49 protein-coding genes (2 of these 49 running past the window's edge) are annotated in these 57671 nt (G+C 72.2%); 18 read left to right on the top strand and 31 right to left on the bottom strand.

The window, feature by feature from the left end:
- On the top strand, positions 1-407 hold the 3' portion of the coding sequence (locus tag ACIBK9_RS42965) for an FAD:protein FMN transferase (RefSeq protein WP_397164693.1). 367 nt of this gene lie to the left of the window's left edge; only the last 407 of its 774 coding nucleotides appear in the window; the start codon falls outside the window, past its left edge; it ends in the stop codon at positions 405-407.
- A gap of 7 nt (positions 408-414) precedes the next feature.
- Here ACIBK9_RS42965 and ACIBK9_RS42960 read toward each other — a convergent pair whose 3' ends face one another.
- Complete coding sequence (locus ACIBK9_RS42960; protein ID WP_352319467.1) at positions 415-690, bottom strand: hypothetical protein; 276 nt, start codon at positions 688-690, stop codon at positions 415-417.
- A 115-nt stretch (positions 691-805) separates the two neighbouring features.
- Here ACIBK9_RS42960 and ACIBK9_RS42955 point away from each other — a divergent pair, with 115 nt between their 5' ends.
- Both ACIBK9_RS42955 and ACIBK9_RS42950 read left to right on the top strand, forming a co-directional pair.
- A complete protein-coding gene (locus ACIBK9_RS42955; protein WP_352319465.1) occupies positions 806-1186 on the top strand; it encodes a phage holin family protein in 381 nt (126 codons plus the stop codon).
- A gap of 10 nt (positions 1187-1196) precedes the next feature.
- Entirely contained in the window at positions 1197-2528 is a 1332-nt protein-coding gene (locus ACIBK9_RS42950) for an aromatic amino acid ammonia-lyase (RefSeq protein WP_397164692.1), read from the top strand.
- Here ACIBK9_RS42950 and ACIBK9_RS42945 read toward each other — a convergent pair.
- Positions 2470-3453 (bottom strand): LacI family DNA-binding transcriptional regulator, encoded by a 984-nt coding sequence (locus ACIBK9_RS42945; protein ID WP_397164690.1) that lies wholly within the window; start codon positions 3451-3453, stop codon positions 2470-2472. The two genes, ACIBK9_RS42950 and ACIBK9_RS42945, sit on opposite strands and share 59 nt — an antisense overlap.
- Positions 3454-3694: 241 nt before the next feature.
- Here ACIBK9_RS42945 and ACIBK9_RS42940 point away from each other — a divergent pair, with 241 nt between their 5' ends.
- Together ACIBK9_RS42940 and ACIBK9_RS42935 are read left to right on the top strand one after the other, a co-directional pair.
- Positions 3695-4555, top strand: coding sequence for an amidohydrolase family protein (locus ACIBK9_RS42940; RefSeq protein ID WP_397164689.1), 861 nt, complete (start codon positions 3695-3697; stop codon positions 4553-4555).
- A gap of 337 nt (positions 4556-4892) precedes the next feature.
- Positions 4893-5429 (top strand): cysteine dioxygenase, encoded by a 537-nt coding sequence (locus tag ACIBK9_RS42935; protein WP_397164687.1) that lies wholly within the window; start codon positions 4893-4895, stop codon positions 5427-5429.
- On the opposite strand, the gene ACIBK9_RS42930 is transcribed toward ACIBK9_RS42935, so the two are convergent.
- Both ACIBK9_RS42930 and ACIBK9_RS42925 read right to left on the bottom strand, forming a co-directional pair.
- Positions 5401-6066, bottom strand: a complete 666-nt coding sequence (locus ACIBK9_RS42930) for a hypothetical protein (RefSeq protein ID WP_397164686.1) — start codon at positions 6064-6066, stop codon at positions 5401-5403. The two genes, ACIBK9_RS42935 and ACIBK9_RS42930, sit on opposite strands and share 29 nt — an antisense overlap.
- 14 nt (positions 6067-6080) lie before the next feature.
- A complete protein-coding gene (locus tag ACIBK9_RS42925) occupies positions 6081-7253 on the bottom strand; it encodes a CynX/NimT family MFS transporter (RefSeq protein WP_397164684.1) in 1173 nt (390 codons plus the stop codon).
- A gap of 69 nt (positions 7254-7322) precedes the next feature.
- On the opposite strand from ACIBK9_RS42925, the gene ACIBK9_RS42920 reads away from it, so the two are divergent.
- Complete coding sequence (locus ACIBK9_RS42920) at positions 7323-8306, top strand: LacI family DNA-binding transcriptional regulator (protein ID WP_397164681.1); 984 nt, start codon at positions 7323-7325, stop codon at positions 8304-8306.
- Here ACIBK9_RS42920 and ACIBK9_RS42915 read toward each other — a convergent pair.
- Positions 8269-9573 carry an MFS transporter gene (locus ACIBK9_RS42915; RefSeq protein ID WP_397164679.1) on the bottom strand — a complete coding sequence of 435 codons (1305 nt, stop codon included), beginning with the start codon at positions 9571-9573 and terminating at the stop codon, positions 8269-8271. The two genes, ACIBK9_RS42920 and ACIBK9_RS42915, sit on opposite strands and share 38 nt — an antisense overlap.
- Before the next feature lie 59 nt (positions 9574-9632).
- Between ACIBK9_RS42915 and ACIBK9_RS42910 the strand changes: the two genes are divergently transcribed.
- A complete protein-coding gene (locus ACIBK9_RS42910; protein ID WP_397164677.1) occupies positions 9633-10619 on the top strand; it encodes an ArsR/SmtB family transcription factor in 987 nt (328 codons plus the stop codon).
- 13 nt (positions 10620-10632) lie between these two features.
- Here ACIBK9_RS42910 and ACIBK9_RS42905 read toward each other — a convergent pair whose 3' ends face one another.
- The 7 genes from ACIBK9_RS42905 to ACIBK9_RS42875 all read right to left on the bottom strand — a co-directional run bounded on the left by ACIBK9_RS42905 (position 10633) and on the right by ACIBK9_RS42875 (position 19218).
- Positions 10633-11493 (bottom strand): carbohydrate ABC transporter permease, encoded by an 861-nt coding sequence (locus ACIBK9_RS42905; RefSeq protein ID WP_364330250.1) that lies wholly within the window; start codon positions 11491-11493, stop codon positions 10633-10635.
- Complete coding sequence (locus ACIBK9_RS42900; RefSeq protein ID WP_357972963.1) at positions 11490-12371, bottom strand: sugar ABC transporter permease; 882 nt, start codon at positions 12369-12371, stop codon at positions 11490-11492. The genes ACIBK9_RS42905 and ACIBK9_RS42900 overlap by 4 nt, the downstream gene beginning before the upstream one ends.
- 54 nt (positions 12372-12425) lie before the next feature.
- On the bottom strand, positions 12426-13718 hold the full coding sequence (locus ACIBK9_RS42895; RefSeq protein WP_397164674.1) for an ABC transporter substrate-binding protein: 1293 nt from the start codon (positions 13716-13718) through the stop codon (positions 12426-12428).
- Positions 13719-13841: 123 nt separating this feature from the next.
- Positions 13842-14615 (bottom strand): AMP-binding protein, encoded by a 774-nt coding sequence (locus ACIBK9_RS42890; protein ID WP_397164673.1) that lies wholly within the window; start codon positions 14613-14615, stop codon positions 13842-13844.
- A gap of 358 nt (positions 14616-14973) precedes the next feature.
- Positions 14974-17328 (bottom strand): ATP-binding protein, encoded by a 2355-nt coding sequence (locus ACIBK9_RS42885; RefSeq protein ID WP_397164671.1) that lies wholly within the window; start codon positions 17326-17328, stop codon positions 14974-14976.
- A 69-nt stretch (positions 17329-17397) separates the two neighbouring features.
- On the bottom strand, positions 17398-18822 hold the full coding sequence (locus tag ACIBK9_RS42880) for a penicillin-binding transpeptidase domain-containing protein (protein WP_397164669.1): 1425 nt from the start codon (positions 18820-18822) through the stop codon (positions 17398-17400).
- 36 nt (positions 18823-18858) lie between these two features.
- Complete coding sequence (locus tag ACIBK9_RS42875; RefSeq protein ID WP_397164667.1) at positions 18859-19218, bottom strand: MerR family transcriptional regulator; 360 nt, start codon at positions 19216-19218, stop codon at positions 18859-18861.
- Positions 19219-19298: 80 nt separating this feature from the next.
- Between ACIBK9_RS42875 and ACIBK9_RS42870 the strand changes: the two genes are divergently transcribed.
- Positions 19299-20021, top strand: coding sequence for an aldo/keto reductase (locus ACIBK9_RS42870; protein ID WP_397164665.1), 723 nt, complete (start codon positions 19299-19301; stop codon positions 20019-20021).
- 4 nt (positions 20022-20025) lie between these two features.
- Here the strand turns inward: ACIBK9_RS42870 and ACIBK9_RS42865 are convergent, their stop codons facing one another.
- Entirely contained in the window at positions 20026-20664 is a 639-nt protein-coding gene (locus ACIBK9_RS42865; RefSeq protein WP_387670949.1) for a TetR family transcriptional regulator, read from the bottom strand.
- An 88-nt stretch (positions 20665-20752) separates the two neighbouring features.
- Here ACIBK9_RS42865 and ACIBK9_RS42860 point away from each other — a divergent pair, with 88 nt between their 5' ends.
- Positions 20753-22066, top strand: coding sequence for a GH1 family beta-glucosidase (locus ACIBK9_RS42860; protein WP_397164663.1), 1314 nt, complete (start codon positions 20753-20755; stop codon positions 22064-22066).
- Here the strand turns inward: ACIBK9_RS42860 and ACIBK9_RS42855 are convergent.
- Complete coding sequence (locus ACIBK9_RS42855) at positions 22048-22944, bottom strand: coiled-coil domain-containing protein (protein WP_397164661.1); 897 nt, start codon at positions 22942-22944, stop codon at positions 22048-22050. The two genes, ACIBK9_RS42860 and ACIBK9_RS42855, sit on opposite strands and share 19 nt — an antisense overlap.
- 203 nt (positions 22945-23147) lie before the next feature.
- Between ACIBK9_RS42855 and ACIBK9_RS42850 the strand changes: the two genes are divergently transcribed.
- Positions 23148-26171, top strand: coding sequence for a M14 family zinc carboxypeptidase (locus ACIBK9_RS42850; RefSeq protein ID WP_397164659.1), 3024 nt, complete (start codon positions 23148-23150; stop codon positions 26169-26171).
- Positions 26172-26297: 126 nt separating this feature from the next.
- Positions 26298-27731 carry an aldehyde dehydrogenase gene (locus tag ACIBK9_RS42845; protein WP_358288440.1) on the top strand — a complete coding sequence of 478 codons (1434 nt, stop codon included), beginning with the start codon at positions 26298-26300 and terminating at the stop codon, positions 27729-27731.
- Between the two features lie 224 nt (positions 27732-27955).
- Here the strand turns inward: ACIBK9_RS42845 and ACIBK9_RS42840 are convergent, their stop codons facing one another.
- Genes ACIBK9_RS42840 through ACIBK9_RS42820 form a run of 5 tightly spaced genes read right to left on the bottom strand, consistent with a single transcriptional unit; the run spans position 27956 to position 34878 of the window.
- The gene (locus tag ACIBK9_RS42840) at positions 27956-28708 is read right to left on the bottom strand and encodes an alpha/beta hydrolase (protein ID WP_397164657.1); all 753 of its coding nucleotides are present in this window, start codon (positions 28706-28708) and stop codon (positions 27956-27958) included.
- A 10-nt stretch (positions 28709-28718) separates the two neighbouring features.
- Entirely contained in the window at positions 28719-31142 is a 2424-nt protein-coding gene (locus tag ACIBK9_RS42835; protein ID WP_397164656.1) for a LuxR C-terminal-related transcriptional regulator, read from the bottom strand.
- 37 nt (positions 31143-31179) lie between these two features.
- Positions 31180-31608 carry an AMP-binding protein gene (locus ACIBK9_RS42830; protein WP_357996525.1) on the bottom strand — a complete coding sequence of 143 codons (429 nt, stop codon included), beginning with the start codon at positions 31606-31608 and terminating at the stop codon, positions 31180-31182.
- 56 nt (positions 31609-31664) lie between these two features.
- The gene (locus ACIBK9_RS42825) at positions 31665-34079 is read right to left on the bottom strand and encodes a LuxR C-terminal-related transcriptional regulator (RefSeq protein WP_397164654.1); all 2415 of its coding nucleotides are present in this window, start codon (positions 34077-34079) and stop codon (positions 31665-31667) included.
- 52 nt (positions 34080-34131) lie between these two features.
- Entirely contained in the window at positions 34132-34878 is a 747-nt protein-coding gene (locus tag ACIBK9_RS42820) for an AMP-binding protein (RefSeq protein WP_397164652.1), read from the bottom strand.
- A 430-nt stretch (positions 34879-35308) separates the two neighbouring features.
- Here ACIBK9_RS42820 and typA point away from each other — a divergent pair, with 430 nt between their 5' ends.
- A complete protein-coding gene (gene typA, locus ACIBK9_RS42815) occupies positions 35309-37159 on the top strand; it encodes a translational GTPase TypA (RefSeq protein ID WP_387670969.1) in 1851 nt (616 codons plus the stop codon).
- A 332-nt stretch (positions 37160-37491) separates the two neighbouring features.
- Positions 37492-39897, top strand: a complete 2406-nt coding sequence (locus ACIBK9_RS42810; RefSeq protein ID WP_397164650.1) for a hypothetical protein — start codon at positions 37492-37494, stop codon at positions 39895-39897.
- Between the two features lie 3 nt (positions 39898-39900).
- Here the strand turns inward: ACIBK9_RS42810 and ACIBK9_RS42805 are convergent, their stop codons facing one another.
- The 3 genes from ACIBK9_RS42805 to ACIBK9_RS42795 form a co-directional block, all read right to left on the bottom strand.
- Complete coding sequence (locus tag ACIBK9_RS42805; RefSeq protein ID WP_397164648.1) at positions 39901-40551, bottom strand: DUF2461 domain-containing protein; 651 nt, start codon at positions 40549-40551, stop codon at positions 39901-39903.
- Positions 40552-40572: 21 nt separating this feature from the next.
- On the bottom strand, positions 40573-41265 hold the full coding sequence (locus ACIBK9_RS42800) for a polysaccharide deacetylase family protein (RefSeq protein WP_397164646.1): 693 nt from the start codon (positions 41263-41265) through the stop codon (positions 40573-40575).
- Positions 41266-41377: 112 nt separating this feature from the next.
- Positions 41378-41683: a hypothetical protein gene (locus ACIBK9_RS42795; RefSeq protein WP_397164644.1), complete on the bottom strand. Its 306-nt coding sequence runs from the start codon at positions 41681-41683 to the stop codon at positions 41378-41380.
- Between the two features lie 172 nt (positions 41684-41855).
- Here ACIBK9_RS42795 and ACIBK9_RS42790 point away from each other — a divergent pair, with 172 nt between their 5' ends.
- Positions 41856-42791 carry an anti-sigma factor RsbA family regulatory protein gene (locus ACIBK9_RS42790; RefSeq protein WP_397164643.1) on the top strand — a complete coding sequence of 312 codons (936 nt, stop codon included), beginning with the start codon at positions 41856-41858 and terminating at the stop codon, positions 42789-42791.
- Here the strand turns inward: ACIBK9_RS42790 and ACIBK9_RS42785 are convergent.
- Positions 42788-43375 (bottom strand): sigma-70 family RNA polymerase sigma factor, encoded by a 588-nt coding sequence (locus tag ACIBK9_RS42785; protein ID WP_352324845.1) that lies wholly within the window; start codon positions 43373-43375, stop codon positions 42788-42790. The two genes, ACIBK9_RS42790 and ACIBK9_RS42785, sit on opposite strands and share 4 nt — an antisense overlap.
- 248 nt (positions 43376-43623) lie before the next feature.
- Here ACIBK9_RS42785 and ACIBK9_RS42780 point away from each other — a divergent pair, with 248 nt between their 5' ends.
- The gene (locus tag ACIBK9_RS42780) at positions 43624-44697 is read left to right on the top strand and encodes a PLP-dependent cysteine synthase family protein (RefSeq protein WP_358288471.1); all 1074 of its coding nucleotides are present in this window, start codon (positions 43624-43626) and stop codon (positions 44695-44697) included.
- Between the two features lie 10 nt (positions 44698-44707).
- Here ACIBK9_RS42780 and ACIBK9_RS42775 read toward each other — a convergent pair whose 3' ends face one another.
- Positions 44708-45676, bottom strand: coding sequence for an ABC transporter substrate-binding protein (locus ACIBK9_RS42775; protein ID WP_397164641.1), 969 nt, complete (start codon positions 45674-45676; stop codon positions 44708-44710).
- A gap of 97 nt (positions 45677-45773) precedes the next feature.
- On the opposite strand from ACIBK9_RS42775, the gene ACIBK9_RS42770 reads away from it, so the two are divergent.
- The 3 genes from ACIBK9_RS42770 to ACIBK9_RS42760 are packed head-to-tail and all read left to right on the top strand — an operon-like array spanning position 45774 to position 48633.
- On the top strand, positions 45774-46802 hold the full coding sequence (locus ACIBK9_RS42770; protein WP_358288477.1) for an iron ABC transporter permease: 1029 nt from the start codon (positions 45774-45776) through the stop codon (positions 46800-46802).
- Positions 46799-47842, top strand: a complete 1044-nt coding sequence (locus ACIBK9_RS42765; RefSeq protein WP_397164640.1) for a FecCD family ABC transporter permease — start codon at positions 46799-46801, stop codon at positions 47840-47842. Before ACIBK9_RS42770 ends, ACIBK9_RS42765 begins: the two co-directional genes overlap by 4 nt.
- Entirely contained in the window at positions 47839-48633 is a 795-nt protein-coding gene (locus ACIBK9_RS42760; protein WP_358288482.1) for an ABC transporter ATP-binding protein, read from the top strand. Before ACIBK9_RS42765 ends, ACIBK9_RS42760 begins: the two co-directional genes overlap by 4 nt.
- On the opposite strand, the gene ACIBK9_RS42755 is transcribed toward ACIBK9_RS42760, so the two are convergent.
- From ACIBK9_RS42755 to ACIBK9_RS42725, 7 genes are all read right to left on the bottom strand, one after another.
- Positions 48563-49813 carry an MFS transporter gene (locus ACIBK9_RS42755; RefSeq protein WP_397164638.1) on the bottom strand — a complete coding sequence of 417 codons (1251 nt, stop codon included), beginning with the start codon at positions 49811-49813 and terminating at the stop codon, positions 48563-48565. The genes ACIBK9_RS42760 and ACIBK9_RS42755 overlap by 71 nt on opposite strands.
- Positions 49814-49817: 4 nt before the next feature.
- The gene (locus tag ACIBK9_RS42750) at positions 49818-51494 is read right to left on the bottom strand and encodes a tetratricopeptide repeat protein (protein WP_397164636.1); all 1677 of its coding nucleotides are present in this window, start codon (positions 51492-51494) and stop codon (positions 49818-49820) included.
- Positions 51495-51747: 253 nt separating this feature from the next.
- Complete coding sequence (ftsY, locus tag ACIBK9_RS42745; RefSeq protein ID WP_358288490.1) at positions 51748-52923, bottom strand: signal recognition particle-docking protein FtsY; 1176 nt, start codon at positions 52921-52923, stop codon at positions 51748-51750.
- Between the two features lie 67 nt (positions 52924-52990).
- Positions 52991-56692, bottom strand: a complete 3702-nt coding sequence (smc, locus tag ACIBK9_RS42740; protein ID WP_397164634.1) for a chromosome segregation protein SMC — start codon at positions 56690-56692, stop codon at positions 52991-52993.
- Between the two features lie 161 nt (positions 56693-56853).
- Positions 56854-57048 carry a hypothetical protein gene (locus ACIBK9_RS42735; RefSeq protein ID WP_026214481.1) on the bottom strand — a complete coding sequence of 65 codons (195 nt, stop codon included), beginning with the start codon at positions 57046-57048 and terminating at the stop codon, positions 56854-56856.
- Between the two features lie 190 nt (positions 57049-57238).
- Positions 57239-57547: an acylphosphatase gene (locus tag ACIBK9_RS42730; RefSeq protein WP_397164633.1), complete on the bottom strand. Its 309-nt coding sequence runs from the start codon at positions 57545-57547 to the stop codon at positions 57239-57241.
- Positions 57544-57671, bottom strand: partial view of a LysR family transcriptional regulator gene (locus ACIBK9_RS42725; RefSeq protein ID WP_364330347.1) — the end only. 775 nt of this gene lie beyond the right edge of the window; only the last 128 of its 903 coding nucleotides appear in the window; its start codon lies off the right edge, out of view — the gene reads right to left on this strand; it ends in the stop codon at positions 57544-57546. Before ACIBK9_RS42725 ends, ACIBK9_RS42730 begins: the two co-directional genes overlap by 4 nt.

The raw sequence follows: 57671 nt of genomic DNA, 5'->3' as shown, positions 1-57671 counted from the left end.
GCGACCACCGCATCAACGCGGGCGGCGACATCAGGGTGCGCGGCTCGGCCGCCCCGGGCAAGCCGTGGCGCGTCGGCATCCGCGACCCGCGCACCGACGTCGTCAGGAAGGCGCTGTTCGCCCACGACCTCGGCATCGCCACCTCGGGCGGCGCGGCCGTGGTGGACCCGCGCACCGGGGAGCGCCAGCAGACGCTCGGCTCGGTCACCGTGATCGGCCCCGACCTCGGCGTGGCCGACGCCTACGCCACCGCCATGTACGCCATGGGCCCCACCCTGGCCAGGCAGTTCGCGACCGACCTGGCCGAGGCCGGCGCGTACGACACCATGATCGTGCTCCGGGACGGCCAGGAGGTCAGCACGCCGGGCATCTCGGGCATCGCCGCGGGGGCGCGCCTGGCCGGCTGAGCGCGGCTCAGGCGTCGGGATGATCGCGCAGATATTCCAGGTAGATCGGGCGCAACGCCTCGCCCAGCTCACCCTCGCCCGCCGCGAGCGCGTCGCTGAGCAGCGCGGACACCCGGCTGAGGTCGTTGGCGGTCTCACTCTCGTGACCGCTCGCGGCCTCGGCGGCCGGGATCACCTTCAGCAGGTTCCACAGGAAGCCCAGATCCCCATGGCGTACGGCGTACCGCACCGCTCGGTCGTGCAACTCCGCCGCGGGCAACGAATCAAGACCATTAGCGTCCATCCCGCTCCCTTTCCCGACATGAGTCACAGGTAACCGCCGCCACACTGCGTGCTCGACCGGCTTCGCGCGGTCGATCTATCGCGCCGGCGATCGCGAAGTGGGAGGATCAACCAGCGTGAGATTCATCATCAGAACCGTGGCCGCGGCCGCCGCCCTCTGGGTCGCCATCCAGCTCCTCGACGGCATCAAGATCACCGCCCCGGAGAACTCGGCCAAGTACTGGGGCGTCCTGCTCCTCGTGGCCCTGATCTTCGGTGTCGTCAACGCCATCGTGAAGCCGATCGTCAAGGCGCTGGGCTGCGCGGTCATCGTGCTGACCCTCGGGTTGTTCCTCCTCGTCATCAACGCGGCCATGCTGCTGCTGACGAGCTGGATCGCCGGCCAGTTCGACATCCCCTTCCACGTCGACAACTTCTACCCCGCCGCCTTCTGGGGCGCGATCATCATCAGCGTGGTCAGCTGGCTGCTCGGCCTGTTCATCCCCGACAACGACTGATCCCCTCCCCATGCAGCTCAACGGCGCCGGCCTGACCTGCGCCCAGGTGCACGAAGCCGCCCACGGCCAGGCCCGGGTCACGATCGGTCCCCTCGATCGGGCCCGGGCCTCGTGGGCCACCGCCCAGGGGCTGACCGGCCCCGTCTACGGCCGCAGCACGGGCGTGGGCGCCAACCGGGACGTCCGGCTCGACTCCCCCGGCCTCGACCTGCTGCGCAGCCACGCCTGCGGAGCGGGTCCCCTGGTGGCCGACGAGCGCGCGCGGGCCATGCTCGTCGTGCGGCTCAACCAGCTCGTCGCGGGCGGCTCGGGCATCGACCCGGCCGTGCTGCCCGTCCTGGCCGAGGCGGTCACGGGCGGGTTCACGCCGCCGGTCCGCACGTACGGCGCGATCGGCACCGGCGACCTGACCGCGCTCGCCACCACGGCCCTGTGCCTGCTGGGCGAGGTGCCCTGGCGGCGGGCGGGCGAGGAGACGGCCGGGCCGCGCTTCGCGCTCGCCTCCGGCGACGCGCTGCCCTTCATCAGCTCGGGCGCCGCCACGCTGGCCGACGCCGCGCTGGCCTGCCACCGGCTGGGCGCGCTGCTGGAGGCGGCCGTCGACGTGGCCGCCCTGTCCTTCACCGCGGTGGACGCCTCCGCCGAGCCGCTGGCCGCCGCCGTCCAGGAGGCCAGGCCGCATCCGGGCCAGTCGCGCGTGGCCGGACGCCTGCGCGGCCTGCTCACCCACGAGCTGGCCACCCGCGTCCAGGACCCGTACGGCTACCGCGCCTTCGCGCAAGTGCACGGCGCGGCCGTGGACGCGTTGGAGCGTGCCACCGCCACCGTCGAGACCGACCTGAACGCCGCCACCGAGAACCCGCTCATCACCGGCACCCTGGCCTGGCACAACGGCAACTTCCACTCGGCCCCGGTGGCCCTGGCCCTCGACGCGCTGCGCGCCGCGCTGGCCCAGACCGCCCAGCTCAGCACCGCCCGCCTGGCCACCCTCATGAACCCCGCCTACACCGGGCAGCTGCCCTTCCTGGCCGACCGGCCGGGCGCCTCCGGGCTGATGATCCTGGAGTACGTGGCCCAGGACGCCCTGGCCGAGCTGCGCCACCTCGCGGCCCCCGTGACGACCGGGACCGCGGTGATCTCGTTGGGCACCGAGGACCACGCCGGTTTCGCCACCCAGGCCGCCCGCCACGCGCTGCGCTGCCTCGAACCGCTGGAGATCGTGCTGGCCTGCGAGCGCGCCGCCGCCGTGCGGGCCCGCAAGGGGGCACGGCCCGACGGGCAGCTCACCGACGAGCTGGACGAGGCGCGGGCGGCGCTTGCGCGACCGAGCCCCGCTCCCTGAGCGTCGGCTCCTGGACCACCCGGCGGCGGCGGGTGCCGCCGTCGGCCGCGGCCGCGATGAGCCGCACCGCGGCCCTGACGATGCCGTCGATGTCCCAGTCGACGGTGGTCAGGCCGGGGGTGAGCAGCCCCGACATGGGATGGTCGTCGTAGCCCATGACCGACACGTCGCCCGGGATGGACAGGCCCAGCTCCTTGGCCGCGGCGTAGACGCCGTAGGCGATGGAGTCGGCGAAGCAGAAGACCGCGCTCGGCCTGGACGTGGAGAGGATCTCGTGGGCCGCCGAGGTGGACGCCGCCAGGTCGTGGGGGGCCGTGACGACCTCGATGTCGAGCCCCAGCCGGTCGGCCTCGGCCAGGACGTGCACGTCGGCCGGACGGTCGGGGGTGCTGGCCTGGGTGGGCGTGAGCACGGCGATCCGGCGGTGACCGAGGCCGGCCAGGTGTTCCAGGGCCAGCGTGACGCCCCGGCGGTTGTCGAAGACGACCTCGCCCGCCGTGCCCGCCAGTGAGTCGCCGATCGCGACGACGGGCAGCGACTCGCACAGCTCGGCCCAGAACGGCGCGGCCGGGTCGACCGGCTGCACGATCATGCCGTCGACGCGCTGGTCGCGGAGCTGCTGGGCGAGCACGCGCTCGCGGTCGGGGTCGCCGACCGCGTCAAGGATCAGGGCATAGCGGTCTTTCTCCCGCAGGCCCCTGCTGATGCCGACCGCCAGCGACTGCTGCCACAGGTCTTCGAGCGAGCCGCAGAGCAGGCCGATCATGCCCGTGCGGCCGCTGGCCAGAGCCCTGGCGATGGGGTCGGCCTCGTAGCCGAGCTCGGCGGCGGCGGCGCGCACGCGCTCCATGGTCTCCTCCGAGACCTGCATGCCGCGCAGCGCATAGGAGACGGCCGCCGGAGACAGGCCGGTCGCGCGGGCCACTTCCCGAATCGTCGCTCTCTTCCGCGGCATCCCGCCAGCCTATTGCCTGCCACCGACAGAAGCCGGACTCCCGCACGGGCTCGCGGGCTTCTTCTGGGACCGCCCTCGACGTGCGAACCGTTGACAAATAGGGCAGTGAAGCGGTTCACTGAACCGTATCACTGAAACGGTTCACCTGATTGATTTCGCAGTACAGTTCGTTTACCTGTAATCTCAGTAGGAAATAGAGGGAGGTGTGATCGTGAGCATCGACGTGCACCAGCACCTGTGGACGGGTTCGTTCGTCGCCGCGCTGCGCGCTCGCACCGTCCCGCCCCGGCTCGACGGCTGGACGCTGCTGCTCGACGGCGAGCCGCCGTACGAGGTGAACCCGGCCGACCACGAGCACCGGGACACGGCGGGGCTCGACCTGGCGCTGGTGTCGATGTCGAGCCCGCTGGGCGTGGAGTTCCTGCCGCCGGAGGAGGCGTGGCCGCTGATCGACGCCTACCACGAGGGCGCGCTCGGGCTGGGCGAGCCGTTCGGGGTGTGGGCGGCGACCTGTCACAGCGAGCCCGATCCGGAGCGGCTGGCCAAGGACCTCGACCGGGGGCTGGCCGGGCTGCAGATCCCGGCCACCGCCGTACCCGACGACCGGCTGCTCGACGTGCTCACCGAGCGGGACCTGCCGCTGTTCGTGCATCCCGGGCCCGCCGCCGTGCCGCCGCCGCCAGGAACGCCGCCGTGGTGGCCGGCGCTGGTGCCGTACGTGCAGCAGATGCACGCGGCCTGGCACCACTTCCACGCCGTGGTCCGGCCCCGGCATCCTCGGCTGCGGGTGTGCTTCGCGCTGCTGGCGGGGCTGGCGCCGCTGCACTCCGAACGGCTCATCGCCCGTGGCGGCACCGGGCGCGGCCTGGTCGATCCCGGTTTCTACGTGGAGACGTCCTCGTACGGGCCGCGCGCCATCGACGCGATCGTCCGCGAGCTGGGCGTGGACGTCGTCGTCAACGGCTCCGACGCGCCCTACGCCACGGCCCCCGACCCCGGCCTCGGCACCGCCGCCCACCACGCCATCCACTCCACCAACCCCCGCCGCCTCCTGGGCCTCCCCCCACCATGACCCCGCGAGGGAGCGCCCCCGCCCGGCCCCCCAGCCCGCCTCACGCAGTAAGGCCATTGGACGCGCGAGGGAGCGCCGGTGTCTGGAGGAGCGGCGGGAGCGCAGCGACCAGAGCGGAGGAAGACGCCGGCATACCGGCGACCGAGCCGCCTCACGCAGTGAGGCCATTAAACGCGCGAGGGAGCGCCGGTGTCTGGAGGAGCGGCGGGAGCGCAGCGACCAGAGCGGAGGAAGACGCCGGCATACAGGCGACCGAGCCGCCTCACGCAGTGAGGCAATCAGACAGAGCGCCCGCCTCACGGAGTGAGGCAATTAGATAGAGAAAGGAGACTCGTACGTGAACGACATCCAGATCCAGGGCGGGGGCGTGTGTGCCGGGCTGCCGGAGCGCACGCTCGACCGGCGTGAGCTGCGCGACCTGGTCGACGAGCTGGCCGCCAACCCGCAGGAGTGGCGTGACATGGTCGACTTCCCGGCCGACGGCGGACGGCATTACGCCTCCCTGTACCGGGACGCCTATGTGGACGTCTGGGTGCTGTGCTGGCGTCCTGAGGACGACACGGGCTGGCACGACCACGACATCTCCTCGGGCGCGGTGCACGTCGTGCAGGGGGCGTTGCAGGAGTGCAATCCGCGCATCGGCGGCGAGCACCTGGAGACCGTGGTGCCGGCCGGTCAGTCGTTCTCGTTCGGGCCCGACCACATCCACCGGCTCGGCGGCGCGGAGGGCGAGAGCGTCTCGATCCACGCGTACTCGCCGCCGTTGTGGCGGCTCGGCCAGTACTCCATCGACGACAGCGGCGTCATGCGCCGGGTGTCGGTGAGCTACGCCGACGAGCTGCGTCCTATGGACGAGCCGGTGGCTGTGGCCTGAGCACGCAGCAGCTCCCGCACGCCTCGACGTCGGGCAGGGTGATCCACAGGCAGCACGTCCTGCGGAAGTAACCGCCGTCGGCGGGCTCGATCAGCCCGTCGACCGGGCTGCCGAGCTCGGCGAGCAGGCCCATGTAGTCGCCCTTGACGATGCAGGTCAGCGGATGGGCGAACGCCTCGGCGGTCGAGCCCCACAAGGTGCGCTCGCCGACCTTGGCGAGCGCGCTGATGGCCTTGACCAGCGGCTGCTGCGCCTCGGCCAGCGACTCGCGGATGGGTTCGACGCCCGTGCCCCAGCTCACGCGGCTGGCGGCGATCGTCACGCCGGCGTCGGAGACCTTGAAGTAGGTGTCGGCCAGCCGCATGACGGGGATGCGGCCGTCGAGGGCCCAGCCGAGCGCCATGGGCAGGCTGTGCCAGTAGCCGAAGGTCTTCCAGAACAGCGCCGCGCCGACGTGCCGGGGCGCGTTCCAGCGTGTCGCCGTCTGCTCGACCAGGCCCGCCAACAGCGTGTACGGCTCCCGCACCAGGTCGGCGGCGGCCGTCCAGCTCTCGTCGGGGTCGATGACGAGCTCTGGCTCGACCCCGATGACACCGCCCCGGCCGTCGGCCAGACGCTGGAGAGCCTCGGTCAGCACGCTGCGGATCCCTTCTACAGGTTAGCCTTACCTAAGGTAGCAGGGCGTCCGGCGAACCATCCAGCCACCAGCTGGGCCCCGAGGACCCCGAGGCCGACCGTCAGCGGCACGGTCCAGCCGCCCGAGACCTCTCTCAGGTAGCCGAACAGCAGCGGGCCCAGGGCGGCCACGACGTACCCCACCGACTGGGCCACGGCCGACAGCGCGGTCACGCCGGCCGGATCGGCCGGGCGCAGGGCGATGATCAGCAGCGCCAGCGCGAACGAGGCCCCCTGGCCGATGCCGAGCACGATCATCCACAACCACGGCACGGTGGCCGGGGCCAGCAGCACGCCGAGGTAGCCGAGCACGGTCAGCACGCCGGCGCCCACCACGTACGGCACCTGCGAGGCCCGGCGGCCGGCCAGCACCGGCACCGCGAGCGAGGTCGCGACCTGGACCAGGTTCGTCAGGCTGAGCAGGTAGCCGGCCTGGTCGGCGGGCAGGCCGGCGTCGAGGAAGATGGTCGGCAGCCAGGCCAGCATGACGTAGAAGGTGAGCGACTGCAGGCCCATGAGCGCGGTCACGTACCAGGTGACGCGGCTGCGCAGGACGGCGCCGAACGGCCGTGGGCCGCCCTGCTCGGCGGGCCCGCCCCGGACCGCCTGCGGCAGCCAGAGCAGGGCCGCGAGCACGGCGGGCACGGCGAGCAGCGCCGAGACGCCGCGCCAGTCGAAGCCGGTGGCCCGCTCCAGCGGGATCACCAGGGCCGAGGCCCCGGCCGCGCCGGCCACCACGGCCGCGACATAGACGCCGGTGAGCAGGTTGACGCGCTCGGGGAAGTGCTGCTTGACGATGCCGGGCATGGAGACGTTCATGACGGCGATGGCGGTCGCGGCCAGCGCCGAGCCCAGGTAGAGCATGGGAACGCCGTCGAGCCCGCGCAGGCACTCGCCCGCCGCGACCACGAGCAGGCCGGCCAGCAGCGTCCGGTCCAGGCCGATGCGCCGCGCGAGCAGCGGGGCCACCGGGCCGAACACGCCCAGGCAGACCACCATGACGGTGGTGATCGCGCCGCCGCCCGACGGCGACAGCCCCAGGTCTTTCATGATCTCGTCGAGCAGCGGTGACAGGCCCGCGATGGCGGGCCTCAGGTTGAGCGCGGCCAGCACGAACCCGGCCACCAGCAAGGCGTGTCGCAACGGCATAGGGCACCTACTCTGGCACAGGCGTCTGACAACGTTGTCCGCCCGGGTGCGGTAGGACATGATCCATGCGTGAGACCGACGATGAAGGACGTCGCGGCGGCGGCGGGCGTGGCGCTCAAGACCGTCTCGCGCGTGGTCAACGGCGAGCCCGGCGTCCATCCGGCCACCGCCGAGCGGGTGCGGGCGGCCATCGACCGGCTGGGCTACAGCCGTAACGAGAGCGCCCGGGTCCTGCGCACGGGCATGACCGCCACCATCGGGCTGGTCATCGAGGACGTCGCCGACCCCTTCTACGCCGGTCTCAGCCGGGCCGTCGAGGACGTCGTCATCGACCACGGCTGCCTGCTGCTCAGCGGGTCCTCGGGCGAGGAGCCGGGCCGGGAGCGCGAGCTGGTCGAGACGTTCTGCGCGCGCCGGGTGGACGGGCTGATCGTCGTCCCGGCCGGTGACGACCACGCCTACCTGCGGGGCGAGCTGGAGGCCGGCACGCCCGTGGTGTTCGCCGACCGGCCGCCCGAGCCGGGGATCGAGGTGGACACCGTGCTCGCCGACAACGCGGGCGGGGCCGAGCAGGCCGTCCGGCACCTGCTCACGCACGGGCACCACAGGATCGCGTTCCTGGGCGACGATCCGGCGATCTACACCGCGGCGCGGCGGCTGGCGGGTTACCGGCGGGCGCTCGGCGGGCTGTTCGACCCGCGCCTGGTGGCGATGCGCCCGCCGTCGCTCGACGACGTACGGGCCGACCTGCGGCGCATGCTGGCCCTGGACGCGCCGCCGACCGCGCTGTTCACCGGGAACGGGCGGCTCACGGTGACCGCGTTGCGGGCCCTGGAGGGGCGGCCGCTGGCGCTGGTGGGGTTCGACGACTTCGAGCTGGCCGACCTGCTGCGGCCGGGGGTGAGCGTGGTGGCGCAGGATCCGGCCTGGATGGGCCGGGTGGCCGCCGAGCTGCTGTTCCGCCGCCTGCGCGGTGACGGCGGGCCGCCGGAGCACGTCGAGCTGCCCGTACGTCTCATCCCGCGGGGCTCCGGCGAACTTCCGGCGACGTGACCGCCCCGGACGCCCCGCCCGCACCGGAGGAACTGACGGCACCGGGGGGACTGTCGGTGCCGGCGGAACCGGCGGCGCCGGAGGGCTTGGCAGGGCGCAGGGGCCCAAGCAGAGCCAGGGCGACCAGAACACCGGCCGCGCCCGCCGCGACGATCGCGCCCCCCGGCCCGATCGTCTCGCCCAGCACGCCGACCAGCGCCGCCCCGGCCGCCTGCCCCGTCATCAGCCCCGCCGACTGCAGCCCGAACGCCTGCCCGCGCCCCTCCTCGGGCACCGCGTCCACGAACCGCCGCTGCAACCCGAGCTGGTACGACAGCCCCGCGGCCGCGCACGCGGCCAGCACCGCGGCCCACCCCACGCCGGGCCCGAGCGCGAACCCCAGCCACGGCACCCCGAGCAGCACGGCGAGCGGCGCCGACAGCCGCTCCCGCAGCGGCGGCGCGGCGAACCTGCCCACGGTGAACTCGCCCACCGCCATCCCGGCCGCCGCCGCGGCGAGCACCACGCCCGCCCGCCCCTCACCGCCCAGGTAGGGCACGATCATGGCCTCCGCCCCGGCCAGGCACATCGTCGGCAGCCATCCGGCCAGCAGCAGCCCGCGCACCCGCCGGTCGGCCAGCAGCGACCGGTTCACCCGCAGCGTCTGCCGCACGGCCCCCGTCCCGCCACTCCCCGCGGCGGCGCGGGCGGGACGGTCGGGCAGGCCGAACCGCAGGACCACCGCGCCGAGTGCCGACAGCGCGGCGGTGGCGGCCAGCGCGCCCGGCGCCCCGGCGAAGGCCAGGAACGCGCCTCCGGCCGCGAGCCCGCCGACCTGGGAGGCCGCCGAGGTGACCCCGATCACCGACCGGCCGAGCACGAACGCGTCCCCCGGCAGGACGTCCGGCAGCGCCGCCGACCTGGCCGCCCCGAACACCGGCGAGAACAGCCCGCTGACCAGCACGAGCGCCAGCATCCCCCACACCGGCAGCCCGGCGTAGGCGAGCAGCAGGCACACCGCCGCCCTGACCAGCTCGCCGGTCACCATCAGCGCCCGGGGCCGCAGCCGGTCGGCCAGCGACAGCAGGAACATCCCGCCCACGATGTACGGCAGCCACCCCGCCATGTACGCCGCCGCCGACAATCCCGGGGAGCCCGTCCGCGCGTACACCAGCACGGACAGGGCCAGCATCTTGATCGATTCCCCGGTGACCAGCAGCGCGAAGCTGCCGAACAGCACCCGGAACTCCTTGACCGCGAACACGTCGCCGTACGTCGCCGCTCTCACATCCCCGATGCTGCTGAACCGGCGCCCGGCCCGGCCATGGTTTCGGATATAACCGAAAGGTGGCACTGAAGATCCAGGTGACCCCGCAGGACCTGGTGGCCAGCAGGTTCGCGATCTCGCCGCTGATCGAGACCATGCACGCCCACTGGACGCTCGACGGCAGGAACGAGCCCGGCGTGCACCGGCGGTGGGTGGAGCGCTGGCGCGGCCCGTACCTCGACCTGGTGCGACGGCATCCGGCGCTGCGCGCGCTGGCGGCGATCAGCGGCAACAAGGGCCATGCGAACGTCGACTTCATCGCCCCGCCGCCGGCCGGGATGAGCGTGCCGTTCGAGACCGAGCTGGCCTCCATGCGCCGGACCCCGGTCGCCCAGGCGCACGAGGAGATCGCCCGGGTTCTGGCCGCGCTGCCGCCGGTGCCGGAGCCGATCCGGGACCTGCTGTTCTCGCCGCGGGTGGTGGAGGTGCTGGCCGACGCCTACGAGGCGCTGTGGCGGGAGATCATCTCGGTCGGCTGGCCGCGACTCCACACGATCCTCGAACGCGACGTGATCCAGCGGGCCGGACGCCTGGCCGCCTACGGCTGGGCCGCCGCGCTGGACGACCTGAGCGACCAGGTGCGCTGGCGTCCCGACGGGCACATCGAGGTGCGCCTGCACACCCGCCTCGGCTCGCACGTGCTGGGCGGCGGGGGCCTGCTGTTCGTGCCGACCGCCTTCGCCGGCTCGGTCGGCGTGTACCTGGAGGCGGCCTGGCCCAACGCGCTGGTCTACCCGGCCCGCGGCACGGGCGCCGCGGTCGGCGTGCCGGACGGCGACCTGGCGCTGCTGATCGGCCGCACCAGGGCGCGCCTGCTCACCGAGCTGGCCGTGCCCGCGACGACCACCCACCTGGCCGCCCTGCTCGGCCAGAGCCTCGGCGCGACCGGCGGGCACCTGGCCGTCCTGCGCAGGACGGGCCTGGTCGTCGGCACCCGCACCGGCCGTTCCGTGCTGTACGCCCGTACGCCGCTGGGCGACGCGCTGGCCGGCCGGTCACCGGCGTAGCGGGCCGCCCGGGTCAGCCCTTCAGCGCGCCCGCCATCAGGCCGCGCATGAAGAACCGGCCGAGCAGCACGTAGATCAGCATGGTCGGGATCGAGGCCAGGATGGCCGCGGCCATCTGCTGGCTGTAGGGGGTGGCCTGGGCCCCGGCGATGTTGTTGAGCATGACGGTGGTCGGCCAGCTCTGCGGGCCGGTGATGAAGACGGCGAACAGGAAGTCGTTCCACAGGGAGGTGAACTGCCAGATGATCACCACCGCGATCGCGGGCCACGACACCGGCAACACGACCGACCAGTACGCGCGCAGCATCCCCGCGCCGTCCACCCGCGAGGCCTCGATCAGCTCGTCGGGGATCGTGACGTAGTAGTTGCGGAAGATCAGCGTGCAGATCGGGATGCCGTACACGACGTGCGCGAGCACCAGGCCCGGGATGCCGCCGTAGAAGACGCCCTGCAGCCCGGTCTGCTCGTTCAGCCAGACCATGAGCTTGACCAGCGGGATCATCACGCCCTGGTAGGGGATGAACATGCCGAACAGGAACAGCGTGAACAGCACGTCCGCGCCGGGGAAGCGCCATTTGGACAGCACGTAGCCGTTCATCGACCCGAACGCGCACGACAGCAGCGAGCCGGGGACGGCCAGCAGCACGCTGTTCCACAGGCCGGGGGCCAGCTTCTCCCAGGCCACCCGCCACGCCTCGGTGGTCCACGTCCTGGGCAGGTTCCACGCCTGGCCGGGGTCGGCCTCGGTGAGCGGCTTGAAGCTGGTGGCCAGCAGCACGTAGATCGGGACGAGGACGACGACCACCAGGGCGAGCAGCAGGCAGAACCGCACGATCCCGAACCCGGTCCTGCGCCGGGCCGCGACGGCCGTCATGGCCTGCGCTCCTTGCGCACCGACCAGATCAGGTACGGGATCACGAAGACCGCCACGCTGAGCACGATGTACGAGGCGATCGTGGCCCCCTTCGCCGGGTCGTGCGAGTCGTAGACCGCCACCCACATGAACACCGCGGGCACGTCGGTGATGATCTGCTTGCCGGACACCGCCACGATGAGGTCGAAGACCTTGAGCGAGATGTGTCCCAGGATGATCAGCGCCGACAGGGTGACCGGCCTGAGCATGGGCAGCACCACGTGCCGGTAGACGCCCCACTCGCCGGCGCCGTCCACCCGCGCCGCCTCGCGCAGCTCCTCGGGGACGCCGCGGAAGCCCGCCAGGAACAACGCCATGACATATCCGGACATCTGCCAGATCGCTGGGAGCGCCATCGCGGCCATCCCCCAGTCCGGATCCCTGAACCACTGCCACTGCGGCAGCCCGATCGCGTCGAACAGCCGGTTCAGGCCGACCGCCCGCTCACCCGTCCCCGAGTTCATCAGCCACCGCCACACGATGCCGGTCGCGACGAACGACACGGCCATCGGGAACAGGTAGATCGCCCGGAACGTGCCCTCCCCCCAGATCCCCTTCTCCATGAGGAACGCCAGGAACCAGCCCAGCACCAGCGCCCCCGCCACGAACGCGATCGTGAACACGATCGCGTGGTCGACCGACAGACGCCAGCGCGCCTGGTCCCAGATGTCGACGAAGTTCTTCAGCCCCACGAACGTGCCCTCGGACACCTCATCGTGCTGGTCCGTCATGGCCAGGCGGAAGTTCCAGCCCAGCATGCCGTACACGAACACGCCGATCGCCACGATCGACGGCGCGACGAGGAGGAGTCCGGGCAGCCAGGTGCGTGCCCGCCTCACAACCGTTTCCCTTCGCGCGGGTACGGCGGGAGCCTCCCGCCGTACCCGCATGCGTCACTGAGCGTTGGCCTTGGCCGCGTCGGCCAGGCCCTGTTGCAGGCCCTTGACGTCCTTGCTGCCGATGAACAGCCCGACCGCCTCGTTGATCGAGGCCAGCCACGGCTGGCTCACCGAGACGCCGTGCTGGATGGAGCCGGCCAGCTTGTCGCCCGACCAGTCCTTCAGCGCGTCGGCCAGGTAGTCGGTGTAGAGCGACTGGTCGGCGTCCTTGCGGGCGGGGATGGAGCCCTTCTTGGGGTTGAAGGCGTCCTGGCCCTCCTTGCTCGCCGCGACCTTCAGCCAGGCGACGGCCCCGTCCCGGTTCTTGGCGCCCTTGGGCAGCGTGAAGCTGTCCGACAGCCACATGTAGGTGCCCTCGGTGCCGGGCGCGGGCGCCCAGTCGAAGTCCGTCTTGGACGTCTTGCCGAGGCCGCCCTCCGGCGGGTTGTGGAAGTAGCCGTAGGCCCAGTCGCCCATGATGTTGAACGCCGCCTCGCCGTCGGCCACCTGCTTGGCGGCGGGCTGCCAGTCGTCCTGCGGGTCGCCCGCGTACGACATGATCTTGGCGTAGTTCTCCAGCGCCTTCGTCATCTGCGGGCCGCTCCAGTCGGCGCCCGGCTTGAACAGCGCGTTGTAGGCGTCGGTGCCGAGCGAGCCGAGCAGCACGTTCTCCAGCAGGTGGGTGGCGGTCCACTCCGAGCCGACGGAGATCGGGATCTTGCCCTTGGCCTTGACCTTCTCCAGGTCGGCGATGAACTCCTCGATCGTCTTGGGCGCGGCCGCGATGCCGGCGTCCTTGAGCACCTTGGGGTTGAACCACAGGACGTTGGACCGGTGGATGTTGACCGGCACCGAGTAGATCTTGCCCTCGACGCTGATCTGCTCGACGAGCTGGGCGGGGAAGACGTCCTTGAGCTTCAGCTCGTCGTACAGGAACGTCAGGTCCTCCAGGTTGCCCGCCTTGATGTAGCCCTGCAACTCGGCGCCGGCGTGCCCCTGGAACGTGTCGGGCGGCGTGCCGGCCTGCAACTTCGACTGCAACAACGCCTTGGCCTTGTCACCCGAACCGCCCGCCACGGCGGCGTCGAAGAACGTGTAGTTCGGGTTCTTGTCCTCGAATATCTTCTTCATCGCCGCGAGGCCGTCGGCCTCACCGGGGCCCGTCCACCAGGAGAAGACCTCCACCTGCTGCTTGCCGCCGCTCGACGAACCCGGCTCAGGAGTCTGGCCGCCGCTGCCTCCGCCGCAGCCCGCCAGGCCCAGAACGCCCGCCATCGTGATCGAGACGGCCGCTAACCACCGTCGCATCGCACACCATTCCCTTCGCGATCCCCCGAAGTTGGTGACCTTTGACAACGTTGTCAACAACGGCTATCAACCCACTTCGCGCGCGCCGACGTCAAGGGCGGGGCAGGTAACAGGTCCGCATACTCAGCCCACGCGCTCCAGCGCGCCGGCCGGCCCGGTGAGCACGGTGACGCCCGCGTCGTAGCCGGATCCGGGCAGGTCACCGGGGCCCGCGGCCACGACCAGCGCGCCCTTGGACACGGCCAGGCCGACCAGGGCGGGCAGGTCGGCGCCGGCGCCGGGCGGCCACGTGCACAGCACGACGTCGGACTCCCTCAGTCCGACGGGCACGTCGAGCTCGGCCATCCTGGCCAGCAGGTCGGCATGGGTGAGCCGGGCGCCGCCGGGCAGCGCCAGCGCGTCCTGGCGCTTGGCGTCGAGGGCGGGCAGCGCGGTGGGCTCCAGCACCAGCAGGCCGCGGAAGTCGATCGTGTCGAGCGCCGGGCCGAGCGAGACCACCTGGCGCACGCGGGAGCCGTCGGCCGCCGCGATCGCCGTCTCCGCCAGGTCGGGGGTGGTGATCAGCATGCGGGCGTCGCACTCGCGCAGCAGCGCCGCCACCTCCTCGACGCCGAGCCCCGGACCTATCGGCGCGGCCACCCCGCCCGCCGCCAGCACGGTGTGCAGGGCCACCGTCTGGGTGCCGGTCGTGGGGACGTGCACCCCCACCACCTGGTCGCGGCGCGCTCCCCTGCGCACCAGCCCGGACGCCGCCCTGGTCACCTCGGTCACCAGGCTGCGGTAGCCGTAGACGTGGCCGCCGCGCAGATCGATGAGCGCCGGCCGCTCGCCCCGCTCGTAGGCCCGGCGGAACACCTCGTGGATCACGGTGCCGGAGGACGAGGCGGACGGCGTCATGCCCGTCAACGTACGGTCGCCCGCGCGCCGGCCGCATCCACCGATCTATGTAGAGCGGTGTGCATTTCCCCAGCCCAGGGCCGAGGTGGGCGGGCCCGAGCCCTGCGCGACTCGAGCCCGCTGTCACGCGCCCTGGAACCGGGCCCCCACCCCTCCGAGAAGGCCCGGCTCCGTCGGGACGCGTGACGTCCCTCGGTCGATCGGCCGCCGCGGCCCCCGGCGCGAGGACGGGAAGCGCGGGGCGCGGTCGATCACACGCAGAACGGTAGGCGTTCGGACCGGGGCGGCACATGCGCTGACATGGCCATTCGACGATGTAAGCGGCGGGCGGCGGCGATGTGTAGAGAACCCGCCGGGATCAGCGTGCGCCGATCACCCATGCGGCAATCTGTGTACGTGTGGAGAAGCCCAGCTTGCCGAGGATGTTGGCGACGTGCCGCGCGGCGGTGGCCGGGCTGATCACCAGTTCGTCGGCGATGGCCCGGTTGCTCAGCCCGCGGGCGACCAGCTCGGCGATCTCGCGTTCCCTGGCCGTCAGCCTGCTGTCCTGGGCCGCCGGGGCGACCGGCGCGGCCGGCAGCTCGGGCAACGGGCCGCCGAGCGCGCACGAGACCGCCTGGTCGGCCGTCATCGCCAGGCCCTCGGCCCACAGCAGCGCCACCACGGCCTCCCCCAGCCGTTCGCGGACGGGGGCCAGCAGCTCCTCGGTGCGGGCGTCGGGGCGGCGGTCGCGCAGCCCCAGGGAGGCGGCGGCCAGCAGGACCGCGCGCCGGTCGTCGCCCTCGGCCGCCACCAGGCGCGCCCAGGCCGCCAGCCGCCGGGCGATGCTGTCACGCAGGCCCGCGTCGCGGCTGAGCACCAGCGCCTCGGTGAGCCGCGCGCGGGCCTCGGTCAGGTCGCCCTCCTCCAGCGCGACGCGGCCGAGCCCGGCCAGGCAGCTCACGATCTGCTGCCGGGCGTCGATGTGCCGCAGCAGGCGCAGGCCGGCCTCGTAGTGCCGCCGGGCGGCCGGCCGGTCGCCGGTGCGCCGGGCGATCTGGGCCAGGCCGACGTGCCCGTAGGACTGGCCGAGGTGGTTGTCCAGCCGTTCGCTCAGCGACAGGACCTCCTCGAACGCGCGCCGCGCCTCGTGCAGGCGGCCGGCCCGCAGGCCGAAGTCGGCCCGGGTGCCCTGGGCGAGCGACTCCAGGATCGGGTCGCCGCGCCGCCGCGCCGCCTCCAGGGCCGGGGTCAGGGACTCCTGGTCGCCGGTCGCCTGGGCCAGCATGATCAGGCCCACGGCCTCGCCGTAGGCGTCCTGGGCGTCGACGCACAGCGCCAGCCCGATCTGTACGCACCGCGCCGCGAGCCCCGTCTCGCCGGCCGCGAGCGCCAGCTCACCGCGCAGGATCATCGCCTGCCCGCGTAAGCCCTCGGGCACGTCGGGGGCGTCGAGCGCGAGCAGCCGGTCGAGCCGCTCGGCGATGTCCAGCCGCCGCCCGCTGGCCATGAGCAGGTAGCGCACGTCGGTCAGCAGTTGCAGGGCGGTCTGCGGCGACCCGCTCGCCACGGCCCAGTCGCAGGCCGCGCCCACCTCGGCCTTGAGCCCGTCGAACAGGTTGACGTAGCGCTCGACCACGGGCCACGACGTGCGCGCGCCCGGCGCGAGGACGTCCTTGAACCGCCCGGCCAGCCCGGCGAGCGCGGCCAGGTGCGCGCGGCGCAGCGCCGCCTCCTCGCCGGACTCCGCGAGCCGCTCCAGCGCGTATTCGCGGACGGTCTCCAGCAGCCGGTAGCGGGCCTGGCCGGCGACCTCGCCGTCGAGCACGACCAGCGACTTGTCCACCAGGTCGCACAGGCGCGGCAGCACGTCCTCCTCGGGCAGGCCGGAGCCGGCGCACACCGCTTCGGCCAGGTCGAGCGTCCAGCAGGAGCGGAAGGCCGCCACGCGGCGCAGCAGCAGGCGCTCCTGCGGGCTGAGCAGCCGGTAGCTCCAGTCGACGGCGGCACGCAGCGTACGGTGCCTGGCGTGGGCCGTACGGGCGCCGCCCGCCAGCACCCTGAACCGGTCGTCGAGCCGCTCGACGAGCTGCCTGACCGACAACACCCGCACCATGGCGGCGGCCAGCTCGATCGCCAGCGGCAGCCCGTCGAGCGCCTGGCACAGCTCGATCGCCAGCGGCAGCGTCTCCTCGGTCAGCTCGAAGCCAGGACGCGCGGCGGTGGCCCTGGTCACGAACAGGCGCACGGCCTCGCTCTCCTCGCCGACGAGCGAGAGCGGCGGCACCCGCCAGACCGTCTCGCCCGGCACCCGCAGCGGCTCGCGGCTGGTGGCCAGCACGGTGAGCCGCGGGCAGGCGCCGAGCAGGTCGCGGCAGAGCTCGGCGCACTCGCCGACCACCGGCTCGCAGTTGTCCAGGACGAGCAGCACGCGGCGGCCGCCGATGGTGTCCGCCAGGTCCTCGGCGACGCCGAGCGCGGCGCGGACCCGCTCCCGCAGCTCGCCCTTCTCCACGTCGGCCAGCTCGACCAGCCACACGCCGTCGGGGTGCTCGGCGGCGACCCTGGCGGCCAGGCGCAGGGCCAGGCGCGTCTTGCCGATGCCCCCCGCGCCGCACAGCGTCACCACGCGCGAGACGCGGCCGAGCTGGGCCAGCTCATCGAGATCGGACTCCCGGCCCACGAACAGGTTGGGCTCGGCCGGCAGGTTGCGGAAATCGGCGGTTCGCAGCATCACTGTGAGTGTGGCATCAACTACCGTTCGCGCCCAGACTCAATCGGCGGCGAACTCGGCGGCCCGCGGTCAGGCCAGCGCTGCCTCCAGCACCGCGCGGGCCACCTGCGCCACCGCGCCGGCCCGGGGGCCGGGGTGCTCCAGCACCACGCCGACCGCCACCTCCGGGGCGGTCGCCGGGGCGAACGCCGTGGCCAGCGCGTGCTCGCCGCCCGTCGCGGCGATCTTGGCGGCCACCTCGACGCCGGGGACGGCGACGGCCGCGCCCGGCCCGCCCGCGTGCGTCCCCGCGGTCATCATCGCGGCCAGGTAGCGGGCCTGGACGGTCGTCATGGTGGTGCGGTACGGCTGCGGCCCCGCCTGGCCGAGCAGCGAGCCGTCCGGCAGGCTCACCTCCTCCACCAGGTACGGCCGCATCAGCACGCCGTTGTTGGCCACGGCCGCCGACAACATCGCCACCATCAGCGGCGTCGCCCGGTCCTGGTCCCGGCCGACGGCCGACAGGGCGGTCCGCGCCCGGTCCATGCCCTTCGGGTACGTGCTGGGCGCCGGGGCCATCGGCACGCGCAGGTCGCCGTCGCCGAACCCGAACGCCTCGGCCTGGTCCCTGAGGCTGTCCTGGCCGAGCTGCACCCCGATGCCCGCGAACGCGGTGTCGCACGAGGTCTGGAAGGCGCGCAGCAGCGTGGGCCGGGGCCTGCCGCACGAACCGGCGATCGAGGCGGGCAGCCGCGGGCGGACGACGGCGTCCACGGGGGCCGTGGGCGTGTACTCCCCCGAGGCCAGCGCCGCGGCCGTGGTCACCACCTTGAACGTGGCCCCCGGCGGATAGACCTGGTCCAGCGCCCGGTTCAGCAGGGGCCGGCCGGGGGCGTCGCGCAGCCGGTCGAGGGCGCCGTCCAGCCGGGCGGGGTCGAAGGTGGCCAGCGTGTTGGGGTCGTAGGACGGGTAGCTGGCCAGGGCGAGGATCGCGCCGGTGGCCGGGTCGATGGCCACGGCCGCGCCGGGCACGCCGGCGGCCTCCAGGGCGTGGTAGGCGGCCCACTGGGTGCGCTGGCCGATGGTCAGCCGCACGTCGGCGCCGGCCACGTCGCCGTCGCTGACCATCGAGCGCACCTTGACCTTGGCGTCGTCGCCGGACAGGACGCCGTCCTCGGCCTCCTCCACGCCCGTGGACCGGTAGAGGGACAGGTAGCCGGTCACGGGGGCGTAGAGCTCGCCGTCGGTGTAGACCCGCTGGAACCGGTACGGGCCGCCGCCGGGCGTCGGGCGGCTCCTGGCCACGGTTGCGCCGTCGTAGGTCAGGATGTCGCCGCGCGGACGGGCGAACCGGGAGATGAGCGAGCGCTCGTTGCGGCGGTCGGCGTTGAGCCCCCGCGTCCCGAACGCCTGGACGACCGTGATGTGGGCCAGCAGGACGAACAGCAGGGCCGCGCAGAGCACGGCCATGCGGCCCAGCGGGACGTCGATCTGCTTCGCCCTGGTTCCCGCCATGGTCCTTGGTCTAACAACCGGACCACCAAGGCAGGGCTACAGGACGCTGCGGTAGTAGGAAATCTTGCGGTGGATGTAGTTCTGGCGCTCGGCCAGGTTGGCGATCTGGGCCTGGACCTGCCGGTCGTGCTCCTCCAGGAGCCTGATGCGGTCGGGGATCGTCTCGTCGCCGCCGCGGACGAGTTCGGCGAAGCGCAGCAGCATGGCGATGGGCATGCCGGTGTCGCGCAGGCAGCGGATCATGCCGAGCCAGCCGACGTCCTCCTCGCTGAACCTGCGCTGACCGGCCGCGTTGCGCTCCACGCGCTCCAGCAGGCCGATCTTCTCGTAGTAGCGGAGGGTGTCGAGGCTGAAGCCGGTCTCCTCGACGACCTCGGCGGGGGTGTACACGCTCACGCGTCCCAGTCTTTCACCTGGAGCGCACTCCAGGTCAACGACTTGACATGGAGTGCGCTCCAGGTCCGAGGGTCTGCCCCATGAACATCGCACTCGGCACCATCCCGTTCGGCACCGGCGTCGGCCTGCGGGAGACCTTCGCCATCCTCGACCGCTTCCAGGACGCCGGCGGCACCATGCTGGACACCGCCGACAACTACCCCTTCTGGAACGAGGGCTGCACCGGCGACGAGAGCGAGGAGGCCATCGGCGCCTGGCTGGCCGCGCGCGGCAACCGGGACCGGATCTTCATCGGCACCAAGGGCGGGGCCCGGCCGAGCGTGCCCGGCGACCGCACCCTCGACTCGGCCGAGGGCCTGTCGGCGGCGGCCGTCGCGCGGGCCGCCGAGGGCAGCCTGCGCAGGCTGCGGACCGACTACGTGGACCTGTACTGGTCGCACATCGAAGACCGTTCGGTGCCGCTGCACGAGACGCTCGGCGCTCTGAACACGCTGGCCGAGCAGGGCAAGGTCCGCGCGCTGTGGGCCTACAACACGCTGATGGCGGGGGCCTACACGCGGGCCGACCGGCCCATGCCGGAGATCTACGACCACCCGGGCACCGGCCGCCGCCTGGCCGTGCTGCGCGAGGTCGCCGGCGAGCTGGGCGCGACGCCCAACCAGGTGGTGCTGGCGTGGCTGATGGCCGACGGTCACGTGCCCGTGGTCGGCGTGTCCACGACGGCCCAGCTCGACGAGGTCGTCGGCGCGGCGGACGTCAAGCTGGACGCCGAGCTGCGCGCCCGCCTGAACGCCGTCGCCTAGGGGATCAGGGCAGATGGTCGGCGAGGTAGCGGCGGACGAGCTGCTTGCACTCGGCGATCAGGTCGGCGTCGCCGCCGGGATCGGCCCGGAAGGCGAGCTTGAGCACGGCGTCGGTGGCCTCGACGGCCACCACGAGCGCCCGGTCGAGCCCGGGGCCCGCGGGCGCGTCGAGCAGGGCGAGGGTGAGGGCGCGCAACCGGTCGGCCACGATGACGTTGTTGTCGAGGGCGCTGTCGAGCGTGCGTTTGGTGCCCTCCAGCGGCGGCCCGCCCGGGGTGGGCAGGACCTCGCCGAAGTCGACCACCGCGAACCCGGGGGTGGTGCGCTTCATGTCGACGAACTCGTCGATGGCCAGGTCGACCAGGTCGGTCCAGTGGCCGAGATCGGCCTCGGCGATGCGCTGGGTGACCCGCTGGAGGAACGCCTCCAGGTTGCGCAGCGCGAGGGCGCGCACCAGGCCCTGCTTGTCGTGGAAGAACTGGTAGAAGGTGCCGATGGGGACCTCGGCGCGGCGCGCGACCTCCTTCGTGGTCAACGCCTCGTAGCCCACCTCGTCGAGCAGGAGCGCGCACTCGTCGAGCATCCGCTCCACCCGCTCCACGCTCCGGCGCTGGGCGGGACGGCGGCGCAAGGTACTCGTCATGCTCCCCATCCTGGCTTATTACCAGCAGGTACAGACCGGCCACTTTGCCGTCCGTTAACATGAGCCATACTCGCATAAAGGAGCCGAGATGTTCTTATGGGGTACGGCGACCGCCGCCTACCAGATCGAGGGCGCGGTGGCCGAGGACGGCCGGGGCGCGTCCATCTGGGACACCTTCGCCCACGAGCCCGGCCGGACCAGGGACGGCCACACCGGGGACGTGGCCTGCGACCACTACCACCGCTGGCGCGAGGACGTCGCCCTCATGTCCGGCCTCGGCGTGAACGCCTACCGCTTCTCCATCGCCTGGCCGCGGGTGCAGCCGCTCGGCGCCGGCGAGGTGAACCCGGCGGGCCTCGACTTCTACGAACGCCTCACCGACGGCCTGCTGGCGGCCGGCATCCAGCCCGTGCCGACGCTCTTCCACTGGGACCTGCCCCAGGCCCTCCAGGACCGCGGCGGCTGGACCGACCGCGACACGGCCGGCCGCTTCGCCGACTACGCCGCGATCGTCGCCGAGCGCCTGGCCGACCGCATCCCGCTGTGGATCACCCTGAACGAGCCGTTCGTGCACATGGCCTTCGGCCACGCCATGGGCATCCACGCCCCCGGCCAGGCCCTGCTGCTCGACGCCCTCCCCGTCGCCCACCACCAGCTCCTCGGCCACGGCCTGGCGGTCGCGGCCCTGCGCGCGGCGGGCGCGCGGCAGGTGGCCATCACCAACAACTGCACGCCGGTCTGGCCCGCGTCGCAGGAGGAGGCGGACGTCAAGGCCGCCGACGCCTACGACGTCCTGCACAACCGGCTGTTCAACGACCCGGTGCTGCTCGGGAGGTATCCGGACCTCTCGGTCTACACCTCCGACCTCGACTTCGTCCGCGACGGCGACCTGGAGACCATCTCCGCCCCCCTGGACGCCCTCGGCATCAACTACTACAACCCCACCCGGATCGCCGCCCCGCCGCCCGGCGAGGTGCTCCCGTTCACCGACACCGGCGTCACGGGGTATCCCACGACCGCGTTCGGCTGGCCGGTCGTGCCCGACGGCCTGCGCGAGCTCCTGACCGGCCTCAAGGCCCGGTACGGCAGCGCGCTCCCGCCGATCCACGTCACCGAGAACGGCTGCTCCCAGCCCGACGAGCTCACCCCGCAGGGCACGGTCGAGGACCAGGCCCGCATCGACTACCTGCGCGGCCACATCGACGCCGTCATGGCCGCGCGGGCCGAGGGCGTGGACGTGCGCGGCTACTTCGTCTGGTCGCTGCTGGACAACTTCGAGTGGGCCGAGGGCTACCACCAGCGCTTCGGCCTGGTGCACGTGGACTTCGCCACGGGCCGCCGCACCCCCAAGGCGTCCTACGCGTGGTATCGGGAGCGGGTCGCTCAGAACACCGAGACGTGAACGTGGTCGTAGTGGTTGGCGGTCACGCCGCCCCGGTCGGACATGGGGTCCCAGCCTCCGCCTGACCGGATGTCGTAGTAGCGCTGCTTCCAGATGATGTACATGACGCCGATCCGCGCGCCGTTCTTGATGAGCCATTCGGCCAGGGCGTCCCCGCGGTCGGCGTCGGCCCCGGAGGCCATGGTGCCGCCGCGGGACATCATGAAGTCGCAGGCCCGGCCCTTGCCGTGCTCGCCGGGGTCGCCGGGGCGCAGGCAGCCCACGCCGTACTTCATCGGGAAGTTCTGCATGATCTCGGCGCGTACCGCGATCATGCGCGGGGTCAGGCCCTCGGCGCCGCCGGGCTGCTGGAAGCCGTACTTGGCGAGCAGGCGCTCGATCTCGCGCCGCTTGCCCTGAAGGGTCCTGATCTCCTTCTTCAGCTTGTTGATCTTGTCGTTGGCGTTGAGCTTGGCCTCTTTGGACTTCGCGATGAGCTTCTGGATGCTCTGGACGCGCTCGGTCCGCTCGGCGGCCATGTACGACATGTTCGCCGCCTGCCCGAGCGCGATGGCCGGGTCGACGCTGAGGCCGAACAGCTGCATGCCGTCGAGGGGGCCGTTGACGTACGTCTGGCGCGCGATCTCGGCCACGCCGGCCTGGGCCACGGCCAGGCGCGCCGCCAGGTCGCCGGAGGTGTCGGTGGCGTTCTTGGCCTGGATCCTGATCTCCTCCAGGCTCTGGATCTGGCCGCGGTAGAGGTCGTTGAGCCGGGACGCCTGTTTGGTGAGTCTGCGCAGCTCGTCGATGTTGGGATCGGCCGACGCCGGCTGTGGGGAGGCGAGCCCGAGCAGCCCGGAGAGGACGACGAAGACCGCGGCGAGCCGCCAGATCCTCACACCCGTCCCCTCCTCGCATAGACGGACCGAAACTATAGAAGATGATCTTGATGGCTGTCATCCGAACCAGCCAACTGACGCACCTTTGGCGAGGTACATAGTCCTTTGTCGGAAATAAGGAAGATCTAAAAGATTGGGCCTTGTGGAGGGCTTGATCCCGGTCTGAGATGGCGATCGAACTCGTCTCTGCGAAGGGGCAGATCGTGTCTCGAATCATGACCATCGCCGCGGCCGTGCTCCTCGGTCTGGGCACCTCCCTCGTCCCCCTCACCGCCGAGGCGTCGGTCGATCCGCTGCCGCCCGGCGACCGCATCGACCTCTACCAGGTGGACGGCGAGCCGGGCACCGCCCAGCTCCTGCGGGAGAAGGGCTTCGACGTCGTCCAGCACGAGAACGGCGGCGACAAGGAGCACGTCGAGCTGACCGCCGCCCAGGCCGACCTGGCCGGGCTGGCCAAGCTCGGCCTGCGGCCCGAGCCGGTGCGCAACCCGCAGGGACAGAGCAACCTCCAGGCCGCCAAGGCCCAGGCGGCCGGCGGCTACACCGTGTGGCGGTCGTACTCCGAGCGGGGCGGCATCGCCGACCAGCTCAGGGCGATCGCGAACGCCAACAGGGACATCGTCGAGCTGCAGTCCATCGGCAGGACGCTCAAGGGCCAGGACATCCTCGCCGTCAAGGTCTCCACGGGCGCCCGGCTGCTGCCCGACGGGCTCAAGCCCGCCACGCTGTACTCGGCCACCCAGCACGCCCGCGAGTGGATCGCCGCCGAGGTGGACATGCGGCTGCTGAAGTACGTGATCGCCAACAGGTCGGCGCTGCGGGACCTGCTCAACCGGACCGAGCTGTGGTTCGTGCCGGTGGCCAACCCCGACGGCTACGACTTCACCTTCACCGAGGGCAACCGCCTGTGGCGCAAGAACCTGCGCGACAACGACGGCGACGGGAAGATCGGCAACGGCGACGGCGTGGACCCGAACCGCAACTTCCCCACGAACTTCCGCTACGACGAGGAGGGCTCGTCGAGCATCCCGAGCAGCGAGACCTTCCGCGGGACCGGCCCGGCCAGCGAGCCGGAGACCAGGGCCATGGACGGCCTGCTCAACCGGGTCAGGTTCGAGATGAACCTGAACTACCACTCCTACGGCCCGCTGCTGCTCTACCCCAGCGGGTTCCAGATCGCTACGAAGACCGCCGACAACCCGATCTACGAGGCCCTGACCGGCGACGACGACGCCCCGGCCGTCCCCGGGTTCGACCCCGACCTCGGCGCGGAGCTCTACACCACGAACGGCGACACCAACGACCACGCCCACGCCAGGTACGGCACCCTGTCCTGGACGCCGGAGCTCGACGAGGGCTGCGACGGCTGCGGGTTCGTCTTCCCCGACGACGAGGCGGCCGTGCAGGCGGAGTTCGAGAAGAACCTGCCGTTCGCGCTCGACGTCGCCAGGTCCGCGGCCGACCCGGCCGAGCCGGTCAGCCACCTGGGCAACAGGACGCCCGACTTCGTGCTCGACCCGTTCGAGTTCAGCTACGGCACCGACCAGGCCGTCCAGGTCACCGCCAAGCGGCGGATCGGCCCCGTCCTGCTCAACTACCAGGTCAACGGCGGCCGGACGAGGATCGCGCCGACCGGCGAGTGGAAGGGCGGCGAGCGGTACGGCAAGGGCTACGACCGCTATTACCACCGGCTGCGCGGCACGATCACCGGCACTCGGCCGGGCGACAAGGTCAAGGTCTGGTTCAGCGCGATCGGCAGGAAGAGCGGCGACTTCACCTACACCGTGCAGGACGACATCGGCGGCAAGGTGCTCGTGCTGGCCACCGAGGACGTCACCGGCCTCAGCCCGGCCCAGGGCGGGACCGAGGCCAAGTACGCCGCCGACTACGTCAAGGCGCTCCAGGACGCCGGCTACCCGACCGACGTCTACGACATGGACAAGATGGGCCGCCGGGCCCCGCACCCGCTCGGCGTGCTCAGCCACTACAAGGCGGTGGTCTGGGAGACCGGCGACGACGTCATCCCCCGCTCCCCCGGACAGGTCGCCGGCACCATGTCGAAGGGCGGCGTGGACACCGAGCTGGCGGTGCGCGACTACCTGAACGAGGGCGGCAAGCTGCTGCACGCCGGCAAGTACCCCTCGTACGCGGCCAACAACAACGGCGCGTACTACTACGAGCCCGACCAGCCCGGCCACCCCGAGTGCACGGTCCCCGACGACCCGCCGTGCATCCAGGTGTTCAACGACTTCCAGCAGTACTGGCTGGGCGCCTACGTCTTCTTCGACGACGGGGGCGCCGACCAGGCGAGCGGGCAGCCGTTCGCGCTGAAGGGCAACGGCGGCGCGTTCGAGGGCTTCGCCGGCACGCTGCAGCCCAGCCACACCAACTCGTTCGTGGCCACCTCGGCCATCCTGCCCCCGGCGCAGTTCCCGCTGTTCGCGAGCTCGGCCCAGGTCAAGTGGGTGCGCCCCGGCGGCCCCTTCGACCCCCACACCGGCTCCTGGGACGTCTACAGCGGCATCGCCGACGTCTCCTGGAAACGGCTGACCACGACCGTGGACCTGACCGGCAGGAGCTCCGGCGACCTGTCGTTCTGGACCTCCTACGACACCGAGGCCGACTGGGACTTCCTGACGGTCGAGGCGCACACCGCGGGCGCCGACGACTGGACCACCCTCCCCGACGTCAACGGCCACACCTCGCAGAGCACCGGCGAGAGCTGCAAGGCCGAGAACAGCGGCGGCTGGCGGGTGATCCATCCGTTCACGCGGCACTACCAGGGCGCGGCCTGCGAGCCGACCGGGTCCTCCGGCGCGTGGCACGCCGCCTCGGGCAACTCCGGCGGCTGGCAGCAGTGGAAGGTGGACCTGACCCCGTACGCGGGCAAGCGGGTCGAGCTGTCGATCTCCTACGTCAGCGACTGGTCCACCCAGGGCGCGGGCGTCTTCCTCGACGACGCCAAGGTCACCCTGGACGGCGCGGCGGCCGGTGAGACGTCCTTCGAGTCCGACCTCGGCGGCTGGGCCGTCGCCGCGCCGCCGGCCGGCTCGGCCCCCTCGATCAACAACTGGTTCCGCACCGACCAGGTCTTCGAGGAGGGCGGCGGCATCGTCACCGCGGACACCGTCTATCTGGGCTTCGGCGTGGAGAGCCTGACCGGCCAGGCCGCGCGTACGGACCTGGTCAAGCGGTCGATGCGGCACCTGCTGGGCGACCCCCGCTAGCGACGTCCCGAGGGGCGCGGCACACCGCTGCCGCGCCCCTCTTGCGCGCCCGGACAGAACATGGTTCGGTCGCCTTGAGGCGTACGCCCAACAAGCAAGCATTCGGTCAAGCAGGAGGCTCACGACATGCGCCAGCACGACAAGCTGTTCATCGGGGGCGAATGGGTGACCCCCGCCGGCACCGGGACGATCGACGTCATCTCCCCCCACACCGAGGAGGTCGTGGGCCGCGTCCCCGACGGCGCCGCCGAGGACGTGGAACGCGCGGTGGCCGCCGCCCGCCAGGCGTTCGACCACGGGCCGTGGCCGCGCATGACGTTCGCCGAGCGGGCCGCCGTGATCGAGCGGCTGGCCGCGATCTACAACGAGCGCCAGGGCGAGATGGCCGCCCTGATCACTGAGGAGATGGGCTCGCCGATCACCTTCTCCAACCTCGCGCAGGCGCCGCAGCCGCTCGGCATGCTGCAGTTCTACGCCGGGCTGGGCAAGGAGTTCGCCCAGGAGGAGGAGCGTCCCGGACTGTTCGGGCCGATCACCGTGCGGCGCGAGCCGGTCGGCGTCGTCGCGGCCGTCGTCCCGTGGAACGTGCCCCAGTTCGTGACCATGACCAAGGTCGCGCCCGCGCTGCTGGCCGGGTGCACGATCGTGCTCAAGCCCGCGCCCGAGACGCCGCTGGACGCGTACCTGCTGGCCGAGTGGGCCGCCGAGGCCGGGATCCCGGCGGGCGTGCTCAACATCGTGCCCGCCGGGCGCGAGGTGAGCGAGCACCTGATCTCCCACCCCGGCGTCGACAAGGTGGCCTTCACCGGCTCCACCGCCGCCGGCCGCCGCATCGCCTCCATCTGCGGCGAGCAGCTCAAGCGGGTCAGCCTGGAGCTCGGCGGCAAGTCCGCCGCGATCATCCTGGACGACGCCGACCTGCAGGCCAGCATGGGCTTCCTGGCCATGGCCACGCTGATGAACAACGGCCAGGCGTGCGTCGCCCAGACTCGCATCCTGGCCTCCCGCAGCCGGTACGACGAGGTCGTGGACGCCGTGGCGAACATGGTCAACTCCCAGCCCGTCGGCGACCCGGCCGACCCGGCGACCGGCATCGGCCCGCTGGTGGCCAAGCGCCAGCAGGAGCGCGTCGAGGGCTACATCAAGATCGGCATGGACGAGGGCGCCAAGGTCGTCGTCGGCGGCCTCGACCGTCCCCGTGACCGCGGCTGGTACGTCGCCCCCACGGTCTTCGCCAACGTCAGCAACGACATGCGCATCGCCCGCGAGGAGATCTTCGGCCCGGTCCTGGCGGTGATCCCGTACGAGGACGAGGCCGACGCCCTGCGCATCGCCAACGACAGCGACTACGGCCTGGCCGGCACGGTCTGGACGGCCGACGCCGAGCGCGGCATGAACGTCGCCCGCCAGGTGCGCACCGGCACCTACGGCGTCAACTGCTTCATGCTGGAGTCGAACGCGCCCTTCGGCGGCTTCAAGGCCAGCGGCATCGGCCGCGAGCTCGGCCCCGAGGGCCTGAACGGCTACCTGGAGTACAAGACGATCGCCCGGCTGGGCTAGCGGCGGGCGAAGAGGGGGCCCCGCGCGCCGCGGGGCCCCCTCTTGCGGGCCGGGGAGGGCACCCAGCGTGCCCCCGCGACGCTAGGTGCCGGATCCGCCGCCTACAGTCGGCGACTGCCCGGCTACTGAAGTATGTCCCACGGTCACCGCGAAGGCGGTTTCCGTCCCCGAGGACTTTTCTCCTGGCGGATCCTTTCCATCCGTCTTAGGTAGACGGGTATTACTCACGAAAGGTTCGAGGAGATCCATTTACCGATACGCCGGATGAGTTCGGGGCTGGCGGCCGACTCCGCGTGCCCGTAACCCGGCTCGATCCACAGCTCCTTGGGCTCGCGGGCGCCGTCGTAGAGCTGGTGGGCGTGGTCCAGCGGGAAGAAGGCGTCGGCGTCGCCGTGCACGACCAGCAGCGGGGCGGGCGAGACCAGGGCGGCGGCCTCGTGCGGCGGCATCGGGATCGGGTCCCACTGGCCGCTCGCGATCCTGGTGCGCTTGGCCAGCCGGGCGGCGAACCTGCCGAACGGCTGCTCGATGGCCCAGTGGACCTGGCGCATGGGCTTGGTGCCCCGGTAGTACCAGCGCGCCGGGCCGCTGACCGCCGCCACCGCGTCCACGCCCCGGCGCAGCGCCGCGTGCCGGACGGCCACCGCCGCGCCCATGGAGAAGCCGACGACCGCGATCCGCCGGTAGCCGACCACGCGGGCATGCCGTACGGCGGCCTCCACGTCGAGGATCTCCAGGTCGCCGACCGTCGTCTCGCCGCCCGAGCGCCCGTGGCCGCGGAAGTCGAAGGCGAGCACGCCGCCGTAGCCGCTGAGCACGTGCGCGATGCGGCGGGCGGTGCGCTCGCGCCAGGATCCGGTGAAGCCGTGCGCCATGACGATCCCGATGTCCCCGGCCGCCGAGGGGGTGTGGGCGGCGTCGATGCGGACACCGTCCTCGGTCCTGAGCATCACCGGGAAATGTGGCGCGAAAGGCATGAATACCAGCTTATTCGTGGTCCGTTTCCAGGCCGTGCCCGGTGGCCCACACCGCGATCTGGGCCCGGGAGGCGAAGCCCAGCTTCTCCATGATGTTGGCGACGTGCCGGGCCACCGTGGCCGGACTGATCACCAGCTTCAGCGCGATGGCCCGGTTGCTCAGCCCGCCCGTGAGCAGCGCGGCGATCTCCAGCTCCCGGCCGGTCAGCCCGCCCTGCCAGGCCCCCGGCGGCGGCCCGGACGGCCCCGCGGGAACGGCCTGGCCGGGATCGAGCACGCGCCTGGCGACCTCGTCGGGCGACTGCCGGGCCCCCTTGGCCCACAGCAGCGACACCCGGCCCTCGCCGAGCCCGGCCCTGGCCCGCGTGAGCAGCTCCTGGACCGGGCCGGGGACGCCGTACTGGCCGATGGCCTCGCGCAGCGCGGTCGCGGCGGCGGCGGCCAGCACCGCGCCCTCCAGGTCGTCCTGCTCGGCCGCCAGCGCCGACATGGCCGTCAGCGCCCGCACCACGCCCCTGCGCTGGCCGGTGCGGGTGCTCAGGGCCAGGCTGGCGGCCAGGTGCAGCCGGGCGGCCGGATAGTCGTGCATCCGGGCCGCCACCCGGCCCAGCTTGGCCTGGCAGCGGGCCAGCTCGACCCGGTTGCCCATGTCCTCCAGCAACGGCAGGGCCGAGGTGTGGCAGGTCATGGCGGCCTCCAGGTCGCCCGCCGCCTCGGCCACCGCGCCCAGGTGGGTCAGCGCCCTGGCCAGCGTCCAGTGGTGGCCGGCCTCCCTGGCCAGGGCCAGCGCCTGTTCGCCGCGCCGGCGGGCCTGGCGGAGCTGGCCGCGGAACAGCGCCAGGTTGAGCTGCGCGATGCGGACCGTGGCCAGGTTGAACAGGTCGTCGTGGGCGGCGGCCGCCGCCTCCAGCTCCTCCAGGTAACGCAGCGCCTTCTCGCTCTGGCCGGTGCGGAAGAACACGGCCAGCGCCACGCTGTAGGTGACGCCCAGCCAGTGGGTGTACGGGTGCCTCTTCTGCTCCTCCACCCCCTGCACGACCAGTTCCTCGGCGCGGGCCAGCTCGTCGCAGATCTCCAGCCCGTACGCCAGGCCGCCCTTGGCCACGGCGACCACGTCGGAGGGCACCCTGGACAGGTCGAGCGCGAGCAGCCGCTGGTGCCAGCCGACGGTCTCGCCCAGCTCGCCGCGTACGGCGAGGATGGCCAGGGCGGCGCGGGCCAGGCGCAGCCCGAGCACCGGGTCGGCCGACTCCACCGCCCGCTCCACCGCCGCCCGGCAGTCGTCCATCAGCGCGCGGCCCCTGACGAAGTGCGGGACGCGGGCGGACCAGGGCATGCGCGGGTCGAGCGTGCCGGCCCGGTAACAGTGCTCCATCTCCTCGCAGATCACCCGCAGGTGCCGGTCGCGCAGCCGGGTCAGCTCGCCCGCCTCGGCCAGCCGCTCGGCGGCGTACTGCCTGATGGTCTCCAGCAGGCGGTAGCGCCCGTCGTGGTGGAGCACCAGCGACTTGTCGACCAGGCCGTTGAGCAGGTCGAGCAGTTCGGCCCTGGGCACGATGCCGCCGTCGGCGCACACCCGTTCGGCCACGGTCAGGTCGAACAGCCCGGCGAAGACCGACAGGCGGCGCAGCAGCACGCGCTCCTTGGGCCGCAGCAGGTCGTGGCTCCACTCGACGGTGGCCAGCAGGGTGCGCTGGCGGGCGGGCGCGGTACGGTCGCCCCTGGTCAGCAGGGTGAACCGGTCGCCGATGCGGTCGGCGATGCGGCCCGGGCTCATCAGGCTCGTGCGGGCCGCGGCCAGCTCCAGCGCCAGCGGCAGGCCGTCGAGCGCCCGGCACAGGCGCACGACGTCGTCCATGCTGCCGGTCACGGACCGTGCCCCCGCCGCCAGCGCCCGCTCGACGAACAGCAGCACGGACTCGGCGTCGGGATGGTGGTCGTCGGGCAGTTCCAGCGGCGGCACCCGCCAGACCAGCTCGCCGGGGATGCGCAGCGGCTCGCGGCTGGTGAGCAGGAAACGCAGCTGGGGGCAGTCGGCGATCAGGCCGGCGACCAGCTCGGCGCAGCGGTCGACCAGATGCTCGCAGTTGTCGAGCACGATCAGCGCCCTGGCCTCGCGCAGCCGTACGCGCAGGCCGTCCAGCAGCCGCCCCGGCGCCTCGTCGCGGACGCCGAGCACCCCGGCCATCTCGTTGACGATCAGCGCGGGGTCGGCCAGGCGGGCCAGCTCGACCAGCCAGACGCCGTCGGCGAAGCCCGGCGCGGCCCTGGCCGCCACCCGCAGCGACAGGCGGGTCTTGCCGATGCCGCCGACGCCGCTCAGCGTGACCACGCGTTCGTCGTGGACCAGCGTGCTCAGCTCGGTCAGGTCGCGCCCGCGGCCGACGAAACGGTTGGGCTCTGCGGGCAGGTTGTGCGGAACTGGCGGAGTCATGTCGGTGCCCAGGGTCAGCGGAGGATCACAGGTGCGCTCAGTCTCCACCTCCGGCCGACCGCGTGCGATCACTTTCCGTGGACTGTCCGCGACTGCGCGGATACGGATGCCGCCCGCCCAGCTCGGCCACGCTCATCACGATCCGCACCCGCGACTCCTCGGCCGCCTCCACCGCCTCCGGCACGTCGGAGATCATCACCCGGGCGCCGCTGGCCCGGATGCGCTCGCCCAGCCCGGCACGGTCGAGGTCGGCGGGCACCGGCCAGACGACGCCGCCCGCCGCCATCACCGCGTCCGCCGCCACCAGCAGGTCGGGCCCCACGGGCAGGCAGACGAGCACCGTGTCGCCCGCGCGCACCCCTCTGCGCCGCAACTGGGCGGTCGCGATCGCCGACCGCTCGTCCAGTTGCTTCTCGGTGAGCTCCACGCCCGTGCCGGAGTCCACCATGACGATGTGCTCATCCATGGCGTCCACGGTAGGGAGGGGGTCACGTGCCTACATGGGGCGGAATATGCAGATCCCTATGCAGAAGCGCTGGGGTGCTCGGCGGCCCACACCGCGATCTGCGCGCGCGAGGTGTACCCCAGCTTCTCCATGATGTTGGCGATGTGCCGGGCGACCGTGGCCGGGCTGATCACCAGCTCCTCGGCGATGGCCCGGTTGGACAGGCCGCGGGTGAGCAGGCCGGCGATCTCCAGCTCGCGCACGGTCAGCAGCGAGTGCCTGACCGGCTCGGCCGGCGCGGGCGGCGGCGCCGCGGGCCGCTCCCCCGCCAGCACCTGACGGGCGGCGGCGTCGGGGCTCATCGCCCGGCCGCGCGACCACAGGGAGGCCGTTCGGCCCTCGCCGAGCTTGGCGCGGGCGCGCGAGAGCAGCTCCTCGATCCGGATCGTGGCCGAGTGCTGGCCGATGGACTCGCGCAGCGTGGCCGCGGCGGCGGCGGCCAGCACCGCGCCGTCGAGGTCGCCCTCGTGCTCGGCCAGCACCGACAGGCCGGCCAGGCACCGGGCCACCCCCTGCCGCTGGCCGGTCTGCCGGCTCAGCGCGAGGCTGTCGGCCAGCCGCTCCCTGGCCGCGGCGAACTCGCCCAGCATGGCCGCGACCCGGCCCACCCTGGCCAGGCAGCGCGCCAGGTCCGAGTCGCTGCCCAGCTCGCACAACCACGGGACGGCCAGCTCGTAGCGGGACTTGGCGGTCTCCAGGTCGCCGCGGGCCTCGGCCACGGCGCCGAGCTGGGCGGCCATCCTGGCCATGAGCCAGCGGTGGCCGTGCTCGCGCGCCCGTGCCAGGGCCTCGTCGCCCAGCCGCTGGGCCTCGCGCAGCCGGCCCCTGGTCAGCGCCACCGCCGACAGCCCGGCCAGCCCCGCCGCCTGGTTCCAGGCGTCGCCCGACTCGGTGGCCTCGGCCAGGCCGCGCTCGGCGTGGTGCAGCGCCTCGTCGATGCGGCCCATGCGGAGCAGGACGACGACCACCAGGCTGTGCATGACGCAGCGGGTGAACACGTTCTCCTCGCCCAGCCCCGCCAGGCTCTCCGTGGCCACCTCCAGCGACCGGCTGAGCTCGTCGCGGGCCTCCAGCCCGTAGGCGAGGTACGCCTTGCCCTGCGCGACCTGCCCGTCGGGCACGGGTTCGAGGTCGAGCGAGAGCAGCCGCTCGATCCAGCCGACGATCTCGGTCAGGTTGCCGGAGATGGGCAGCAGGGCGGTGCTGGCGGCGCACAGGCGCAGGCCCAGCCGCGCGTTGCCGGACTCGGCGGCCCAGTCGAGGGCGGCCCGCTGGTCGTCGAGGAGCTGCTTGCTGGCCGTCAGGCACTCCAGTCGCTCCGGCCAGGGCACGCCCGGCCGGACCATCTCGGTCGTGAAGTGGCGTTCCTGCAGGTCGCACAGGACGGTGAGGTGCCGCTCGCGGACGTCCTCGCGCTCGCCGGCCCGCTCCAGCCGCTTCATCGCGTACCGCTTGATCGTCTCCAGCATGCGGTAGCGCCTGCGCTCCTCGTCGCACAGCACGAGGGACTTGTCGACCAGGCCGCCGAGGAGGTCGACGATCTCGTCCCGGGCGATGGGCCGCTCGGCGCAGACCTGCTCGGCCAGGTCGAGGTCGAAGTCGCGGGCGAAGACCGACAGCCGGCGCAGCAGCACCTGCTCCTTGGCCGACAGCAGGTCGTAGCTCCAGTCGACGGTGGCCAGCAGCGTGCGCTGCCGCGCAGGAGCGGTACGGCCGCCCGTGGTCAGCAGCGAGAAACGGTCGTCGAGCCGGTCGGCGATCTGCCCAGGGCTGAGCAGGCTCGTACGGGCCGCCGCCAGCTCCAGGGCCAGGGGCAGCCCGTCGAGCGCCTGGCACAGGCGGACCACGTCGGGCAGGCTGTCGGGGCCGAGCCGGGTGCCGCCGGCGGCGGCCCGGTCCATGAACAGCTGCACCGACTCGGCGTCGGCGTACCCCATCTCGGGCAGGTCGAGCGGCGGCACCCGCCAGATCAGCTCGCTGGCGATGCGCAGCGGCTCCCGGCTGGTGGCCAGGATGCTCAGCCGGGGGCAGCAGGCGACCAGCTCGGCGGCCAGCTCGGCGCACCCGTCGACCAGGTGCTCGCAGTTGTCGAGCAGCAGCAGGCAGCGCAGCTCGCGCAGCCGGGCGGTGACGGTGTCGAGCAGCGGGCGCCCGCTCTCCTCGCGCACCCGCAGCGCCCGGGCGATCTCCTGGACGATCTGCTCCGGACGGCTGACCCTGGCCAGCTCGACCAGCCACACCCCGCCCGGATAGCCGCCCACCAGCCCGGCGGCCACCCGCAGGGCCAGCCGGGTCTTGCCGATGCCGCCGACGCCGCACAACGTGACCACGCGCGTCTCGCCGAACAGCCCGCGCAGGTCGTCGAGGTCGCGTTCGCGGCCCACGAACCGATTGGGCTCTGCTGGAAGATTGTGCCGGGGGGCCTCTGGCATGTGTTCACCCTGCGTCGCCGAAGGATCACACTCTTCCACAGTGTCGCACTTTTCACAGGCCAAGCGAGCTGACGATCGCCCTTTCGTCCACAACGCGCAGAATGGGGTTTCCCAGCAGCCGCCTGGCGACGTCGTACGGCGCCACGACCATGGTGGCCCTGCGCTCGGCGGCCAGCACCCGGCAGCCGATGACGGTCGGCTCGTTGGCGGCGATCACGACGTGGGCGCCGGACATCAGGGCCAGGTCGAGCACCCGCAGCCCCTTGAGCAGGTCGCCGGCCGCGTTGACGACCACGTCGTCCTTGCCGACCACCAGGCGGGCGGCCAGGTTGCGCAGGTCGGCGGCGAGCTCGTCGTGGTCGAGCACGCGGCCGCCGCCCGGCGCCAGCGCCGCGCCCGCCAGCGGGCCGAACTCCAGCGGGCTCGCGTTGAGCAGCCCGGCGAACGGCAGCGCGCCGGGTGAGGGACGGAAGGCGTAGACCCGGTCCGCGGCGGGGCCGCCGGGCTCGCGGGGGCCGCGGGTGATCACCATGCGGACCGGGCCAGGGCCGCCCAGCACGGCGACGCCGCCCGCCCAGGCCACCGCGTGGACGGCCACCACCAGCGACGCGCCGAGCGGCAGGTCGATGAGGACGCGGTCGCCGTAGGCCAGCCCGTCGCGCCGCAGCCCGCCCGCCGCGCGGGTGACCCGCCTGGCGAACTGCGCGTACGACAGCACCTCGCCGGTCCTGACGTCGCTCACCGCCGGCTGGTCGCCCTTGCTCGGTGCCGAGCTCATAACCAGCTCTGTCCACGTCATGACGACAATGTAGGGACCGCGACGGCTCCTGCCATGCACACAAATGTGCAACCTGCTATGTACGTCCCGGCTCGCGCTCGTACAGCTCGGCGAGGGGGGCGAGCCGGTCGGCGGGCACGTTCAGGCGCAGGCAGGGCGGCCGCCCGCCTCACGTGCGGCCTCGCAGCAGGAAGGAGGCCGGCAACCCCAGGAGCAGCGCGAACCGCCCCCACGCGGCGAGCAGCGCCGGCCCTTCGTCCCTCACGGTTGCTCATCGCCCCGCCGCCCGTGATCCATGCGGGACGCCGGGAATCAGACGCGCCGGCCGATGCGTTCACCCCTACAGCGCCGCAGACGCCTTGTCCCGCTCTTGTCACGAGAGGGGATCAACTAGACTTGGTGGGTCGCGACTTCGCGCGGCCGCCCCCACGACACAGAGCGAGAAGTCATCATGCCTTTGAACAGCCGCGACGACCTGCGGAACATCGCGATCATCGCGCACGTCGACCATGGCAAGACCACACTGGTCGACGCCATGCTCTGGCAGTCCGGGGCCTTCCGCGCGAACCAGGACGTCGACGACCGGGTCATGGACTCCAACGACCTGGAGCGCGAGAAGGGCATCACCATTCTCGCCAAGAACACCGCCGTCCAGCACGGCGGCATGACCCTGAACATCATCGACACCCCGGGCCACGCCGACTTCGGCGGCGAGGTCGAGCGCGGCCTTTCCATGGTCGACGGTGTGGTGCTGCTGGTCGACGCCTCCGAGGGCCCGCTGCCGCAGACCCGGTTCGTGCTGCGCAAGGCGTTCGCCGCCAAGATGCCGGTCATCCTGTGCATCAACAAGGTCGACCGCCCCGACGCCCGCATCAAGGAGGTCGTCGACGAGGTCTACGAGCTCTTCATGGACCTCGACGCCACCGAGGAGCAGATCGACTTCCCGATCGTCTACGCCTCGGCCAAGGCCGGCCGCGCCTCCATGAACCGTCCCGACGACGGCGGCATGCCCGACTCGGAGGACCTGGAGCCGCTGTTCGACATCATCAAGTCGACGATCCCGGCGCCCACGTACGACCCCAGCGCCCCGCTGCAGGCGCACGTCACCAACCTCGACGCCTCCTCCTACCTGGGCCGCATCGCGCTGTGCCGGATCCACCAGGGCGTCATGCGCAAGGGCCAGCAGGTCGCCTGGTGCCGCACCGACGGCACGATCCAGAAGGTGAAGATCACCGAGCTGCTGATGACCGAGGCGCTGGAGCGCAAGCCGGCCGAGGAGGCCGGCCCCGGCGACATCATCGCCATCGCGGGCATCCCCGAGATCATGATCGGCGAGACGCTGGCCGACCCGGAGGACCCGCGCCCGCTGCCGCTGATCACGGTCGACGAGCCGGCGATCTCGATGACGATCGGCACCAACACCTCGCCGCTGGTCGGCAAGGTCAAGGGCTCGAAGGTCACCGCCCGCATGGTCAAGGACCGGCTCGACAAGGAGCTGGTCGGCAACGTGTCGCTGCGCGTGCTGCCCACCGATCGTCCCGACGCCTGGGAGGTGCAGGGCCGTGGTGAGCTGGCGCTGGCCATCCTCGTCGAGCAGATGCGCCGCGAGGGCTACGAGCTGACCGTCGGCAAGCCGCAGGTGGTCACCAAGACCATCGACGGCAAGGTGCACGAGCCGGTCGAGCGCCTGACGGTCGACTGCCCGGAGGAGTACCTCGGCGCGGTCACCCAGCTGCTGGCCGTCCGCAAGGGCCGCATGGAGCACATGACCAACCACGGCACCGGCTGGATCCGCATGGAGTTCGTGGTCCCGGCCCGCGGCCTGATCGGCTTCCGCACCGAGTTCCTGACCGAGACCCGCGGCACCGGCCTGGTCCACCACGTCTTCGACTCCTACGAGCCGTGGTTCGGCGAGCTGCGCACCCGCAACAACGGCTCGCTGGTGGCCGACCGGTCGGGCCCGGTGACCGCGTTCGCCATGCTCAACCTCCAGGAGCGCGGCACGCTGTTCGTCTCGCCGACCACCGAGGTCTACGAGGGCATGATCATCGGTGAGAACTCGCGTTCCGACGACATGGACGTGAACATCACCAAGGAGAAGAAGCTCACGAACATGCGCTCGTCCACGAGCGAGGAGACCGAGAAGGTCATCCCGCCGCGGACGCTCTCGCTGGAGCAGGCGCTGGAGTTCATCCGCGAGGACGAGTGCGTGGAGATCACGCCCGACGCGGTCCGCATCCGCAAGGTCGTGCTCGACGCCGCCGCCCGCGGCCGCGCCGCCGCCCGCGCCAAGCGCGCCTGATTCGTTCTCTCCGCACCACGGCCGCGTGTCACCTTTTCCGGTGGCACGCGGTTTCCGTGTCAGAGGGGCCTGTCAACGGACGGTCCGAGCACGCGCGATGGAACGCCTCTCCCGGGTCACGGTGTAAAGAAACGTGGTCATGAGACCATCTGTGATAACACCGTGACCCTATGCCATAGAACATTTCGGCATGCCGGAGAATCATCCCAATTGTGGGAAAGCTCCGGATGGCACTTTCATTCGGGCTGGCTCTGGTGTCGTTCGGGGCGATTGTTTGGTGCACCATCGCAGCCAGACCCGTGACCGGGTCCGACAGGCCCAAGAGCACCGTCGTGACCAATCCCTGGGCGGCCGCCGCCGCCCGCGCCGACCCGGCCGCCGGATGGGCCCGTACGGCGGCCACCGAGGTCTCGGTCGCCCGGGCCCGCGCGGCCGACCTCGACGCCGTCCCCGAGGGGCGGATCGACCCCCGGCAGCGCCAGGTCAGGATCACCGTCAGGCACCGCCTGGACCTGCGTCCCGACGACCCGCTGGCCGAGGCGCTGCGCCAGGGCGGCGGCTTCCCCGGCACGCTGCCGCAGGTGACCGACTCCGGGTTCGGCGCGCTCAAGGCGGACGGCCAGAGCCTGGCGCCCACCACCCGGCTCGCGCCGCTCATCGTCTCCTCGCCGGGGCACGTCACGGCCGAGTTCACGGTGACGCTGCTGCGCCAGGTCAGGGTCGACGGGCTGCTCCGGCTCGACTTCGCCTCGCCGACCGCGCTCCCGCTGATCGTCGTGGAGCGCGCGGTCACCGTGCTGCCCGGCGAGTGGACCGTGCTGCGTGTCGAGGGCATCCAGCCGGAACGGCAGGAGCGCGGCCTGCTGCGGTTCTCCGTCGGCGCCTACCCGGTGAGCCTGACGCTGGCCCCCGGCTCCTACGGCTTCCCCGACGTCGCCGAGGAGGACGACTTCTCCTGGGCCACCGCGCTCGGCGTGCTCACGGCGTGCGCGCTGGCGGTGTTCCTGGTGCGCTCGCTCGGCCGGCGGTGGTGGCAGCGGGTGCCCAACAGGGAGCTGGTCGTCGGCCTGGCCATCGCCGCCCCGGCCCTGCTCATCCCGCTGGTCGCCGCGGAGTGGTCGCCGGTCGGGTACGTGATCCTCTTCGTCGCCGTGCCGGTGATGGCCCTGCGGCACGCCGGACGGGTGCTGCCCACCAGCCCGCCGTGGACCGGCCGGGACCTGCTCACGGTGACCGGGCTCGGCCTGCTGGTCGGGATCGGCATGCTGAGCTGGTCGTGGCTGCACGGCCAGCTCCCCGGACGCGTGCTGCTGACCGGCGGAGCCGTCGCGGCCCTGGCGGCGGCGGGCGCGGCGGTCGGCTTCAGCGTGGACCTCGGGGTCAGGCCGGTGGTCGTCCGCCTGGCCGCGCTGTGGGCAGAGGCCGCGGTCGGGCTGCTGGCGCTGGCCCTGTGGCTGCGGGCGCTGCTGGACGGCGTGTACCCGCCCGACAGCGTCCGGCTGCTGCTGGCGCTGAGCTGGGCGATGATCCCCGTGGCGGCGGTGACCGTGGCGACCAGGCGGTGGAGCCGGAGCGCGGTGGTGGGTGCGGTCGTGGTGAGCCTGCTCGTGCAGGGCTGGCCCACGGAATGGCTGGACGCGGGGTCGTGGAGCCTGGCCGTGCCCCGCACGGCCGTCCCGACGATCGGCAGCCTGCCGCTGGACCCGCTGGTCCGCGGGGTGCTCGGGCTGCTGCTGCTCGGGTTCGTGATGCTGGTGCTGCGGCTGTGGCGGCTGGGCTGCCGGGTGGCGGCCGTGCGCGACCCGGCCACCGAGTCGACGATGGTCGTCGTGCTGATGGTGCTCTACATCACGCCCGGCGGCAGCACGACGCTGGCCGACATCGACGTGCCGCTGCCGCTGCTGGCGATCACCTCGCTCGTGGCCTGGCTGACCGCGCGCTGGCTGCTCGCCGGGCCGCCCGCGTCCGTCGTGGAGCCGGACACGCAGGAGGAGCACCGGCAGTTCGTCCGCGCGGCCCTGCACCGGCGCCTGCTGCTGCTCGCCGAGCAGGAGCTCTACCGCGCCGGACGGACCAGGCTGGCCGCGGACATGTCGATGGCCGAGTTCGACCAGCGGCGGCAGGCTCTGGAGTCGGCGCTGCGCGAGCACGGCCGCCATCCCGAGACCGCCTTCGCCACGGCGGCCGGCTGCACGCCCTGGCACAGCGGCGTGTCGGCGTTCACCGTCAGCCTGCTGCTGAGCCTGCCCTTCGCGCTGGTCTACGGCCGGCCGGAGGGCGCGGACCTGACCAGCTTCCTCTTCGACGGCCGCTACCTGCTCACCCTGCCCGCGTTCGGCTTCCTGTTCGGCTACTTCTACCCGTGCGTCCGGGGCACCCAGCCGATGACCAAGGCGCTGCACCTGGCCGTCGCGGCCCTGCTGACCAGCCTGGCCGGTTACCTGTCGACGCTGGTCGAGCCGGACATCGGCGCCCTCGACAAGGCGCAGGTCGTGGCCATCGTGGTGGGGCAGGTGATGATGGTCTGCGTCGGGCTCGGGCTGTTCTGGGAGTGGCGGATCATGCACCTGGCCGGCGAGCCGTGGGCCAGGGTGCGCAACCTGCGCAGCGTGCGCAGCCTGGCCGCGCCGACCCTGGCCCTGGCGCTGGCCGTGGGCACGACGGCGGCCAGCTCGGCGGCCGGGCAGACGGTCGACCGCATCCTGAAGGGCGACCAGGTCACGACGGGCCAGCGGTGACGCTCAGCGGCGCGGCAGCTCGCTGCCCCTGACGTGCGCGCACTGCCAGTCGATCAGCGCGGCGAAGTCGCGCCAGGCCCGCTCGACGCGCCCGCGCACCTCGGCCGTGTGCACCCACGGCTCCGGCTCGTGGCGCACGCCCGCGAACAGGGACCTGTGGCGCAGCAGCTCGATGCGCGGATGGTCCTCCTCGAAGCCGCGCGGCCTGGTCTTCAGCCGGTCGCCGCCGATCGTGTAGCCGGCGTCGGCGAGCCGGGCGACGATCGACTCCAGCGGCTTGCCGGTGACGTCCTCGTCCACGGCCGCGCGGTAGCGGGCGATCTGGTCGGAGGCCTGGGTGTAGCGGCCGCCGGCGACGTACAGGCCGGCGGCGCTGATCTCGACGTAGTAGCCGATGCCGGGCATCAGATCGACGAATGCGCCCTGATGGGTCTTGTACGGCGTCTTGTCCTTGGAGAAGCGCACGTCCCGGTAGGGCCGGAAGAGCTGGGCCGGGCCGAACTCGGCGGCCAGCTCGTCAGTGAGCTCCGTCATGGGCGCGCGGACCGCGTCCTCGTAGAGGTGCTTGTGGCGGGTGAAGTAGTGCTTGGAGTTGTCCGCCTCAAGGCCCTCGTAGAAGATGAACGCCTCGTCGGGGAAGCCGGTGAAAGCCATGGCCCAAGGGTGCCATGCCGCTCACCGTGCGGTGTACGTGCGGCCCGGCGTGGGCGGGCGGCCGTACAGTTCCGAGATCGTGACGAACGTGTAGCCCTTCTTGGCGAGGGTGTCGATCACCTTCGGCACGGCCTCGACCGTGGTGGGGTGGATGTCGTGCATGAGCACGATCGACCCGGCCTTGGCGGTGTCGGCCCGCCTGACCACGGCGGCGGGCTCGCGGTGCAGCCAGTCGAGGGTGTCGACGTCCCACAGGATCTGGGCCAGGCCCTCGCGGCGGGTCTCGGCGGCGACGGCGTCGTCGGTGCTGCCGTACGGCGGGCGCATCACCCGCATCTTGACCCCGGTCAGCCGGTGGACGAGCTCGTCGGTGTGCCCCAGCTCGTTGCGCACCCCCTCGCGGGACAGGCCGGTCAGCGACGGGTGGGACCAGGAATGGTTGCCGATCTCGTGGCCCTCGTCCACGATGCGACGGGTGATCCGGCCGCCGCTGTCGGCGGCCACCATCTCCCCCAGCACGAAGAACGTGGCCCTGACGTGGCGCTGGCGCAACAGGTCGAGCAGCTTGCCGGTGTAGGGCCCTGGACCGTCGTCGAAGGTCAGGGCCACACACTTGATCTTGCCGCAGTCGAACCGGCGGCTGCGCGGCCAGTCGGCCTGCTGCGCGATCAGCCGCTTGGCCAGGACCTCAGGACTGACCTGTGGCCGGATCATGGCGGAATGTCGGCGCGGCACCGGCTGGGCGGCGCAGCCCACGAGAACGATCAGGACGAATGGCAAAGCCCAAATGCGCATGTTTTCCCCCGAAACACCGCACGCGGGGGCCTTACGGATAGTCCTGGACCGGTCTCCCCCGTAGTTCCCTGGCCAGGTCGTCCCACCAGAGTGGGATATCCGCGTGCAGCTCCTTGTAGCGGCGCGCCACGCGCATGGCACATCCAACCGGATCCGTACCCAGATGACGACGTTTAACCAGACCTTCCTGCCAACGGTAAAAACCGTCCCTGTAGTGCACGACGAGACCTATCCAGACCGAGATGGTCGCTCCGTCCCCCACCTCGTACGCGCTGGTGACTCCCAGCCCGTGCAGCTCCGCCTGGAGTTTCTCCGCCGCCGCGCGGGCTTCGGTCACACGCCACCCCCTGCCGACGTTTCCGTACACAACAGATGTACCCAGCAACGGGCATCAGCCGTCCAAGACATGGAGTAATCATCAAACTCCGGGGAGTCACGCGCAGGCCGTTCGACGTTATTGGTCGGCTTCCGCCGTTGCGCGGCCGGGCCGCCCTTGTTACGTTTCGGCCGTGCGCCGTGAGCGGGCACAGTCGCTGAAGCACGTCGCGGTACCGTACGACTCCGATCGGGCCTTCCTCGACCTCGTCGTGCCGCGCGTGCGCACCGCGCTGGACGAAGACCGGCGCGTGCTGGTCGTCACCCGTCCCGACCGGCTGGCGCTGCTGGCGGAGGCCCTCGACGGCGACGCGCGGCGCATCGACAGCCGCCCGGCCGGCGCCTGGTACGGCCATCCCCACCGGATGCTGGCCGCCTACCACGAGTACACGCGCGGCCGGCCCACCCTGGTCGTCGGCGAGCCCGTCTGGACCGATCTCAGCGAGCCGCGGATCCAGGACCTCATCCGCTACGACTCGGTCGTCAACGCCGCCCTGGCCGCGGCCCCGTCCGTCATGTTGTGCCTGTACGACCTGCGCGACGTCCCCGAGCCCGTCCGCGAGCTCACCCCGGTCGTCCATCCCCTGGTGCTGGGGGCGGGGGGTGAGGCGGCCAGCGGGCGGTTCGTGCAGCCCCACGAGCTGGTGCTCGACGGCGACGACGCGCCCTTCCCGGAGCCGGGCCCCGGGGCCTGCCTGGTGCGGTTCACGGCCCGCGAGCTCAAGCGCCTGCGCCAGACCGTCGGCGACTACGCCAGGACGGCCGGCATGGACCGCAACCTCATCTCCTCGCTGGTGCTCAGCGTCTCGGAGATCGCCGCGAACTGCGTCGAGCACGGCGCCGGGTTCGGCACGATCACGATGTGGGTGGAGGAGCGCGACCTCGTCTGCGAGATCGCCGATCCCGGCGGGGCGCTCGACGACCCCTTGCCGGGCTACATACCGCCGGAGCCCGAGTCCCCGCGGGGGTACGGGCTCTGGATCAGCCGGCAGCTCTGCGACCGGGTGCAGCTGCGCGACGAAGGCGGCCTGTTACGCGTCCGCCTTCGCCTGTCCCTGGACTCTCCCTAGGCGGCGGCGCGGGGGGCGGGAAGGCGCACGGCGCCCTCCTCCCGCGCGTAGTCCTCCAGCATGCCGCGGAGCTGGCGGCGGCCACGGTGCAGACGGGACATCACGGTGCCGATGGGCGTCCCCATGCGCTCGGCGATCTCCTTGTACGCGAACCCCTCGACGTCGGCCAGGTAGACGGCCACGCGGAAGTCCTCGGGCAGGGAGCGCAGGGCGTTCATCACGACGCTGTCGGGCAGCCGGTCGAGCGCCTCGGTCTCGGCCGAGCGCAGGCCCGTCGAGGTGTGGGACTCGGCGGCGTGCAGCTGCCAGTCCTCGATGTCCTCGGCGGCCGACAACTTCGGCGAGCGCTGCTTCTTACGGTAGTCGTTGATGAAGTTGTTGGTGAGGATGCGGTGCAGCCACGCCTTGAGGTTGGTGCCCTCACGGAACTGGTGATAGGACGTGTACGCCTTGGCGACCGTCTCCTGCACCAGGTCCTCGGCATCGGCGGCGTTACGGGTCAGGCGCATGGCGGAAGCGAACAGCTGCGACGTCACGGGCACGACATCGCGCTCGAACCAGTCCTGACGCTGCTCATCGGTCATAGTGATCAATTCATTCCCCCTTGCGCTATCCCCCGTTCGGCACAAGCCGCCTGACAGCATTCCTCATCCTCGCAACTCCCAGGTAAGGGACGCGTTAGGAGAGTCCGCATAGGTCAGAAGGGGTTTGTCGTCCATCTGCTCGCGGCGTGCGTGGTCACGTCCACGGCCGGACAAGTCTCATTATCATAACACTACCCACCCAATTTCGTAGGAATAGTGGTCAGAGTCACAGGGGATAGCGTATGGACATGGAATCTGTGGACCGTCACGACACGGGGACACGTCGGTGGGTGGCGGAGGCCATCCGCAAGGTGGAGGCCGACGCCAACCGAAGTTGTGACACTCACCTGCACGTCTTTCCGCTTCCCTCGCACTGGGGCGTAAACCTCTACCTGAAAGACGAATCGGTGCACCCGACCGGTTCACTCAAGCACCGGCTCGCACGGTCCCTGTTCCTGTACGGCCTCGCCAACGGCTGGATCGGCCCGGCCACCACGATCGTGGAGGCGTCCAGCGGCTCGACCGCGGTCAGCGAGGCGTATTTCGCCCGGCTGCTCGGCCTGCCGTTCATCGCCGTCATGCCCGCGTCCACGTCGCCCGAGAAGTGCCACCTCATCGAGTTCTACGGCGGGAAATGTCACCTCGTCGCCGACCCCGGGGCGATCTATGACGAATCTCACCGGCTGGCCGCCGAGACCGGGGGCCACTTCATGGACCAGTTCACCTACGCCGAACGCGCGACCGACTGGCGTGGCAACAACAACATCGCCGAGTCGATCTATTCCCAGATGTCCATGGAGCCGCACCCCGAGCCCGCCTGGATCGTCGTGGGCGCCGGCACCGGCGGCACGTCGTCCACGATCGGCCGCTACATCCGCTACCGCCGCCACCCCACCCGCCTGGCCGTGGTCGACCCGGAGGGCTCGGCGTTCTACCCGGGCTGGGTCTCCGGCGACCCTGCGGTGACGGCCTCGGGGTCGCGGATCGAGGGCATCGGGCGTCCCCGGGTGGAGCCGTCGTTCCTGCCCAGCGTGATCGACCGCATGATCGCCGTCCCCGACGCCCGCTCGATCGCCGCCATGCACTGGACCCGCGAGGTCACCGGCCTGGACGTCGGCGGCTCCACGGGGACGAACATGGCCGCGTGCGTCGAGCTCGTCAGGGAGATGCGCGAATCGGGCGTCCAGGGCAGCGTCGTCACCCTGATCTGCGACCGCGGCGACCGCTACAAGGGCACCTACGACAACCCGGAATGGCTGGCCGGCCAGGGGCTCGACCTCGAACCCCACCTGGCCGACCTGCGGACGTTCCTGCCGCGCTGAGCGCCGGAGCCTAGGCGGCCTTGGCGGGGTCGACCGAGAAGGTCTTGGCCAGGTCGTCCAGGATGGCGTGGGCGCCCTGGACGCCCACGGCGCTCATCCAGGTCAGGTCGCTGACCTCGTGCTTGTCCCCCTTGAGCCGGCCCCACAGCGGGTTGCCGACGAACTTCTCCTTGGGGCCGTCGCTGGCCGGGTCCGGGTAGGTGGCCACGAAGATGTGGTCGGCGTCGAGGTCGGCGATGCGCTCCTGGCTGACGTCCACGGCGATGGCGTCGTCCTTGGTCGGCTGGCCCTCGGGACGGGGGAAGCCGACGTCCTTCAGCACCACCCCGGAGTACGACTTCTCGACGTAGAGCCGGACGGTGGGCTCACCGGCGAAGCGCACGATCGAGACGGTCGGCAGCTTCCCGCCCGCCTTCTCCTTGATCGCGGCCCCGATCGTGGCCGCGCGCTGCTCGAACGCCTTGATCCGGGAGTCGGCCAGGTCCTCCTTGCCCAGGGCGCGGCCCATGAGGCGCAGGTTCTCCTTCCAGATGGCGCCGGTCGTCTCGCTGAATACCGTCGGCGCGATCTTGGACAGCTTGTCGTACAGGGCCTCGTGCCGGACCTTGGCCGAGACGATCAGGTCGGGCTTGAGCGCGGCGATCTTCTCCAGGCTGGGCTGTTCCAGGGTGCCGACCGGGGTCGCCTCCTTGCCGTACCGGGCGACGAGCGGGCCGAGGTAGTCGGGCAGCTTGGTGTCGATCGACCGGTAGGTGGTGTAGCCGATCACGGGGGTCTCCAGCGTGAGCACCGCGTCCACGAAGCTCTGGTCGAGCGCGACGACCCGCTTGGGCTGCCCGGAGATCTTGGTCGAGCCCATCGCGTGCTCGATCGTCCTGGCCGCCGGGTCGGCCGACGGCGTGGCCGCCGGCTCCGTCGAGCCGCACGCGGCCACCCCCGCCACCAGCAGCACACCGGCCAGCACCCGCCACGCTCTCATCGGAACCCTTTCTTGAAGTAAGGCGAACCTAAATTAGGTTAGCCCTGCCTAACCTGGCATACTTCACCACGATCGGGCAAACAAGGGGAGGAAACTGGTGACCGCGCTCGCGCCCCGCCTCCACGGCATCCGGCGCCGGCGGCTCGTCCTCCTGCTCCTCCTCCTCGCCGCCGTCGCGGCCGGGGTGGTGCTGAGCATCACGGTCGGCTCGAAGTCCGTACCGCCGGGCGACGCCTGGCAGGCTCTCACCGCGCCCACGGGCAGCGAGAACGACATCATCATCCGCTCGCTGCGCGTGCCGCGTACCGTGCTCGGGGTGCTGGCCGGGATCGCGCTCGGCGTCGCGGGCGCCCTCATGCAGGGCCACACGCGCAACCCGCTGGCCGACCCCGGCCTGCTGGGCGTCACGCAGGGCGCGGCGTTCGCCATGGTGGCCTCGATCATCCTGCTCGGCGCCTCCAGCCTGCTCGCCTACATCTGGTTCGGCCTGGCGGGCGCGCTGGTGGCCAGCGTGGCGGTGTTCGCGCTCGGCATGACGGGCGGCAGGGGCGGCCCCACCCCGGTCACGCTGGCCCTGGCCGGCACCGCGGTCAGCGCCCTGCTGTACGCCATGACCTCGGCCATCGTGCTCCTCGACGAGCAGGCCATGGACGTCTTCCGCTTCTGGCAGTCCGGCTCGATCGCCGCCAGGGGCCCGGACGTGGTCTGGCAGGTGCTCCCGTTCATCCTCGCCGGCCTGCTGCTCGCCCTGGTCAACGCCCCGGGCCTGAACGCCCTGTCGCTCGGTGAGGACGTCGCCCGCTCGCTCGGCCAGAACATCGCCCTGACCAGGACGGTCGGCGTCGCCGCCGTCACCCTGCTGTCGGGCGCGGCGGTGGCGGCCTGCGGCTCGCTGGCGTTCGTGGGCCTGATCGTGCCGCACCTGGCCCGGTCGCTGTCGGGCACCGACCACCGGTGGCTGCTGCCGTACTCGGGGCTGGTCGGGGCGGCGTTGCTGCTGGTCGCCGACGTGATCGGCCGCGTGGTCGCCCCTCCGGGCGAGCTGGAGGTCGGCGTGGTCCTCGCGCTGATCGGCGCGCCCTTCTTCGTCGCCCTGGTCCGCCGCAGAAAGCCGGTACGGCTATGACCGCGCTCCCGCTGCGCCTCGGCGCCCTGTCCTGGCGGCTGCGCCCGCGCGCCGTCGCCGTCGGCGTGACCGGCCTGGCGCTCCTGGTCGTGCTCATGGCGCTGAACATGCGCATCGGCGACCTCCCGATGAGCCTGGCGGAGGTGCTCCAGGGCACCTTCGACGTCAACAGCCCGGCCCACTTCGTCATCATGGAGCTGCGCCTGCCGCGCGCCCTGACCGGCGCCCTGGTCGGCGCCGCGCTCGCGCTGTCCGGCGCGATCATCCAGTCCATCGCCCGCAACCCGCTGGCCAGCCCCGAGATCCTCGGCGTCACGACCGGCGCCTCGGTCACCGTCGTGGCCGGCGTGGTGGCCAGCGGCAGCGTCTACGGCGGCACCAGCGGCCTGCTGGCCGACCTGGGCATCCCCGCGCTCGCCCTGCTCGGCGGCCTGCTCGGCGCGTCCGTCGTCTACGGCCTGGCCTGGCGGCGCGGCCTGGACGGCTACCGCCTGGTCCTGGTCGGCATCGGCGTGGCCGCCGTGTTCACGAACGTGAAGTTCTGGCTGCTGACCGTCGGCGACGTCAACGACACCGGTCAGGCCATGGTCTGGATCAGCGGCTCGCTCAACGGCCGCGGCTGGGAGCACGTCGTGCCCGTGGCGCTCGCGCTGGCGGTGCTCGTCCCGGCCACCCTGCTCGGCACCCGCTCGCTCGACGCGCTGCGCTTCGGCGACGACGTGGTCACCGCCCTCGGCGTGCGCGTGAACGCGGCCCGCGCCCTGCTGATCCTGGCCGCCGTGCTGCTGGCGGCGGTGGCCACCGCCTCGGCCGGGCCGATCGCGTTCGTGGCCCTGGCCGCGCCGCAGATCGCGCTCCGGCTGACCCGCTCGGCCCGGCCGCCGCTGCTGTGCTCGGCGGTCACCGGGGCCGTGCTCACCGCGGGCGCCGACCTGATCGCCCGGACCGTCTTCTCCCCGATCGAGCTGCCCGTCGGCATCGTCACGGCCGTGCTGGGCGCACCGTACCTGATCCACCTGATCTGGAGGGCACGCAAATGAGGCTGCAGGCCGCGGGCGTCAAACTCGGCTACGGCGACCGGACCATCGTGGACGGCCTCGACCTGGGCGTCGAGGCGGGCACGGTGACCACCATCATCGGCCCGAACGGCTGCGGCAAGTCCACCCTGCTGCGCGCGCTCGGCCGCCTGCTCAAGCCCCAGGGCGGCCAGGTGCTGCTGGACGGCAAGCGCATCGACGCCATCCCCACCCGCGAGGTCGCCAAGATCCTCGGCGTGCTGCCGCAGGCGCCCTCGGCCCCCGAGGGGCTCACCGTGGCCGACCTGGTGGCCCGGGGACGGCATCCGCACCAGACGTGGTACCGGCAGTGGTCCTCCGACGACGAGTCGGCCGTCGCCGCGGCGCTGACTATGACCGGCCTGGCCGACCTCGCCGAACGCCCGCTCGACGAGCTGTCGGGCGGCCAGCGGCAGCGGGCGTGGATCTCCATGGCCCTGGCCCAGGGCACCGACCTGCTGCTGCTCGACGAGCCCACCACGTTCCTCGACCTGGCCCACCAGGTGGAGGTGCTGGAGCTCGTCCGGCACCTGCACGAGCAGGCCGGCCGCACGGTCGTCATGGTCCTGCACGACCTCAACCTGGCCGCGCGCTACGCCGACCGGCTGGTGGCCATGCGCGCCGGCAAGGTCGTGGCCGCCGGCGCCCCGCACGAGGTGCTGACCGAGGAGCTGCTGCGCGAGGTGTTCGAGCTGGACGCGAAGGTCATCGAGGATCCGGTCGCGGGGACCCCTCTCGTGGTGCCGATCGGGCCGCTCGCAGCCGCGCGAGGCTGACCCGGCGCATCGGCGACAGCGCCACGCCCGCCGCGATGGCCAGCCAGCTCACCCCGGCGAAGGCCATCAGCGCGTACGCGTTCCGCACCGCCGACTCGAACACCCCCGTGACCAGCGAGGCGATCGGGATGGAGAAGAACGCGATCATCCTGGCCGTGCCGAGCACCCGTCCGAGCAGGTGGTCGGGGACGAGCAGCTGGCGGACGGTCATGCTCGCCACGATCGAGGTCCCGGCGGCCGCGAACTGCCCCATCCAGGCCAGCCCGATCAGCACCGGCCCCCTGGCCGGGATCATGGCCAGCATCGACAGGCCCCCGGCCACGATGGCCCAGCAGATCAGCGGGCCCGGTTGGCACCTGGACACCAGCCTGCCGCCCAGCACCGCCCCGAGCACCGCGCCCGCCCCCTGGAAGGCGTAGACGACGCCGATCTCCCCGGGCGTGAACCCGTGGTACGAGCTGAGGTAGTACACCAGCCCCGCCAGCAGCAGCCAGACGCCGAAGTTGCAGGCCGCGGCGGACAGGGCGGTGGTGAGCACCACCCGGTCGCCGCCGGTCAGGAAGCGCAGGCCCTCGCGCATGTCGGCGACCACCGACCACCCCCGCACCGCCGCCGCGGCCGCGGGCGCGGTCCTGATCAGCGAGATCAGCAGCGCCGACAGCAGGAACGTGCCCGCGTCGGCGTAGACGGCCACCTGGTAGCCGAAGTTCACCACCAGCGCGCCGCCGATCACCGGCCCGGCCATGTTGACCGCGTGCTCGCCGATGTGCAGCCGGGCGTTGGCCTGCGGCAGCCGCGCCACCTCCACCAGCGAGGGCACGATCGACCGGAACGCCGGCTGGTAGAGCGGGTCCACGCAGGCCAGCAGGAACGCCACCACGTAGATCGGCCACAACCGGGACACACCGGCCGTGACCAGGACGGCGAGCACGACGGTGACGGCCCCCGATGCCAGGTCGCCCAGCACCAGCACCCGCCGCCGGTCGAACCGGTCGGCGATCACCCCGCCGAACATCCCCAGCAGCAGGTACGGCAGGTACTCGGTCACGTAGACCAGCCCCGTGCCGAGCGCCGACCCGGTCAGGTCGTAGACGAGCAGCGGCAGGGCCAGCCGGTAGATCCAGGTGCCGAGCGAGGAGGCGAGGAAGGCTCCCAGGAGGAGCCAGTACCGGCCGCCCATCCCCTCACCCCTCGGCCAGCGCCCGCCCGACGTCCGGATCGCCGGGGGCCAGCTCGGCGGCTCTGAGCAGGTCCTGTCTGGCCTCCTTCGCCCGTCCCAGCTCCCGGTGGACCATCGCCCGGTTGAACAGCAGCTCGGCCGTCTCCGTCAGCTTCAGCGCGCGGGTCAGGTCGGACAGCGCGCCGTCGGGGTCGCCGCGTTCGAAGGCGAGCACGGCCCGGCTCCCCCACGCGGCGGCCAGGTCGGGATCGATCTCCAGCGCGGCGTCGAAGGCCGCGTACGCCTCCGGGTGGCGGCCCTGGGCCGTCTCCACCTGGCCGAGCACGCAGAGCAGGTGGGCGTCGCGCGGCCGGAGCGCGAGGCCGCGCTCCACGTCCCGCCTGGCCTGCTCGTACTCGCCGTGGAGGGCGAGCAGGCCGCACCTGTTCACGTACGCGGGCGCGAAGTCGGGGTCGAGCTCCAGCGTGCGGTCGAGGTCGGCGCGGGCGCCGTCCAGGTCGCCGGCCGCGAACCGCAGCTCCGAGCGGTTGTAGTACGCCTCCGGGAAGGGCGGGCTGAGCCGCATGACGGCCTCGTAGTCGGCCAGGGCCTCCTCCGGTCTGCCCAGCTTGTTCAGCAGGTTGCCCCGGTCGAGGTAGTAGTCCGGATAGCCGGGATCGGCGTCGATCGCCGCCGTGTAGTCGGCCAGCGCCTCCTCGTGCCGGCCGGCCCCGGCCAGCAGCTGCGCCCTGTTGGCGCGCAGCACGAGCCGGTGGACCGGGTGCTCGTCCGCCAGGTGCTCGTCGGCCAGGGCGATGGCCTGCTCGACCAGCCGCAGCGCGGCGTCCGGACGGCCGGCGCGCAGCTCCACCAGGGCCTTGCCGTTGAGGTCGAAGCCGAGGTGGAAGGCGCGTTCGCGGGGGTCGGGCAGCAACGACGTGATCGTGACGGCCTCGTTGATCCACGCCATCGCCTCGCCGGGGTCGCGGCGGGCGGGGTCGTGGTGGCGTACCAGGATCATCGCGGTGGCGTAGGCGATGGTGGCCCGGTGCTTGGGGTCGGTGCTGAGGCGCCTGGCCCGGTCGTAGAGCTCGCGGGCCTCCTCCTCGCGCTCCACCGCCTCCAGGGCCGCGGCGACGCGCTGCACGAGGGTCCGCCACCCTTCGGGGTCGTCCTCGTACGCCATGCCGCGCAGCGCCTCCGTGCCCGACTCCACCATCGCGTGATGGAAGCCCTCGTCGCGGTAGCGGTCGAAGTCGGCGCACAGCGGGCCCTCGCCGGGCGACGACGGGCCCTCCTCGACGCGCAGCAGCCCCGGGTCGAGCCGGCGGCGCAGCACCTCGACCAGCTCGCGGTCGGTGTGGTCGGCCTCGTCCAGGTTCGACACGACGAGCGTGAGCGGCCCGGTGACGGCCAGCAGCTCGCGGACGAACTCGGCCAGCCCGTTGGCGATCCTGAGGCTGCGCCGCGCCCCCGGGATGAGGATGCGCTGCCCCCTCGGCAGGTCGTCGGCCAGCGAGCGCCTGCGCACCGGCACGAGCGGCCGCAGGCGGGGCGCCGCGACCCGGAGCTCCACGTCGTATGCGGCGACCAGGTCGGGCCGCCGGTCGAGCGCCTCGGGGACCAGAAGGTCGAGCAGCGCGGCGGCCAGCGTGTACGGCCCGGCTGCCCGGCGGTCGGCGTCCAGGGCGATCGTCCTCACGACCGCCCCTTTCCCAGCGGTCGGCGTTCCCGCGTGGAAACGCCGACCCAGAGACAGGTCAAATGCCGTGTCGCGGCGAGGCGAGCGTGGAGGGCCTGACAGTCCCGGGACGATGGACGACGATCTTCTTCATGGGCATCCCTTACGTGATCGCGGATAACCCGAACATGTCAGCACAAAGCTAACTAGCGACTCAAGACTTTTCTGGTAAGGGCCATTTCGGCATGAATTAGGACATGACCGATAAACGGGGTCAGTCGCCCAGGATCGCGTCCACGAAGACATCCGGGTCGAAAGGCGCCAGATCGTCGGGCCCCTCGCCGAGCCCCACGAGCTTGACCGGCACGCCCAGCTCGCGCTGCACGGAGATCACGATGCCGCCCTTGGCGGTGCCGTCGAGCTTGGTGAGCGCGATGCCGGTGATGTTGACCACCTCGGCGAACACCTGGGCCTGGCGCATGCCGTTCTGGCCGGTGGTGGCGTCGAGGACGAGCAGCACCTCGTCGACCGTGGCCTTCTTCTCGATGACCCGCTTGACCTTGCCCAGCTCGTCCATCAGGCCGGTCTTGGTGTGCAGGCGGCCCGCGGTGTCGACGATGACGACGTCGACCTTGTCCTCGATGCCCTTGGCCGTGGCGTCGAAGGCCACCGAGGCCGGGTCGCCGCCCTCCGGCCCGCGCACGGTCTCGGCGCCGACCCGCTCGCCCCACGTCTGGAGCTGGTCGGCCGCCGCCGCGCGGAAGGTGTCGGCCGCGCCGAGCACGACCGTCTTGCCGTCGCCGATGAGCGAGCGGGCGAGCTTGCCGGTGGTGGTGGTCTTGCCCGTGCCGTTGACGCCCACGACCAGCACCACGGCGGGCCGCTCGCCGTGCTTCTGCACGTGCAGGCTCCGGTCGAGGTCGGGATTGACCTGGGCGAGAAGCTGCTCGCGCAGCAGGCCCCTGACCTCGGCGGGCGTGCGGCTGCCCAGCACCTTGACCTTGGTGCGCAGCTCCTCGACCATCGCGCGGGTCGGGGCGACGCCCACGTCGGCGGTGATCAGGCTCTCCTCGATCTCGTCCCAGACGTCGTCGTCGAGCCGGTCGCGGGACAGCAGCTCCAGCAGGCCGCGGCCGAGCGCGCTCTGCGAACGCGCCAGACGCGAGCGCAGCCGCACCATCCGCCCAGCGGACGGCGGCGGCACCTCGACCTCGGGGGCGATGACCATCGGCTCGGCCGGCTGGACCGGCGGCGGCACCGTGGTGACCGCGCCGTCGGCCTCCTCGACCGGGCCGGCGGGCCGCTTCTCCTCCTCGGGAAGCGGCGGCGCCTCCGGCGGCGGCACGGGCGGCGCCGCCTTGCCACCCGGCCTGAACAGCAGGAAGAGGCCGCCGGCCGCCAGCAGGGCGACGACGGCCACGATCACTATGACGCCGAGGTAACCATCCACAAGATGTCAGTTTTCCAGATCGACCGGCATGGTCATGCCCAAGGCACACGGATGATGACAGGCCGGATCAGGCGGATTCGCGCTCCCGCAGGCGCTGGCTGACCACCTGCGTCACGCCGTCGCCGCGCATCGACACGCCGTAGAGGGCGTCGGCGATCTCCATCGTGCGCTTGTTGTGGGTGATGACGATGAGCTGGGAACTCTGCCGCAACTCCTCGAACAGGGTCAGCAGCCGCTGGGTGTTGGTGTCGTCGAGGGCGGCCTCGACCTCGTCCATCACGTAGAAGGGCGAGGGCCGCGCCTTGAAGATGGAGATCAGGAACGCCACCGCGGTCAGCGAGCGCTCGCCGCCCGACAGCAGGGACAGCCGCTTGACCTTCTTGCCCGGCGGCCTGGCCTCGACCTCGATGCCCGTGGTGAGCATGTCGGTGGGGTCGGTGAGCACGAGCCGCCCGTCGCCGCCGGGGAAGACCCGGGTGAAGATCTGCTCGAACTCGCGGGCGACGTCCTCGTAGGCCGAGGCGAACATCAGCTCGACGCGGTCGTCGACCTCCTTGACCACGGTCAGCAGGTCGCGCCGGGTCTTCTTGAGGTCTTCCAGCTGCGAGGTCAGGAAGGCGTGGCGCTCCTCCAGCGCGGCGAACTCCTCCAGCGCCAGCGGGTTGACCTTGCCGAGCTGGGTCATCTGCCGCTCGGCGGCCCTGGCCCGCTTCTCCTGCTCCTCCCGGACGTACGGGACCGGCGGGTCGCCCGGGACGGGCGCGTCGGGGCCGTACTCGGAGACCAGCGCCTCGACCTCGACGCCGAACTCCTCCATCGCCCGCTCCTGGAGCTGCTCCAGCCGCAGGCGCTGCTCGGTGCGGGCCACCTCGCTCCCGTGGACCCGGTTGACCAGCTTGTCGAGCTCCTGGCCCAGCTCACGCACGCGCACGCGGACCTGCTTCAGCTCGGCGTCGACGGCGACGCGGGCGAGGTCGGCGTCGTCGCGCTCGCGGGAGGCGAGCTGGATCGACGAGGCGAGCGCCCCGAGCACCTGCCTGGCGCCCTTGCTGACCGCCTCGGCCAGCACGGCCTGCCGCCTGCGCCTGGCCCGCTGAGCGGCGGCCTGGGCGCGTTCCTGGCGCTCGCGCTGGGCCGCCCGCAGCAGGCCGTCGGCGCGGCCCTCGATGCCCTTGACGCGCTCCTCGGCGGTGCGCACCTGCAGCCGGGTGTCCATCTCGCGCTGCCGGGCCGTCTCGCACGTGGCGGCCAGGTCGTCGCGCAGGTCGGTGGTGGGCTCGGTCTCCAGCTCCTGGGCGTATTCGGCCTCGGCCAGCCGGATCTCCAGCTCGGCCAGCTCCTCCAGCCCCTCGGTGCGGGAGTCCTGGGCCGCGGTGACGCTGCGGGCCAGGCGTTCGGCCTCGGCGTGCGCGGCGTGCGCGGCGGCCTCCAGCTGGGCCAGCCGCCTGGCCGCCGCCGCGTTGCGCTGGTCGGCCTCCCGCTGGCGGGCCCTGACCTGGTCGAGGACGCCCTGCGCGGCGCTCACCCCGGCCTGGGCCGCGGTCACCGCGCTCTGGGCCTCGTTGACGTGCGCCTGGGCCGCCTCGACGGCCGTCTGGGCCGCCTGCTCGGCCTCGATCGCCTGGTCGAGCGCCTCGGCCGTCGCCTCCGCCGTGGCCTCGGCCACCCGCAGGTCGTGCACGGCCTCGTCGAGCGCCGCCCGCACCTGCAGGACGGAGGTGCCGCCGGCCGACCCGCCACCGGCCAGATGAGCCCCGAGCACGTCGCCGCCCTCGGTCACCACCCGCAGCTCGGGACGCCGCCCCACCAGCTCGCGGGCCGCTTCGAGGTCGGCGACCACGACGACCTTCGCCAGGACGTGGTCGAGCGCCGGCCGCAGCTCGTCGGGCACGGTGACCAGATCGGCGGCCCACCGCCCGCCGTCCGGCGGGGCGGGCCGGGATCGCGCAACCTGGGAGTGGTGCGCGGTGTCCGAAACTCCGGTCTCGGCCACCAGCAGCGTGACCTGCCCCGCGTCGGTGCTGCGCAGCAGGCCCAGCGCCTCGACGGCGGTGTCGAGCGTCTTGACCGCGACCGACTCGGCGACCGGGCCGAGCACGGCGGCGACGGCCAGCTCAGCGCCCGGCGTGACCTGCATCGAGGCGGCCAGCGGGCCCAGCACCCCGGCCAGGTCGGCGTCGAGCAGCGCGGCGCCGCCGTCGCCCTTGGCCAGGCCCAGCTCCAGGGCGTCGCGGCGGGCCCGCAGCGCGGCCACCGAGCGCTGGGCCTCCTGGTCGGCGGCGCGGGCCGTGGTGACCCCCGCCTTGGCGGCCTGGACGGCGGCCCGCGGCGCGCCGAGCCCGGCCTTGGCCTCGTCGGCGGCCACGCGTGCCGCGTCGGCGGCGGCCCTGGCCTCCTCGACGGCGGCCTGCGCGGTGGCCAGCTCCTCGGCCAGCGCCGGATCGGCCGCCGGCTCCTCGGCCCGCTCGTTCTCCAGGTCGGCCAGGGCCTGCCGTTCGCGCTCGGCGGCGTCGGCCACGGCCTTCTCCAGCCGGCCGATCTCCTCCTCGGCCGCGCGCGCCCTGCTGCGCACGGAGTCGACCTGGCCGCGCAGCCTGGCCAGACCCTCGCGGCGGTCGGCGGCGGCACGGGCGGCCATCGCCAGGCGCCGCTCCTCCGCGCCCAGCTCGGCCTCGGCCGCGGCCCGCCGCTCGACGGACTCCGCCAGCAGCTCCTGGGCGTGTTCGAGCTCGGCCCGCAGGATCTGCTCCTGCTCGCGCGCCTCGCCCGCCTCGCGTTCGAGGTCTTCGGGGTCGCGGCCGCGGCGTTCGATGGCGGCGGCGTCGAGGGCGTGGCGGTGGCGTTCGGCGGCGAGCTGCTCCAGGCCGGTGATGCGCTCGCGCAGGGAGGAGAGCCTGAAGAAGGTCTCCTGGGCGGCGCTCAGCCGGGGCTGGGTCTCGGCCTCGGCGGCCTCCAGGGCGGCCTCGCGCTGCTGGCCCTCGGCCAGCTCGGCCTCGACCTGGTTGCGCCGGGCGGTGACGGCGGCCTCGTCGGCGGCCTCGCGTTCGAGCGTGGCGCGCAGGATGCACAGGTCGTCGGCGAGCAGCCGCAGCCGGGCGTCGCGCAGGTCGGCCTGGATGACGGCGGCCTTGCGGGCGATCTCCGCCTGGCGGCCGAGCGGCTTGAGCTGGCGGCGCAGCTCGGTGGCGAGGTCCTGCACCCGGGTGAGGTTGGCCTGCATGGAGTCGAGCTTGCGCAGCGCCTTTTCCTTGCGCTTGCGGTGCTTGAGCACGCCCGCGGCCTCTTCGATGAAGGCCCGGCGGTCTTCGGGCCCGGCGTGCAGCACGGCGTCGAGCTGGCCCTGGCCGACGATGACGTGCATCTCGCGGCCGATGCCCGAGTCGGACAGCAGCTCCTGGATGTCGAGCAGGCGGCAGGTGTCGCCGTTGATGGCGTATTCGCTCTGCCCCGACCGGAACATCAGCCGGCTGATCGTGACCTCGGTGTAGTCGATCGGCAGCGCGCCGTCGGAGTTGTCGATGGTCAGCGTCACCTCGGCCCGGCCCAGGGGCGGCCTGGAGGAGGTGCCGGCGAAGATGACGTCCTCCATCTTGCCGCCGCGCAGCGACTTGGCGCTGTGCTCGCCCATGACCCAGGCCAGGGCGTCGACGACGTTGGACTTGCCCGAGCCGTTGGGGCCGACGACGCACGTGATGCCGGGTTCGAGGCGAAGGGCGGTCGCGGAGGCGAAGGACTTGAAGCCGCGCAGGGTGAGGCTCTTCAGGTACAAACGCCGACCCTCCTCCCCGGCCTCGGCTGAACGGGCTTCGGAAAAGCCTACTGGTCTCGGCCGCCGCTCGTGGGCATGTCGATGACCAGCGCTTTTTCACCAGGGAAAATAACAAGGGACGCCTCTTCGAGACGTCCCTGGGTCTTGCGCTCCGATCACTCTCAGGTGAGTGCCGGCTCGCGCTCCTGCAAGCGACTGAGCGCTTCGTCGCGGGTTTGCGCCGCAAGAGCGTCATTCGTGGCCTGAAGTCGGATGAGTTCTGCCTCCAGATCCCGGATACGCTGCTGCAAGCGGCGCATCTCCGAGACCATCCGAGGGTCAGGACCGCCGACGTGGCCGAGTAGAGCCTTCGCCATGGTAAAGGGTCCTCCACGCTGAGTGACCAGACTGGTTCGCGCACTTCTATTCCGCGGGAGGGGTGCGCGTGGTACTTAACAAGAGTCGCACCGGCAGTGTGGGCGGTCAAGTCGATCCAACCGCAACGCCCTACTGATAGGCACTCCCGACATACAACTATACCCTATTTGGGCCGTTTAGCAAAAGCGACTACCGCTCTACAAAACCGCCCAAACTACCTCGGGGTTCACTCCATCGTTCCACTACTCCATCGACCCTTCCCGGCGTGTCGCAACCTCTGAGCAGCTCCAACAGCTTGACGCACGCCTCCCGCGAGCCCTCGGCGACGACCTCGACCCGGCCGTCGTCGGTGTTCCGCGCCCAGCCGGTCAGGCCGAGCTCCAACGCCCTCGCGCGCGTCCACCACCGGAAGCCCACCCCCTGGACCCTCCCCCGCACCCAGGCGGTTACTCGGACGTTTTCCGAACCTTTGTCGCCATTACTCTTCGTATCCGTCATGCCGCCACCGTCTCATGCCGCCGTACGACTTCCATGGCCAACTCGTTGAAGGCGAGGATCGAGGCCGTACGTCCGGCGCGCAGCCAGGCCAGGCCCAGGATCGACGGAGGCAGGCCGTCGACCG

The organism is Nonomuraea sp. NPDC050227 (genome assembly GCF_044459705.1).
Taxonomy (GTDB): Bacteria; Actinomycetota; Actinomycetes; order Streptosporangiales; family Streptosporangiaceae; genus Nonomuraea.
Note: the sequence above shows the minus strand (reverse complement) of the source record. Positions and strands in the feature narration are given on the sequence as shown.

Excerpts from the sequence above, each read along its gene's own strand:
- ACIBK9_RS42960 (WP_352319467.1), bottom strand. The coding sequence starts at position 690 with ATGGACGCTAATGGTCTTGATTCGTTGCCCGCGGCGGAGTTGCACGAC.
- ACIBK9_RS42950 (WP_397164692.1), top strand. The coding sequence starts at position 1,197 with ATGCAGCTCAACGGCGCCGGCCTGACCTGCGCCCAGGTGCACGAAGCC.
- ACIBK9_RS42925 (WP_397164684.1), bottom strand. The coding sequence starts at position 7,253 with ATGCCGTTGCGACACGCCTTGCTGGTGGCCGGGTTCGTGCTGGCCGCG.
- ACIBK9_RS42905 (WP_364330250.1), bottom strand. The coding sequence starts at position 11,493 with ATGACGGCCGTCGCGGCCCGGCGCAGGACCGGGTTCGGGATCGTGCGG.
- ACIBK9_RS42895 (WP_397164674.1), bottom strand. The coding sequence starts at position 13,718 with ATGCGACGGTGGTTAGCGGCCGTCTCGATCACGATGGCGGGCGTTCTG.
- ACIBK9_RS42890 (WP_397164673.1), bottom strand. The coding sequence starts at position 14,615 with ATGACGCCGTCCGCCTCGTCCTCCGGCACCGTGATCCACGAGGTGTTC.
- ACIBK9_RS42885 (WP_397164671.1), bottom strand. The coding sequence starts at position 17,328 with ATGCTGCGAACCGCCGATTTCCGCAACCTGCCGGCCGAGCCCAACCTG.
- ACIBK9_RS42880 (WP_397164669.1), bottom strand. The coding sequence starts at position 18,822 with ATGGCGGGAACCAGGGCGAAGCAGATCGACGTCCCGCTGGGCCGCATG.
- ACIBK9_RS42870 (WP_397164665.1), top strand. The coding sequence starts at position 19,299 with ATGAACATCGCACTCGGCACCATCCCGTTCGGCACCGGCGTCGGCCTG.
- ACIBK9_RS42865 (WP_387670949.1), bottom strand. The coding sequence starts at position 20,664 with ATGACGAGTACCTTGCGCCGCCGTCCCGCCCAGCGCCGGAGCGTGGAG.
- ACIBK9_RS42860 (WP_397164663.1), top strand. The coding sequence starts at position 20,753 with ATGTTCTTATGGGGTACGGCGACCGCCGCCTACCAGATCGAGGGCGCG.
- ACIBK9_RS42845 (WP_358288440.1), top strand. The coding sequence starts at position 26,298 with ATGCGCCAGCACGACAAGCTGTTCATCGGGGGCGAATGGGTGACCCCC.
- ACIBK9_RS42840 (WP_397164657.1), bottom strand. The coding sequence starts at position 28,708 with ATGCCTTTCGCGCCACATTTCCCGGTGATGCTCAGGACCGAGGACGGT.
- ACIBK9_RS42835 (WP_397164656.1), bottom strand. The coding sequence starts at position 31,142 with ATGACTCCGCCAGTTCCGCACAACCTGCCCGCAGAGCCCAACCGTTTC.
- ACIBK9_RS42830 (WP_357996525.1), bottom strand. The coding sequence starts at position 31,608 with ATGGATGAGCACATCGTCATGGTGGACTCCGGCACGGGCGTGGAGCTC.
- ACIBK9_RS42825 (WP_397164654.1), bottom strand. The coding sequence starts at position 34,079 with ATGCCAGAGGCCCCCCGGCACAATCTTCCAGCAGAGCCCAATCGGTTC.
- ACIBK9_RS42820 (WP_397164652.1), bottom strand. The coding sequence starts at position 34,878 with ATGACGTGGACAGAGCTGGTTATGAGCTCGGCACCGAGCAAGGGCGAC.
- typA (WP_387670969.1), top strand. The coding sequence starts at position 35,309 with ATGCCTTTGAACAGCCGCGACGACCTGCGGAACATCGCGATCATCGCG.
- ACIBK9_RS42805 (WP_397164648.1), bottom strand. The coding sequence starts at position 40,551 with ATGGCTTTCACCGGCTTCCCCGACGAGGCGTTCATCTTCTACGAGGGC.
- ACIBK9_RS42800 (WP_397164646.1), bottom strand. The coding sequence starts at position 41,265 with ATGATCCGGCCACAGGTCAGTCCTGAGGTCCTGGCCAAGCGGCTGATC.
- ACIBK9_RS42785 (WP_352324845.1), bottom strand. The coding sequence starts at position 43,375 with ATGACCGATGAGCAGCGTCAGGACTGGTTCGAGCGCGATGTCGTGCCC.
- ACIBK9_RS42780 (WP_358288471.1), top strand. The coding sequence starts at position 43,624 with ATGGAATCTGTGGACCGTCACGACACGGGGACACGTCGGTGGGTGGCG.
- ACIBK9_RS42775 (WP_397164641.1), bottom strand. The coding sequence starts at position 45,676 with ATGAGAGCGTGGCGGGTGCTGGCCGGTGTGCTGCTGGTGGCGGGGGTG.
- ACIBK9_RS42765 (WP_397164640.1), top strand. The coding sequence starts at position 46,799 with ATGACCGCGCTCCCGCTGCGCCTCGGCGCCCTGTCCTGGCGGCTGCGC.
- ACIBK9_RS42760 (WP_358288482.1), top strand. The coding sequence starts at position 47,839 with ATGAGGCTGCAGGCCGCGGGCGTCAAACTCGGCTACGGCGACCGGACC.
- ACIBK9_RS42755 (WP_397164638.1), bottom strand. The coding sequence starts at position 49,813 with ATGGGCGGCCGGTACTGGCTCCTCCTGGGAGCCTTCCTCGCCTCCTCG.
- ACIBK9_RS42735 (WP_026214481.1), bottom strand. The coding sequence starts at position 57,048 with ATGGCGAAGGCTCTACTCGGCCACGTCGGCGGTCCTGACCCTCGGATG.
- ACIBK9_RS42730 (WP_397164633.1), bottom strand. The coding sequence starts at position 57,547 with ATGACGGATACGAAGAGTAATGGCGACAAAGGTTCGGAAAACGTCCGA.